Source organism: Flexivirga aerilata (genome assembly GCF_013002715.1).
Lineage (GTDB): Bacteria > Actinomycetota > Actinomycetes > Actinomycetales > Dermatophilaceae > Flexivirga > Flexivirga aerilata.
In genome coordinates, this window is the sequence record NZ_JABENB010000001.1 from 2,377,156 (window position 1) to 2,433,103 (window position 55,948).

General features: G+C 70.9%; 54 protein-coding genes (2 of these 54 running past the window's edge). 33 read left to right on the plus strand and 21 right to left on the minus strand.

The window, feature by feature from the left end; all coding sequences use genetic code 11:
* Together HJ588_RS11180 and HJ588_RS11185 are read left to right on the plus strand one after the other, a co-directional pair.
* Positions 1–799, plus strand: partial view of an ROK family glucokinase gene (locus HJ588_RS11180; protein WP_171155681.1) — the 3' portion only. Its footprint begins 221 nt before the window's first position; 799 of the gene's 1,020 nt are visible here — the last part of the coding sequence; its start codon lies off the left edge, out of view; it ends in the stop codon at positions 797–799.
* The gene (locus HJ588_RS11185; protein ID WP_171154952.1) at positions 796–1,539 is read left to right on the plus strand and encodes an endonuclease/exonuclease/phosphatase family protein; all 744 of its coding nucleotides are present in this window, start codon (positions 796–798) and stop codon (positions 1,537–1,539) included. Before HJ588_RS11180 ends, HJ588_RS11185 begins: the two co-directional genes overlap by 4 nt.
* Here the strand turns inward: HJ588_RS11185 and HJ588_RS11190 are convergent.
* Together HJ588_RS11190 and HJ588_RS11195 are read right to left on the minus strand one after the other, a co-directional pair.
* Positions 1,536–2,024: a hypothetical protein gene (locus tag HJ588_RS11190; RefSeq protein ID WP_171154954.1), complete on the minus strand. Its 489-nt coding sequence runs from the start codon at positions 2,022–2,024 to the stop codon at positions 1,536–1,538. The genes HJ588_RS11185 and HJ588_RS11190 overlap by 4 nt on opposite strands.
* Positions 2,021–2,779, minus strand: coding sequence for an alpha/beta hydrolase (locus HJ588_RS11195; protein WP_246241804.1), 759 nt, complete (start codon positions 2,777–2,779; stop codon positions 2,021–2,023). The genes HJ588_RS11190 and HJ588_RS11195 overlap by 4 nt, the downstream gene beginning before the upstream one ends.
* A 17-nt stretch (positions 2,780–2,796) precedes the next feature.
* On the opposite strand from HJ588_RS11195, the gene HJ588_RS11200 reads away from it, so the two are divergent.
* Positions 2,797–3,771 carry a lysophospholipid acyltransferase family protein gene (locus HJ588_RS11200; RefSeq protein WP_212755422.1) on the plus strand — a complete coding sequence of 325 codons (975 nt, stop codon included), beginning with the start codon at positions 2,797–2,799 and terminating at the stop codon, positions 3,769–3,771.
* Positions 3,772–3,847: 76 nt separating this feature from the next.
* Positions 3,848–5,191: a class II 3-deoxy-7-phosphoheptulonate synthase gene (locus HJ588_RS11205; protein WP_171155688.1), complete on the plus strand. Its 1,344-nt coding sequence runs from the start codon at positions 3,848–3,850 to the stop codon at positions 5,189–5,191.
* A gap of 122 nt (positions 5,192–5,313) precedes the next feature.
* Here the strand turns inward: HJ588_RS11205 and pknB are convergent, their stop codons facing one another.
* Both pknB and HJ588_RS11215 read right to left on the minus strand, forming a co-directional pair.
* Positions 5,314–7,179 (minus strand): Stk1 family PASTA domain-containing Ser/Thr kinase, encoded by a 1,866-nt coding sequence (gene pknB, locus HJ588_RS11210; protein WP_171154956.1) that lies wholly within the window; start codon positions 7,177–7,179, stop codon positions 5,314–5,316.
* Between the two features lie 117 nt (positions 7,180–7,296).
* On the minus strand, positions 7,297–8,130 hold the full coding sequence (locus HJ588_RS11215; protein WP_171154958.1) for a lytic transglycosylase: 834 nt from the start codon (positions 8,128–8,130) through the stop codon (positions 7,297–7,299).
* A gap of 173 nt (positions 8,131–8,303) precedes the next feature.
* Here HJ588_RS11215 and HJ588_RS11220 point away from each other — a divergent pair, with 173 nt between their 5' ends.
* The 3 genes from HJ588_RS11220 to HJ588_RS11230 are packed head-to-tail and all read left to right on the plus strand — an operon-like array spanning position 8,304 to position 9,344.
* Entirely contained in the window at positions 8,304–8,684 is a 381-nt protein-coding gene (locus HJ588_RS11220; RefSeq protein WP_171154960.1) for an Rv2175c family DNA-binding protein, read from the plus strand.
* 7 nt (positions 8,685–8,691) lie between these two features.
* Complete coding sequence (locus HJ588_RS11225; RefSeq protein WP_171154978.1) at positions 8,692–9,006, plus strand: lycopene cyclase domain-containing protein; 315 nt, start codon at positions 8,692–8,694, stop codon at positions 9,004–9,006.
* Positions 9,003–9,344: a lycopene cyclase domain-containing protein gene (locus HJ588_RS11230; RefSeq protein ID WP_171154980.1), complete on the plus strand. Its 342-nt coding sequence runs from the start codon at positions 9,003–9,005 to the stop codon at positions 9,342–9,344. The genes HJ588_RS11225 and HJ588_RS11230 overlap by 4 nt, the downstream gene beginning before the upstream one ends.
* On the opposite strand, the gene HJ588_RS11235 is transcribed toward HJ588_RS11230, so the two are convergent.
* Genes HJ588_RS11235 through HJ588_RS11245 form a run of 3 tightly spaced genes read right to left on the minus strand, consistent with a single transcriptional unit; the run spans position 9,283 to position 12,721 of the window.
* Positions 9,283–10,179: a phytoene/squalene synthase family protein gene (locus HJ588_RS11235; RefSeq protein WP_171154982.1), complete on the minus strand. Its 897-nt coding sequence runs from the start codon at positions 10,177–10,179 to the stop codon at positions 9,283–9,285. The two genes, HJ588_RS11230 and HJ588_RS11235, sit on opposite strands and share 62 nt — an antisense overlap.
* Complete coding sequence (locus tag HJ588_RS11240) at positions 10,176–11,645, minus strand: phytoene desaturase family protein (RefSeq protein WP_212755424.1); 1,470 nt, start codon at positions 11,643–11,645, stop codon at positions 10,176–10,178. The genes HJ588_RS11235 and HJ588_RS11240 overlap by 4 nt, the downstream gene beginning before the upstream one ends.
* Complete coding sequence (locus tag HJ588_RS11245) at positions 11,642–12,721, minus strand: polyprenyl synthetase family protein (RefSeq protein ID WP_246241805.1); 1,080 nt, start codon at positions 12,719–12,721, stop codon at positions 11,642–11,644. Before HJ588_RS11245 ends, HJ588_RS11240 begins: the two co-directional genes overlap by 4 nt.
* Before the next feature lie 68 nt (positions 12,722–12,789).
* On the opposite strand from HJ588_RS11245, the gene metF reads away from it, so the two are divergent.
* From metF to HJ588_RS11260, 3 genes are all read left to right on the plus strand, one after another.
* Positions 12,790–13,677 carry a methylenetetrahydrofolate reductase [NAD(P)H] gene (metF, locus tag HJ588_RS11250; RefSeq protein ID WP_171154984.1) on the plus strand — a complete coding sequence of 296 codons (888 nt, stop codon included), beginning with the start codon at positions 12,790–12,792 and terminating at the stop codon, positions 13,675–13,677.
* 132 nt (positions 13,678–13,809) lie between these two features.
* Positions 13,810–14,301 carry an SAV_6107 family HEPN domain-containing protein gene (locus HJ588_RS11255; RefSeq protein ID WP_171154986.1) on the plus strand — a complete coding sequence of 164 codons (492 nt, stop codon included), beginning with the start codon at positions 13,810–13,812 and terminating at the stop codon, positions 14,299–14,301.
* Positions 14,302–14,399: 98 nt separating this feature from the next.
* Positions 14,400–14,846, plus strand: coding sequence for a DUF3040 domain-containing protein (locus HJ588_RS11260; protein WP_343036677.1), 447 nt, complete (start codon positions 14,400–14,402; stop codon positions 14,844–14,846).
* Between the two features lie 9 nt (positions 14,847–14,855).
* Here the strand turns inward: HJ588_RS11260 and HJ588_RS11265 are convergent, their stop codons facing one another.
* Both HJ588_RS11265 and HJ588_RS11270 read right to left on the minus strand, forming a co-directional pair.
* Positions 14,856–15,338, minus strand: a complete 483-nt coding sequence (locus HJ588_RS11265; protein ID WP_171154988.1) for a DUF456 domain-containing protein — start codon at positions 15,336–15,338, stop codon at positions 14,856–14,858.
* A gap of 73 nt (positions 15,339–15,411) precedes the next feature.
* Complete coding sequence (locus HJ588_RS11270; protein ID WP_212755426.1) at positions 15,412–15,636, minus strand: DUF7455 domain-containing protein; 225 nt, start codon at positions 15,634–15,636, stop codon at positions 15,412–15,414.
* A gap of 262 nt (positions 15,637–15,898) precedes the next feature.
* On the opposite strand from HJ588_RS11270, the gene HJ588_RS11275 reads away from it, so the two are divergent.
* Genes HJ588_RS11275 through HJ588_RS11285 form a run of 3 tightly spaced genes read left to right on the plus strand, consistent with a single transcriptional unit; the run spans position 15,899 to position 19,779 of the window.
* Positions 15,899–18,022, plus strand: coding sequence for a toprim domain-containing protein (locus tag HJ588_RS11275; RefSeq protein WP_171154992.1), 2,124 nt, complete (start codon positions 15,899–15,901; stop codon positions 18,020–18,022).
* A 31-nt stretch (positions 18,023–18,053) separates the two neighbouring features.
* Positions 18,054–19,334, plus strand: a complete 1,281-nt coding sequence (locus HJ588_RS11280) for a hydroxyacid-oxoacid transhydrogenase (protein ID WP_171154995.1) — start codon at positions 18,054–18,056, stop codon at positions 19,332–19,334.
* 46 nt (positions 19,335–19,380) lie between these two features.
* Complete coding sequence (locus HJ588_RS11285) at positions 19,381–19,779, plus strand: MmcQ/YjbR family DNA-binding protein (RefSeq protein WP_171154997.1); 399 nt, start codon at positions 19,381–19,383, stop codon at positions 19,777–19,779.
* 6 nt (positions 19,780–19,785) lie between these two features.
* Here HJ588_RS11285 and HJ588_RS11290 read toward each other — a convergent pair whose 3' ends face one another.
* From HJ588_RS11290 to uraD, 5 genes are all read right to left on the minus strand, one after another.
* Positions 19,786–21,075 (minus strand): guanine deaminase, encoded by a 1,290-nt coding sequence (locus HJ588_RS11290; protein WP_171154999.1) that lies wholly within the window; start codon positions 21,073–21,075, stop codon positions 19,786–19,788.
* A complete protein-coding gene (xdhC, locus tag HJ588_RS11295; RefSeq protein ID WP_171155001.1) occupies positions 21,072–21,896 on the minus strand; it encodes a xanthine dehydrogenase accessory protein XdhC in 825 nt (274 codons plus the stop codon). Before xdhC ends, HJ588_RS11290 begins: the two co-directional genes overlap by 4 nt.
* Before the next feature lie 3 nt (positions 21,897–21,899).
* Complete coding sequence (xdhB, locus tag HJ588_RS11300; protein WP_171155003.1) at positions 21,900–24,341, minus strand: xanthine dehydrogenase molybdopterin binding subunit; 2,442 nt, start codon at positions 24,339–24,341, stop codon at positions 21,900–21,902.
* Positions 24,338–25,774, minus strand: a complete 1,437-nt coding sequence (locus HJ588_RS11305) for a xanthine dehydrogenase small subunit (protein ID WP_171155005.1) — start codon at positions 25,772–25,774, stop codon at positions 24,338–24,340. Before HJ588_RS11305 ends, xdhB begins: the two co-directional genes overlap by 4 nt.
* Before the next feature lie 73 nt (positions 25,775–25,847).
* On the minus strand, positions 25,848–27,761 hold the full coding sequence (gene uraD / locus HJ588_RS11310) for a 2-oxo-4-hydroxy-4-carboxy-5-ureidoimidazoline decarboxylase (RefSeq protein ID WP_171155008.1): 1,914 nt from the start codon (positions 27,759–27,761) through the stop codon (positions 25,848–25,850).
* A 199-nt stretch (positions 27,762–27,960) separates the two neighbouring features.
* On the opposite strand from uraD, the gene HJ588_RS11315 reads away from it, so the two are divergent.
* The 3 genes from HJ588_RS11315 to HJ588_RS11325 are packed head-to-tail and all read left to right on the plus strand — an operon-like array spanning position 27,961 to position 29,638.
* Entirely contained in the window at positions 27,961–28,533 is a 573-nt protein-coding gene (locus HJ588_RS11315) for an HhH-GPD-type base excision DNA repair protein (RefSeq protein ID WP_171155010.1), read from the plus strand.
* 50 nt (positions 28,534–28,583) lie between these two features.
* Positions 28,584–29,132, plus strand: coding sequence for a DinB family protein (locus HJ588_RS11320; RefSeq protein WP_171155012.1), 549 nt, complete (start codon positions 28,584–28,586; stop codon positions 29,130–29,132).
* A 2-nt stretch (positions 29,133–29,134) separates the two neighbouring features.
* The gene (locus HJ588_RS11325) at positions 29,135–29,638 is read left to right on the plus strand and encodes a GNAT family N-acetyltransferase (protein WP_246241806.1); all 504 of its coding nucleotides are present in this window, start codon (positions 29,135–29,137) and stop codon (positions 29,636–29,638) included.
* 1 nt (position 29,639) lies between these two features.
* Here HJ588_RS11325 and HJ588_RS11330 read toward each other — a convergent pair whose 3' ends face one another.
* Positions 29,640–32,078, minus strand: coding sequence for a DNA gyrase/topoisomerase IV subunit A (locus HJ588_RS11330; protein ID WP_171155016.1), 2,439 nt, complete (start codon positions 32,076–32,078; stop codon positions 29,640–29,642).
* A 164-nt stretch (positions 32,079–32,242) separates the two neighbouring features.
* On the opposite strand from HJ588_RS11330, the gene HJ588_RS11335 reads away from it, so the two are divergent.
* Complete coding sequence (locus HJ588_RS11335; RefSeq protein ID WP_171155018.1) at positions 32,243–32,890, plus strand: SAM-dependent methyltransferase; 648 nt, start codon at positions 32,243–32,245, stop codon at positions 32,888–32,890.
* A gap of 2 nt (positions 32,891–32,892) precedes the next feature.
* Here HJ588_RS11335 and HJ588_RS19030 read toward each other — a convergent pair whose 3' ends face one another.
* Entirely contained in the window at positions 32,893–33,432 is a 540-nt protein-coding gene (locus HJ588_RS19030; RefSeq protein WP_212755428.1) for a sunset domain-containing protein, read from the minus strand.
* Between the two features lie 184 nt (positions 33,433–33,616).
* A complete protein-coding gene (locus HJ588_RS11345; RefSeq protein WP_171155020.1) occupies positions 33,617–34,423 on the minus strand; it encodes an LLM class F420-dependent oxidoreductase in 807 nt (268 codons plus the stop codon).
* Positions 34,424–34,479: 56 nt separating this feature from the next.
* Between HJ588_RS11345 and HJ588_RS11350 the strand changes: the two genes are divergently transcribed.
* Positions 34,480–35,532 carry an alpha-hydroxy-acid oxidizing protein gene (locus HJ588_RS11350; RefSeq protein ID WP_171155022.1) on the plus strand — a complete coding sequence of 351 codons (1,053 nt, stop codon included), beginning with the start codon at positions 34,480–34,482 and terminating at the stop codon, positions 35,530–35,532.
* A gap of 1 nt (position 35,533) precedes the next feature.
* Here HJ588_RS11350 and HJ588_RS11355 read toward each other — a convergent pair whose 3' ends face one another.
* Positions 35,534–36,145: a nitroreductase family protein gene (locus tag HJ588_RS11355; RefSeq protein WP_171155024.1), complete on the minus strand. Its 612-nt coding sequence runs from the start codon at positions 36,143–36,145 to the stop codon at positions 35,534–35,536.
* A gap of 144 nt (positions 36,146–36,289) precedes the next feature.
* On the opposite strand from HJ588_RS11355, the gene HJ588_RS11360 reads away from it, so the two are divergent.
* The 7 genes from HJ588_RS11360 to HJ588_RS11390 are packed head-to-tail and all read left to right on the plus strand — an operon-like array spanning position 36,290 to position 45,300.
* Entirely contained in the window at positions 36,290–36,796 is a 507-nt protein-coding gene (locus HJ588_RS11360; RefSeq protein WP_171155026.1) for a sigma-70 family RNA polymerase sigma factor, read from the plus strand.
* On the plus strand, positions 36,793–38,271 hold the full coding sequence (locus HJ588_RS11365; protein ID WP_171155029.1) for a WD40/YVTN/BNR-like repeat-containing protein: 1,479 nt from the start codon (positions 36,793–36,795) through the stop codon (positions 38,269–38,271). Before HJ588_RS11360 ends, HJ588_RS11365 begins: the two co-directional genes overlap by 4 nt.
* 47 nt (positions 38,272–38,318) lie before the next feature.
* Complete coding sequence (locus HJ588_RS11370) at positions 38,319–40,979, plus strand: bifunctional acetate--CoA ligase family protein/GNAT family N-acetyltransferase (RefSeq protein WP_171155031.1); 2,661 nt, start codon at positions 38,319–38,321, stop codon at positions 40,977–40,979.
* Positions 40,980–40,999: 20 nt separating this feature from the next.
* Positions 41,000–41,608 carry a DUF5998 family protein gene (locus HJ588_RS11375; RefSeq protein ID WP_171155032.1) on the plus strand — a complete coding sequence of 203 codons (609 nt, stop codon included), beginning with the start codon at positions 41,000–41,002 and terminating at the stop codon, positions 41,606–41,608.
* On the plus strand, positions 41,605–42,762 hold the full coding sequence (locus tag HJ588_RS11380) for an alkaline phosphatase family protein (protein ID WP_171155034.1): 1,158 nt from the start codon (positions 41,605–41,607) through the stop codon (positions 42,760–42,762). The genes HJ588_RS11375 and HJ588_RS11380 overlap by 4 nt, the downstream gene beginning before the upstream one ends.
* Positions 42,763–42,773: 11 nt before the next feature.
* Positions 42,774–43,499 carry a thymidine kinase gene (locus HJ588_RS11385; protein WP_171155036.1) on the plus strand — a complete coding sequence of 242 codons (726 nt, stop codon included), beginning with the start codon at positions 42,774–42,776 and terminating at the stop codon, positions 43,497–43,499.
* 7 nt (positions 43,500–43,506) lie between these two features.
* Positions 43,507–45,300 carry an MFS transporter gene (locus tag HJ588_RS11390; protein WP_246241808.1) on the plus strand — a complete coding sequence of 598 codons (1,794 nt, stop codon included), beginning with the start codon at positions 43,507–43,509 and terminating at the stop codon, positions 45,298–45,300.
* 40 nt (positions 45,301–45,340) lie between these two features.
* On the opposite strand, the gene sepH is transcribed toward HJ588_RS11390, so the two are convergent.
* Complete coding sequence (gene sepH / locus HJ588_RS11395) at positions 45,341–46,753, minus strand: septation protein SepH (protein ID WP_171155038.1); 1,413 nt, start codon at positions 46,751–46,753, stop codon at positions 45,341–45,343.
* A 171-nt stretch (positions 46,754–46,924) separates the two neighbouring features.
* Between sepH and HJ588_RS11400 the strand changes: the two genes are divergently transcribed.
* The 6 genes from HJ588_RS11400 to HJ588_RS11425 all read left to right on the plus strand — a co-directional run bounded on the left by HJ588_RS11400 (position 46,925) and on the right by HJ588_RS11425 (position 51,214).
* Complete coding sequence (locus tag HJ588_RS11400; protein WP_171155040.1) at positions 46,925–48,160, plus strand: ferrochelatase; 1,236 nt, start codon at positions 46,925–46,927, stop codon at positions 48,158–48,160.
* A 4-nt stretch (positions 48,161–48,164) separates the two neighbouring features.
* Positions 48,165–49,004, plus strand: coding sequence for an inositol monophosphatase family protein (locus HJ588_RS11405; protein ID WP_343036678.1), 840 nt, complete (start codon positions 48,165–48,167; stop codon positions 49,002–49,004).
* Between the two features lie 176 nt (positions 49,005–49,180).
* Positions 49,181–49,480 (plus strand): DUF4193 domain-containing protein, encoded by a 300-nt coding sequence (locus HJ588_RS11410; protein ID WP_171155043.1) that lies wholly within the window; start codon positions 49,181–49,183, stop codon positions 49,478–49,480.
* Between the two features lie 17 nt (positions 49,481–49,497).
* On the plus strand, positions 49,498–49,935 hold the full coding sequence (gene dut, locus HJ588_RS11415; RefSeq protein WP_212755429.1) for a dUTP diphosphatase: 438 nt from the start codon (positions 49,498–49,500) through the stop codon (positions 49,933–49,935).
* 33 nt (positions 49,936–49,968) lie between these two features.
* Positions 49,969–50,838, plus strand: coding sequence for a DUF3710 domain-containing protein (locus HJ588_RS11420; RefSeq protein ID WP_343036679.1), 870 nt, complete (start codon positions 49,969–49,971; stop codon positions 50,836–50,838).
* 1 nt (position 50,839) lies between these two features.
* Positions 50,840–51,214: an OB-fold nucleic acid binding domain-containing protein gene (locus HJ588_RS11425; RefSeq protein ID WP_171155046.1), complete on the plus strand. Its 375-nt coding sequence runs from the start codon at positions 50,840–50,842 to the stop codon at positions 51,212–51,214.
* Between the two features lie 13 nt (positions 51,215–51,227).
* On the opposite strand, the gene HJ588_RS11430 is transcribed toward HJ588_RS11425, so the two are convergent.
* Positions 51,228–51,923, minus strand: coding sequence for a potassium channel family protein (locus HJ588_RS11430; RefSeq protein WP_171155048.1), 696 nt, complete (start codon positions 51,921–51,923; stop codon positions 51,228–51,230).
* Positions 51,924–51,939: 16 nt separating this feature from the next.
* Positions 51,940–52,605, minus strand: coding sequence for an NAD-binding protein (locus HJ588_RS11435; protein WP_171155050.1), 666 nt, complete (start codon positions 52,603–52,605; stop codon positions 51,940–51,942).
* Between the two features lie 112 nt (positions 52,606–52,717).
* Between HJ588_RS11435 and HJ588_RS11440 the strand changes: the two genes are divergently transcribed.
* Together HJ588_RS11440 and HJ588_RS11445 are read left to right on the plus strand one after the other, a co-directional pair.
* The gene (locus tag HJ588_RS11440) at positions 52,718–54,721 is read left to right on the plus strand and encodes an APC family permease (protein WP_343036680.1); all 2,004 of its coding nucleotides are present in this window, start codon (positions 52,718–52,720) and stop codon (positions 54,719–54,721) included.
* A protein-coding gene (locus HJ588_RS11445; RefSeq protein ID WP_171155052.1) for a class I SAM-dependent RNA methyltransferase crosses the window boundary here: on the plus strand, positions 54,718–55,948 show its 5' portion. Its footprint extends 107 nt past the window's final position; 1,231 of the gene's 1,338 nt are visible here — the first part of the coding sequence; its start codon is at positions 54,718–54,720; the stop codon falls past the right edge of the window. The genes HJ588_RS11440 and HJ588_RS11445 overlap by 4 nt, the downstream gene beginning before the upstream one ends.

Consider the following 55,948-nt stretch of genomic DNA (forward strand, 5'->3'; position numbering starts at 1 on the left):
CGAGATCGCGGCGGTCGGCATCGGCGCCGCCGGTTTCGTCGCGGCCGACCGTGCGACGGTCGTCTTCGCGCCGCACCTGTCCTGGCGGCACGAGCCGCTGCGCGACGCGCTGAGCCGCCGCATCGACGTGCCGGTGTTCGTCGACAACGACGCCAATGCGGCGTGCTGGGCCGAATGGCGCTTCGGCAGCGTGCAGGGCGAATCCCACGTGGTGATGGTCAATCTCGGCACCGGCATCGGCGGCGCAATCCTGATCGACGGCCGCATCGAGCGCGGCCGCTTCGGCATTGCCGGCGAGTTCGGGCACATGCAAGTGATGCCCGGTGGCCATCGCTGCGAGTGCGGCAACCGGGGCTGCTGGGAGCAGTACGCCAGCGGCAACGCCCTTGTGCGCGAGGCGCGTTCGCTGCTGGCGGCTGGCTCACCGCTCGCCCACGACCTGGCGGCGACGGTCGGGGGAGACCCGCACAAACTCACCGGGCCGATGATCACCGAGGCCGCCCGGGCGGGCGACCCGACCGCCGAAGAGTTGCTGGCCGAGATCGGCACCTGGCTGGGCACGGGCCTGGCCAATCTCGCCGACGCCTTCGACCCGGGCGCCTTCGTCATCGGCGGCGGCGTGAGTGCCGCCGGCAGCATGCTGCTCGACCCGGCACGCGACTCCTTCCGGCGGCACCTGGCCGGTCGCGGTTACCGCCCCGAGGCGACGATCGTGCAGGCGAGTCTCGGCAACGAGGCCGGCTTCATCGGTGCCGCCGACCTGGCCCGCACCGCGGCACGCACCCAAGGAGAGGTATGACGCAGCAACCCGCCCCGACCCGGTCGCCGCACGAGGTGCGAGTGGCGTCATACAACGTGCGGGCGTGGAAGGACGACCGCGCCGCGCTGCGCGAGGTGATCCGCACGATCGACGCGGACATCCTTCTGCTGCAAGAGGTTCCGCGGCATCCGGTGTCGGGCCACCGCATCGCCGGGTTCGCCGACGAGCTCGGTCTCACCTGGTTCGGCGGCCGCCGCTACCGGATGAGCACCACCTTGATGACCACGCTGCGGTTGGACGTGCTCGACGCGCACCACGGCAAGCTGACGGTCCGCCGGGGTGAGGAACCGCGCGGCTACGGCATGGCGATGGTCCGGCTGCCGGGGCACCGGCCGCTCTGCGCGGTGAGCGTGCACCTGTCGCTCAAGAGCCCGGAGCGCCTGCCGCAGGTCAAGGAGATCTTCGCCACCGTGGGCGAGCCGGTGCCGCCGATGGTGCTGGGCGGTGACCTCAACGAGGAGCCCACCGGCGCGGTGTGGAAGTACCTCGGCGACACCCTGCGCCTCGTCAGTCCGGACCGGCCGACGTTCTCCGCGCAGAAGCCGGTCAAACGCATCGACGGCATCTTCGCCTCACCCGAATTGCCGGCGACCGCACCGGCACTCGGGCTCGACCCGGCGCTGCTCGCGCGGGCGACCGACCACCTGCCGGTGGTGGTGGACCTCGACCTCAGCGCGCTCGCGGAGCCGGAGCCGGCCGGTGAGCAGGCCGCGGGCTAGAGGACAGCGCCGTCGTCGTCCTCGTCGAGGTCGTCGCGGTTCTTCGGCTCGCGCATGATCAACTGCACGACGCCGGCGACGAACAACGTGCACGCCAGCACCCACCACAGGGACTGCGCGTAACGGTCGAAGACGAAAAGGTAGAGCAGCCAGAGCGGTCCGCCGACCAGGCAGCCGACCATGGTCCAGAAGCCGAGGTCGTCACCGGTCGGAAGCGGCCGGGGCGGCGGCGGCTCGTAGTCGCCGTCGTCCTCGATGAACGACACCGACTCCCCGGCCGGGATGCGCCACTGACTCGGCAGGTCGGCGAGCGGTGACGACGCGGGCTCGGGCTGGGACGTCGGCTCGGGTGCGGCGGACCCGTCGGCCGGCTTCGCCGGCTCCTCCCAGACCGACTCGTCGGGTTCGAACTGCGCGATGATCTCGGCAAACCGGCGGTCGTAGTCGGTCTGCTCGTCGGGTTCGTCACGCCGCTCGAAGGTCATGACGCCTGCGTGACCCGTCTGATGAACTTCACCGTCTCATCCTCGATGAGTGGTGCATCGTTGTCGAGAGTCGCGACGTGATAGCTCTCGGTGAGCAGGATCTCGGTCTTGTCGGCGCTCGAGGCCCGCGCCATGAACAGCTCCGAGCACTCCGGCGGCACGATGTGGTCCTCCGGCGAGTGCAGGAGCAGCACCGGCTGCGTCACCTGCGGCAGGTCGCGGGTGACCTGCGCCCACATCTGCCGTTGCGACTGCAGCGCCTTCAGCGGCGTGCGCTCGTAGGCGAGCTCCTGCACGCCCGGCTTCTTGATGTCGCCGCCGAGCGCCGCGATCGACGGCACGACGTGCTGCAGCAGCGGGAGCGCCTTGAGCCGGAGGTCCTTCATCTCGAAGGCCGGGTTGATCAGGACCAGGCCGTCGACGCCGCGCCCATGGGTCTCGGCGACGAGCGTCGCGAGCGTGCCGCCCATCGACATACCGACCGCGACGACGTGCTCGGTGCGTGCCGCGAGTTCGCGGTATGCCGCGTCGACCGCCTGCCACCAGTCCTGCCACCCGGTGCGGCCCAGCTCCTGCCATGTGGTGCCGTGACCCGGCAGCCGCGGCAGCCGCACGGTGAAACCCTCGTCGGCGCACCGCTGCGCGAGCGGACGCATGCTCTGCGGTGAGCCGGTGAACCCGTGGCAGACCAGCACACCGATGTCCGAGCCGTCGTGTTCGAAAGGCTCCGCGCCGGGCAGGACCTGCATCGTCATACATCCTCTGGGGCGGGATGGGAGAGGGGACGGCAGCATCCTCGCACGTCGCCCGCGACCGGGTGCCGGCTGTCGTATGGTTCACCCGGCAGGTGAATCGGCGAGGAGGCACGGTGTTCTACTGGTTGCTCAAATGGGTGCTGCTGGGCCCGCTGCTCCGGGGCATCTTCCGGCCCACCGTCGAGGGCGCCCAGAACGTGCCCGAGGAGGGCCCGGCCATCCTCGCCAGCAACCACCTGTCGATCGCCGACTGGCTGTTCATGCCGCTGGTGATCCCGCGGCGGGTGACGTTCGTGGCCAAGGCCGAGTACTTCACCACCCCCGGCATCAAGGGCCGGCTGCAGCGGTGGTTCTTCTCCGGCGCCGGGCAGGTGCCGATCGACCGGTCGAGCGGCAGCGCCGCGGCCGGTGCGCTCGCGACCGGCATGCGCATCCTCGGCGACGGTGAGGTGTTCGGCATCTACCCCGAGGGCACCCGGTCGCCGGACGGGCGGCTCTACAAGGGCAAGACCGGCATCGCCCGCGTCGCGCTCGAGGCGGGCGTGCCCGTCATACCCGTCGGCGTCATCGGGACCGACGTCATCGCTCCGCAGGGCAAGCTCTTCGGCCGGGTCGTGCGCCCGCACGTGCGGTTCGGCGAACCGATGGACTTCTCCCGCTACGAGGGCATGGAGGACGACCGCTTCGTGCTCCGCTCGATCACCGACGAGGTGATGTACGAGATCATGCTGCTCACCGGCCAGGAGTATGTCGACGTCTACGCCGCCACCGTGAAAAACCGGATCACCCAGAAGGCCAAGGAGATCGGCGGCGGTGCGGCAGCCCTCGCCACCCAGGCCAAGGACCGGCTGCAGCACCACGGCGAGGAGAAGGACAACAGGTCCGACGACAAGTCCGACGGCAAGCCTGCGGAGGAGCCGGAGAAGTCGGACGAGAACGGCGGGGCGACGGACCAGGAGATCGACGCGGGCAGCGCCCCGGCCGACCGGTGAGACCGAGAGCGGGGCACCCATAAGCGGGCCTTACCCTTGATGGGTGAGCACCACCACCCCCGCCTTCCCCACCGACCTGCCCAGCACGCTGACCGAGCAGGTCGAGTGGCCGCAGCTGCCCGCTCTGCAGCAGCCGCAGTGGCCGGACACCGAGGCCGTTCGGGCCGTACGCCGGGAACTGGCCGCGGCCCCGCCGCTGGTCTTCGCCGGTGAGTGCGACGTGCTGCGCACCCGGCTCGCCGACGCGGCCGAGGGCAAGGCGTTCGTGCTGCAGGGCGGCGACTGCGCCGAGCGGTTCTCCGAGGCGACCGCCGACAACATCCGGGACCGGGTGAAGACCATCCTGCAGATGGCCGCCGTGCTGACCTACGGCGCGAGCACTCCCGTGGTCAAGATCGGCCGGCTGGCCGGGCAGTACGCCAAGCCGCGCAGCAAGGACACCGAGACCCGCGGCGACGTCACGCTGCCGGCCTTCCGCGGCGACATCATCAACGACTTCGACTTCGACCCGGCGGCCCGCACGCCCGACCCGCAGCGGCTGCTGCGCGCCTACCACACCGCCTCCTCGACGCTGAACCTCGTGCGTGCCTTCACCACCGGCGGGTTCGCCGACCTGCGGCACGTGCACGAGTGGAACCGCGGCTTCATCGCCAACTCGGCATACGCCCGCTACGAGTCGATCGCCCTGGAGATCGACCGGGCGATGAAGTTCATGCTCGCCTGCGGTGTCGACTTCGACTCGACCCCGATGAGTGCGGTCGAGTTCTTCGCCAGCCACGAGGCGCTGCTGTTGGACTACGAGCAGCCGCTGACCCGCATCGACTCGCGCACCGGCAACCCCTACGCGGTGTCCGGTCACTTCGTGTGGGTCGGCGAGCGCACCCGTCAGCTGGACGGCGCGCATGTCGACTTCGCCGCCCGGATCCGCAACCCGATCGGCGTCAAGCTCGGTCCGACCGCCGATCCGGACGAGGTGCTGGCGATGATCGACAAGCTCGACCCGCACCGCGAGCCGGGCCGGCTGACCTTCATCACCCGCATGGGCGCCGGCAACGTGCGCGAGAAGCTGCCGCCGATCGTGCGCAAGGTCACCGAGTCGGGCGCGAAGGTCGTCTGGATCACCGACCCGATGCACGGCAACACCTTCGAGTCCTCGACCGGTTACAAGACCCGCGAGTTCGACGACATCATCAACGAGGTGCAGGGCTTCTTCGAGGTGCACCGCGACCTCGGCAGCGTCCCCGGCGGCATCCACGTGGAGCTGACCGGCAACGACGTGACCGAGTGCCTCGGCGGGAGCGAGAAGATCCTCGACGCCGACCTCGAGAAGCGCTACGAGACCGCCTGCGACCCGCGGCTCAACCACCAGCAGAGCCTGGAGCTGGCCTTCCTCGTCGCGGAGATGCTCAGCAAGCGCTGAGTTGCCGCGGGCCGGCCCGCGCAGCCGGGACCCGGGCGCGTGCAGAAGTCGCGACGGTTGCGGGGTGTGCACGGTTTTGCCCCGGTGGGGCTGCGGCGCCCTCGGCGCACGCGCAGCCCCGCTCAGACGACGTCGATCGTGATCGTGCTGCCCTTGGGCGCCTGGGAGCCGGCGTCGACCGACTGGCCCTGCACCTGGAAGAGCACCGGCACCAGCAGCGGGTAGGTGGTCTTGACCTGGAAGCCGAGCTGCTCCAGCTCGGCCTTCGCGTCGCCGGGGGACTTGCCGACCACCTTCGGGACGGTGACCATCACCGGGCCCTTGGAGACCACCAGCTGCACGGAGTCGCCCTTGAAAAGGTTGCCGTCAGAGGGGGATTGGCTGATCACGTCGCCCTTGGCGACGCTGTCGCTGTTCTGCTCGGGGCCGTAGGTGACCTTCAGCCCGGCCGCGGTGAGCTGTTGCTCGGCGTCACTCTTGGGGCTGCCCGTCACGTCGGGGACGGTGACCGGCTGCTTGCCCTTGCTGACCACGACGTCGACGGCGGTGCCGGGCTTCTGCGACGAGCCGCCACTCGGGATCGTCGAGGCGACCTGGCCGGACGGGGTGCTCTCGTCATACGCCTGGGTGACGGAGCCGACCTTGAGGTGGGCGTCGGTGATCGCCCGGCGCGCGTCGGCCTCGGACTTGCCGACCAGTGACGGCACGTCGTAGCGCTCCGGGCCCTTGGAGACCCGCAGCACGACCGCGTCGGTCTTGCGCTGCCCGTCACCGGCCCCAGGCGTGGTCGAGACGACCGTGCCGGCGGCCGCCGTCTCGCTGAAGACCTGCTGCACCTTGGTGTGCAGTCCGGCGCGCTGCACCGTGTCGACCGCGACCCCCTGCTGCTTGCCGACCACGGCCGGCACGTCCACCGAGCCGAGCGGGCCCGAGGTGAAGGCCCAGCCGCCGACACCGCCCACGACGAGCAGCAGCGCGGCCAGCAGGCCCCCGAAGAGCGGCCAGCGGCGACGGCCGGTGCGGGCGACCGGCGGCGGTCCCGACCGGGAGATCTGCTGGGTCGAGCCGGGACGGAGCGGGTCGGTGCGTTCGTGGTCGTCCGGCGCGGGGACCGAGGCGCGCGGTGCGGCATCGAGCGCCTCGGGGGTCAAACCCGCTCGCACCGCACGCAATTCACGCAGGAAGTCGCCGGCATTCGCGGGCCGGTCGTCGGGGTTGCGAGCGGTCGCACGAGCGACGAGTGCGTCGACGGACGGCGGCACACTCGGCACGGCGTCGGACGGCGCGGGCATCGTGCCGTGCACGTGCTGGTAGGCCACGTGGATCGGGGAGTCGCCGGGGAACGCCTTCTCGCCGGTCAGCATCTCGAAGAGCAGCAGTCCGGCGGAGTAGACGTCGCTGCGCTCGTCGGCCCGGCCGCGTTCGACCTGCTCGGGGGAGAGGTATGCCGCGGTGCCGAGCAGCACGTCACTGTCACCGGTGAGGGTGTCGGTCGTCACGGCCCGGGCCAGCCCGAAGTCGGTCACCTTGACCCCGGAGTCGCCGATCAGCACGTTCTCCGGTTTCACGTCGCGGTGCACCAGGCCGGCACGATGGGCCGCCTGGAGCGCTTGCAGGATGCCGTCGGCGATGTCGAGTGCCTCCCGCGCGGGCAGCGGGGCGTCCTGCCGGATCACCTCGCGCAGTGTCCGCCCGCGCACCAGCTCCATCGCGAGGAAGACATACTGCTCGTCCTCGCCCTGGTCGGTGACCGCGACGACGTTGGGATGGGTCAGACGCGCGGCCGAGCGGGCCTCCCTGCGGAAGCGCGCGACGAACTCGGTGTCGCGGGCCAGGTCCGATCGCATGATCTTGAGGGCGACCTCGCGATCGAGGCGCTGGTCGAGTGCGACATACACCGAGCCCATGCCGCCGTCGGCGAGGTGCCCACGGACGACATACCGCCGATCGACCGTGCGACCGATCAGCGACGGCGCGGTTGTTGACACACTCACAGCTTACGAACCTCGTGCTCTGCCGCCCGTCAGGTCCGGCGGGTGGCGCCCCGGTCAATTTGTCCCTGGTGGAGACGCGCGGCGCGGGTGGGACGTTCCGCTCCGCGACAGCTACATGCGCTCCATGTGTGCGCGGACACTGCGGATGTAGGCCTTGGTGTCCTCGTACGGTCCGTGCTTCCGCATCGCCCCGAGGCCCTGGTAGTAGCTACCGATCGCCTGGTCGAGGTCCTTGGCGTTCGCGGTCAGGTAGCGCAGGATCGCGACGCCGGCGGTGACGTTGTCGCGCGCCTCGAGCAGGTCCAGGTTGTGCCCGACCATGCCCGACGCCCACTCACCGGACTGTGGCATGACCTGCATGACGCCGACCGCGTTGACCGAGGAGACCGCGCGCTGGTTCCAGCCCGACTCCTGCCAGCCGATGCCGAGCGCCAGCTGGCGGTTGACCCCGTAGCGCCGGGCAGTCTGCTCGATGAGCGCCTTGGTCTGGCTGCGACTGGGCACGTCGGTCGCGGCGAGCGCGGCCTTGGTCGCCGAACGCCCTTTCTTCAGCACCTGTTTCGGGCTGAGACCGCCATAGGTGTGCGGCTTGGCCGGCGTCTTCCTGGCGACCGGCTTCGCGGTCTGCTTGCCGCCCGCCGGGACGGGCACGACGATCCGGTCACCGACCAGCACCCGGTTGGGGTCGCTGAACTTGTTCGCCTTGAGCAGCGCCGCGAGCGACACCTTGTGCGCCTTGGCGATCGTGGTCAGGTTGTCGCCCGCGCGGATCGTGTAGGACGCCTTGCTGCGCGCCGGGGTCTTGGCGGCCTTGCTGGCGTGCCGCTTCCCGGCGGCCGGCGCCTTGGACTTCTTCGGCGGTGCAGCAGCCGGCTTCGTGGTGCGCGCCTCGGCATGTATGGCGTGGGCGGTCGCCGGTGGTGCACCTGCGGTGATCGGTGCCATGGGTCTCCTTCAGCGCGCCGGCGGCCCTCGATCGGAGCTGACCGAGCAGGCGGGGTCCGGCTGTTACGGCTGGGACAGGTGTGACTCATCCGAAAGCTAGCCGGTTTGGTCGCCCGAGCGGGTGACCTCGGGGGCCGGGGCGTGTCGTGGGCCGCTCATTAGACTGGCCGACCGTGACGGACGATGCGGCAGACCCGCAAGAGTTGGAGACCCTCGTCGGCGAGTGGCTGTCGATCCCGGAGTTCGGCGACGCACTCGGGATCCCGCAGCGCCAGGCGCGCCGGTTGGTCGACGACAAGGTGGTGCTCGCCCACCGGGTGGGTCCCAACAACGCGCTCAGCGTGCCGGCGGCGTTCGTCGAGGAGGACCACCTGCTGACCGGGCTGGAGGGCACGATCACCGTGCTGCGCGACGCCCGGCTGAGCGACGCCGAGGCGCTGGAGTGGTTGTTCACGACCGACCCGACGCTGCCGATCGAGGGCTCGCCGATCACCATGCTCCAGGCACACCGCAAGGCCGAGGTGCGCAAGCGGGCGTCCGAGCTCGCGTTCTGAGCACCGCGTGCGGCACCTGGCCTACGCGGCGGCGCTCGTCTGCTGCCTCGCGGCGACGCTGCCCCTGGTGCCTGCCTTCGGCCTGCGCCGGATGCGACGCGTCGGCCTGCTCCTGCTCGCAATCGGCTGCGGCGCAACGCCGTTCGTCGTCTGGGACCTGTTCGCCTCGCGAGCCGGGCAATGGCATTTCGACCCTGCGCAGACGCTCCCGCCGCGGTTGCTGGGCCTGCCGCTCGAGGAGTGGGCGTTCTTCCTGGTGATCCCGTTCGCGGCGATCGCCTCCTACGAGGCGATCGGCGAAGTGCTGAGGCGACGCCGGTGAGCTACACGCTGCTCGCGATGATCGCGGTGCCCGTCGCGCTCGCCGTCGACCTGCTGGTGCTGCGCACCCGGCTCGTGCTCACCGCCCGGTGGTGGATCACCTACGCCGTCGTCCTGATCGGGCAGTTCGCCACCAACGGCTGGCTCACCGGACGCCGCATCGTGACCTATGACCCGTCCGCGATCATCGGCTCCAACCGGTCGCCGTTCGTCGGTGACGGTCGGCTCTTCTGGGCGCCGGTCGAGGATCTCGGCTTCAGCTTCGCGCTGGTGCTGCTCACCCTGGTGTCGTGGACCTGGTGGAACGCCAAGGCCGCCCGCCAGTCAGTGCCCGACTGAGCACGAGCGCGCGACGTGCCGGCGGCACCACCGCCCGTCCGCGGCAGACCTCGAACCCGCCGCGCTCGATCTGGTTGAGGATCTCCCCGTAGAGCGCGAAAGCCGCTCGCAGGCAGGGCTGCACGCTCCGATCGACGCGGTGGAGGCCGGGCGCGGCTGCGTCATACAGCTCCCGGGCGCGGGTGACCTCGAGCGCGACGAGTCGTCGCAGCCCGGGTCCGGACCGACCGGTCGCCACCGCAGCGCCGAACTCGTCCTCGTCGACACCGCACGCTCGAAAGTCGGCCATTGGCAGGTAGACTCGGCCGAGCTGCCAGTCCTCGGCGAGGTCCCGCACGAAGTTGGTCAGCTGGAACGCCTCGCCCAGCCGCGCCGCGTAGGGCCGGCTTCCGGCATCGCCGCCGAGGATCGGCACGGTCATCTCGCCGATCACCGCGGCGCTGCCGCGCATGTAGCCGCGCAGGTGCGCCCACGTGGCGTAGCGGCGCGTCGTCAGGTCGGCGCCCATCGCGTCGAAGAACTCCTCGAACAGCCCCGCCTCGATGCCGTATGACGACACCGTCCGCTGCAGCGCGCGCAGCACGGGGTGCCGCGGCCGCGCGTCCGGAGCGAGCGCCGCCATCACCTCCGCGCGCCAGGCGGCCAGCGATGCGGCGGCCGACCGGCCCGGCTCCGGCCGGTCGACGAGATCGTCGCTGCGGCGGGTCACGGCATACAGCGCCCAGATGTGCGGGCGGCGGGCCGGTGGCAGCAGGCTCGTGGCCCGGTAGAACGACTTGCCGTGGCGCGCGTTGATCGCCCGGCAGACCGCGTAGTCGGCGGCGAGGCCGGTCATGGCCGCGCCTGCAGCAGCCGCTCGGCGGCGAGCCGGCCGCTGATCAACACCATCGGCACGCCGACCCCGGGCGTGGTGCCCGAGCCGGCGAGTACGACGCCCGGTCGCACGACGTTCGGCTGGCGGAACGGCCCGCTCTGGGTGAAGGTGTGGGCGGCCGAGAACGGCGTGCCCCACGGCAGGCCGCGCGCCGCCCAGTCGGCGGGGGTGATCAGGTGCTCGCCGACCAGATCGTCGACGGGATATCCCGCACCGGACAGCCGCCGCAGCAGATGGTCACGGTAGGCCGATCGCAAGCGTCGCCAGTCGATCTCGGCGCCACGGCCATGCTGGGCGGGAGTGGGGAAGAGGGCGTAGAGCACGTCGCCGCCTGCCGGCGCCATGCCCGGGTCGGTGCGCGTCGGCACCGACACGAGGAAGGACGGGTCGCGCATCGGCCGGCCCGCGGTGATGTCGTCCAGGGCGCCGCGGAAGCTGCGACCGAAGTGGATGTGGTGATGCCCGGTGCCCGCGATGCCGCCCGGCACCCCCGCGGCGAGCAGCACGCAGCTCGGTGCCGGCAGGTCGTTGTGTGGCGGCCTCCTGCCGCCGAGCAGCCTTGCCGCAGAAGGCGGTTCGCAGGTCAGCACCACGGAGTCGGCGTCGAGCACTTCGGTCGTGGTGGTGATGCGCTGCCGGTCGCCGTCCGGCTCGACGCCGGTGACGCGTTCGCCCCGCCGGAGCCGCACGCCGTGCTCCTCCGCGACGCGTGCCATGGCCCGCGCGATTTCGTGCATCCCACCCACCGGATAGCTCACGCCATGGACCAGATCCATCGCGCTCACCACCGCGAACATGCCGCGGGCACGGTGCGGGGGCACCCCGACATACAACGCCTGGAAGCTGAACGCCTGCTGCAGCCGCGGGTCGGTGAAGAACGACGCGACCAGCCGGTCCAGACGGCCGAAACCGCGCAGAGCGGTGAGGCGGAGCAGGGCCGGACTGATCAGCGACGGGACACCGTCGAGGTTGCGGTCGATGAAGCGCGGGAACTCCAGGTCGTAGAGCCGCTCCGCGTGCCGCACGAACCGCTCGTAACCCCGAGCCTCCCGGGCGCCGGCGAAGTCACGGATCACCGCGCGCATGCGCACCGGGTCGGCGTGCATCGGCAGCGACGTGCCGTCCGCGAAGTGCGCGATGTATGCCGGGTCGACCGGACGGAGCTCGAGGTGGTCGGCGAGATCCTCGCCCACGGCCGCGAAAGCCGCTGCCAACTGGGCGGTTTCGGTCAGCACGGTGGGGCCGGTGTCGAGGGTGAACCCATCGGACACGACCTCTGGGCTGCGGCCACCCGGCTGGTCGGCCGCCTCGATCAGCGTCACCTCGACGCCGGCGCCGCGCAGGTGCAACGCCGCGGAGAGTCCGGCGAGACCCGCACCGACGACGACCGTATGACGGGGCATCCGGCGGGCGGGAGCGCGCCTCACGAGGAACGCGCGGTCGAGATCTCGATTAGGTCCAGCAGGGCCGCTCGGCCTGCCTCGGTGAGGTCGGCGGCGTCCAGCGCCTGCCGCGCCGCGTCGGCCTGGCTGGTGATGAGCTTCTCGGTCTGGTCGACCGCGCCGGTCCGGACGCACAGGTCGCGCATCCACTCCACGTCCTCGGCGGAAACATCCGGACGGCCGAAAACCGCTGCGAACCGCTGCAATTGGTCGTCGGTCGCCGCTTCGAGCGCGTAGGCGACGAGCACGGTGCGTTTGCCTTCGCGCAGGTCGTCCCCAGCGGGCTTGCCGGTCTGCTCCGGGTCGCCGAAGACGCCGAGCAGGTCGTCGCGCAACTGGAAGGCCTCGCCGAGCGCCAGCCCGTAGGCGGACAGCGCCTCGAACGTGCGCTCGTCGGCACCGGCGCAGGAGGCACCGATGAGCAGCGGCTGCTCCACCGTGTATTTCGCACTCTTGAAGCGGATCACCTTGCGGGCCCGGGCGATTCGCTCCTCGGTCGGCACACCCTGCCAGGTCTGCGCGGCCTCGACCACGTCGAGATACTGGCCGCCCATCAGCTGGGTGCGCATCGTGTCGAAGACGGTGCGGCCGCGCAGCAGCTCCTCCTGCGGCAGGCCGCTGGTCGTGTAGATCTCGTCGGTCCAGTTGAGGCACAGGTCGCCGGCCAGGATGGCACCGGCCTCCCCGAAACGGCCGGCGTCGCCGGCGAGCCCGCGCTCCCGGTGCGCGGCCGCGAGCCGGCGGTGGGCTGCAGGCATACCGCGGCGCACGTCGGAGTCGTCCATCACGTCGTCGTGCAGGAGCGCGGCGGCCTGGAAGACTTCCAGCGACATCGCCGCACGCACGAGCGCATCGCTGTCGGCGCCGCCCGCGGCGCGGTAGCCCCAGTAGAGGAAGCCCGCGCGCAGCCGCTTGCCGCCGCTCAGCAGGTCGAAGACCGCGTCGAGCAGATCGGTCATGTCCGGGCCGAGGGGAGTCAGCACCTGCTGCTGGTGCTGGCGCTCGCGGTCGAGTGCGCGCTGCACCCGCGCGCGCAGGTCGGCGAGGTCGGCGGAGGGCAAGGGTCGGTCCTTTTCGAAGCGTGGTCGGGATGAGCCTAATTGGCCGCGCTGTCCTTACAATCACCGGCATGACGCCGCGCCCCATCCCGCAACTGTTGGCAGAGGACGGCCCCAGCTTCAGTTTCGAGTTCATGCCGCCGCGCACCGAGAAGGCCGAGGCGATGCTGTGGAACTCCGTGCGCCGGATCGAGCAGGTGAACCCCACCTTCATCTCCGTCACGTATGGCGCAGGCGGCTCCACCCGTGACCGCACCGTGCGCATCACCGGTCGCATCGAGCAGGAGACGACGCTCACCACGATGGCGCACCTGACCTGCGTCGGCTCCTCGGTCGCCGAACTGCGGCAGATCGTGGGGGAGTACGCCTCGGTCGGCGTCACCAACGTGCTGGCACTGCGCGGCGACCCACCCGGCGGCCCGGCCGGGGAGTGGGTGGCCCACCCCGAGGGGCTCGACCACGCCGACAAGCTGGTGTCCCTGGTGCGCTCGCTCGGCGACTTCACCGTCGGCGTCGCCGCCTTCCCGGACAAGCACCCGGAGTCCAACGACCTGACGGCCGACGCCGACACCCTGGTCCGCAAGGCCGAGGCCGGTGCGTCGTTCGCGATCACCCAGATGGTCACCGATGTCGACGCCTACCTGCGCCTGCGTGACCTGGTCGCCGCGCGCGGGTGCGACCTGCCGATCATCCCCGGTCTGCTGCCGGTGACCGCGGCCGGTCAGCTGCAGCGCCTCACCGAGCTCAACGGCCAGCCGCTCGCCGCCGACGTCGTCGCCCGGATCGACGCGGTCAGCCACGACGAGGCGGCCGTGCGCCGCGAGGGCATCGCGATCTGCACCGAGCACTCCGAGCGCCTGCTGCGCGAAGGAGCCCCGGGCATCCACTTCATCACCATGAACAAGTCGACCGCGACGCTCGAGGTCTTCGACAACCTGCGGCAGAACAGCTTCGTGTGAACCGTGTGAGCTGAGCTCACCACGCCTCGCACGCGCCGCCATACGTCGGTTGTCGGTGCCGGCGACTACCTTCTCGAATCGAACATTTGTTCGTGCACTGCTCGTGCAGGCAACGATTCGAGGAGACCTCCCATGCGCCGTTCCGCCCGACCCGCCCGTTCTGTCCACTCCGGCGCCCCCGTCGCCGGTGCCGTGCTCGACCTGATCGACCGCACCCGCACCGGCCTGTTGCAGGCCTGCCATGCCACCAGTGCGGACGAGCGCTACCGGCTCGCGCACCTGGCCGCGCTGCGGGCGGCCGCCGCCGTGCTGGCCGCCGACGCGCGGCGCACCGCCGGATCCCGCCCGCGCAACGTCTGGTCGGTGCTGCCGGCGGTCGCTCCGGAACTGTCGGAGTGGGCGCAGTTCTTCGAAGGCACCGCGGCGCGGCGGCAGCTGCTCGAGCGCGGGGCCGCCGAGGTCAGCACGAGGGAGGCCGACGACCTGGTGCGGCAGGTGGAGGCATTCCTGGAGCTGGTCCTCACCCACCTCGGTTTGCCGATGATGGAGTCGTTCACCGCGTGCGTGGCGCCGGTGCCAACTCTTTCGGTAGTTGGGCACCCACACATCTCCGAAGCTGTTTAGGCTTTGCCCCAAGCGGGCAGGTGACTACCGCTTGGTAGCAGGGCGAACTATCCTTGAAGGAACGAACTGCCGGATCGATCCGACAGACCGATCGCCGCGTGGCGGCGACCGCGCGACATTGGGAGGTCAACGTGCCGCTCTCGGAGCACGAGCAGCGCCTACTCGATCAAATGGAGCAGGCGCTCAAGGTGGAGGACCCCAAGTTCGCCTCGCACATGGTGGCGCATCCGGGACGCAGCAAGCTGCGACGCCGCATCGCAATCGGTGTGGTGGGCGTGCTCGCCGGGCTCGCCCTGGTGCTCGTCGGCGTCACGATCACCCAGATCTGGCTCGGCGTGGTCGGCTTCGCGGTGATGGTCGCCGCCGGCGCCTACGCCTTCGCCCCGGGCAAGGGCCGCGAGTTCGGCACCGTGCAGGACGACGGGTCGATCGTCGCCGCCTCCGGCTCCGGCCGCCGTCATCGCGGCACCACCGCCGCCCAGAGCGGCAGCTTCATGGAGCGTCTCGAGCAGCGCTGGGACAAGCGCCGCGAGCAGGGTTGGTGACCGGCCCGCTCACTTCGTGAGCAGCAGCCCCGCCACCCAGATCCACGAGACCAGCACGGCCGCGGCGAGTTCGATGCCGATGCTGGTCAGCACGGCCCGCACCGCCGCCTTCGTGGCCGCCCACGCCCGGCCGGCGTTGCGCAGGCGCACCTGCTCGGCCAGGTAGACGCCGACCACGAAGCCGATGAAGAGCCCGACATACGGGATCACGAAGAAGCCGACCACGGCACCGACCAGGCCCGCGAGCTTGGCCAGCCCCGGCACGCCGGCCTGCTTCAGCCGCCGGTTCGGCACCGTGTACTGCACCACCCAGCCGACCGCCGCCACCGCCACGCACACCCCGAAGACCGTCCACGACGTCGCGCTGCCCACGTGCCACGCCCAGAGCAGCACGCCGGCCAGGCAGAGGAGCAGTCCGGGCAGCACCGGCACGATCAGGCCGAGGATGCCGACGACGATCATGGCGCCGGAGAGGACGGTGACGGGGTCCATGGCCGTCAGCGTATGACGAAGGCGGCGCACCCCGGTGGGGCGCGCCGCCTTCGGCGTGGTCTTGCAGAGAGGGTCAGGCGTCGACGACCGTCGGCTCCGCCTGGAGTCGGTCGGTCTCGTCGATGACCTCTTCGGCGATCTCCCGCAACTTGTCGATGTGCTCACGGCCGTGGTGGGCGCAGAAGAGCAGGTCCTGGTCGGAGCTGAGTCGCGCACGGATGAAGGCCTGCGCACCGCAGCGGTCGCAGCGATCGGATGTGGTCAATGTCGGGGCAAGGGCTGTGGTCACGGTAATCATCCTCTCGTTGCGGTTTCGGGCTCGCACCCGATCCCGTCGTCGAAGTGGTCAACAGTCAATCATGCGAAGGGATTCCCGACGTGCACATTCTTGCTGTGTGGCCTGCTTCACAGGTTCTCACCCCGTCCGACGAGCAGGTACGGCGGGGCGTTCCCGGGCGGTGCGGCGCGAGCCTGCGCGCAGTTGTCCGGCCCGGCGGTTACCCTTCGATCGAGCCAAGCGTGAGGCGGGCCGCTCACCCGCGCGATGAGGAGTTCCCCCTGTGACCGCCAGTCCGTCCACGACGTCCGAGAGCGAATACACCGCCCGGCATCTGCAGGTGCTCGAAGGACTCGAGGCCGTCCGCAAGCGCCCGGGCATGTACATCGGGTCCACCGACTCCCGGGGGCTGATGCACTGCGTCTGGGAGATCATCGACAACGCCGTCGACGAGGCGCTCGCCGACCGCGGCGACCATGTCCTCGTGACCCTGCACGCCGACGGGTCGGTGTCGATCGCGGACCGCGGCGCGGGCATCCCCGTCGACATCGAGCCGCGCACGGGCCTGACCGGGGTCGAGGTGGTCTTCACCAAGCTGCACGCCGGCGGCAAGTTCGGCGGCGGGTCCTATGCCGCCTCCGGTGGTCTGCACGGCGTCGGCGCGTCGGTGGTCAACGCCGTCTCCAGCCGCCTCGACGTCGAGGTCGACCGGGGCGGCAAGACCTACGCGATGAGCTTCCGGCGCGGCGAGCCCGGCATCTTCGACGACGGCAAGGCCGGGCCCTCGCCCGACTCGCCGTTCCAGCCGTTCACCGCGGGCAGTGAGCTGCGCGTGGTCGGCAAGGCCAAGCGCGGCGTCACCGGCACCCGCATCCGGTTCTGGACCGACCCGCAGATCTTCCTGCGCGACGCCCGGCTCGACTACGACAGCCTGATCGCCCGGGCGCGTCAGACGTCGTTCCTGATCCCCGGCCTGACGATCGTCGTGCGCGACGAGCGCGGTCTGCCGGACACACCGGGCGCGGACGGCCCGGTCGAAGAGGTCTTCCGGCACGACGGCGGCATCTCGGAGTTCACCGAGTTCCTGGCCCCGGACCCGGGCCTGACCGACGTATGGCGGCTGCAGGGCGAAGCCACCTTCACCGAGACCGTCCCGGTGCTGGACGCCCAGGGCCACATGACGCCGACCGAGGTCGAGCGCCTCTGCGGCGTCGACGTCGCGGTGCGCTGGGGCACCGGCTACGACACCAAGCTCAAGTCGTTCGTCAACGTCATCGACACGCCCAAGGGCGGCACGCACGTCGCGGGCTTCGAGCAGTCGCTGCTGAAGGTCTTCCGCAAGCAGCTCGAGGTCAACTCGCGCCGCCTCAAGGTGGGCAATGACAAGGTCGAGAAGGACGACATCCTCGCCGGCCTGACCGCGGTGGTCACCGTGCGGCTTGCCGAGCCGCAGTTCGAGGGCCAGACCAAGGAGGTGCTCGGCACCTCGGCGGTCCGGCAGATCGTCAGCAAGGTGATCGAGCGGGAGCTGACCGCGCGGCTGACCTCGACCAAGCGCGACGACAAGGCGCAGTCGGCGCTGGTGCAGGAGAAGGTCGTCGCCGAGATGAAGTCGCGCATCAGCGCGCGGCTGCACAAGGAGACCCAGCGCCGCAAGACCGCCCTGGAGTCGTCGTCGCTGCCCGGCAAGCTCAAGGACTGCCGCTCCACCGACACCGGCCGCTCGGAGCTGTTCATCGTCGAGGGCGACAGCGCGCTCGGCACCGGCATGGCGGCCCGCAACTCCGAATACCAGGCCCTGCTGCCGATCCGCGGCAAGATCCTCAACGTGCAGAAGGCCTCGGTCGGCGACATGCTGAAGAACGCCGAGTGCGCCGCGATCATCCAGGTCGTGGGCGCCGGGTCCGGTCGTTCCTTCGACGTCGACGCTGCCCGCTACGGCAAGGTCATCCTGATGACCGACGCCGACGTCGACGGCGCGCACATCCGCACGCTGCTGCTCACCCTGTTCTTCCGCTACATGCGTCCGCTGGTCGAGGCGGGCCGGGTCTACGCCGCCGTGCCGCCGCTGCACCGCATCGAGACCAGCGCGCAGGGCAAGGCCAAGGGCGAGGTGGTCTACACCTACTCCGAGCAGGAGATGCGCCAGGTCATCGCGCAGTTCGAGCGCAAGGGCAAACACATCAAGCAGCCGCAGCGCTACAAGGGCCTCGGCGAGATGGACGCCGGACAGCTTGCCGAGACCACGATGGACCCGGCGCGGCGGATGCTGCGACGGGTGACCCTCAAGGACGCCGAGAACGCCGAGCGCGTCTTCGACCTGCTGATGGGCAGCGAGGTCGCCCCGCGCAAGGACTTCATCGTCGACTCCGCCCAGGCGCTCGACCGCGAACGCATCGACGCCTGATCCACCCGCACCCACGAAGGGACAACGGCACATGGTCGAGCAGCAGGAGACGATCTTCACCTGGGGTGCTCCGCCGTTGAAGTTCGGCGTGGGCGCCTGCGACGAGATCGGCTTCGACCTCGCGCAGTACGGCGTCTCCCGGGTGCTGATCATCACCGACGCGGGCATCGCGGCCGGTGGGGTGCCCCACCGCATCGCCGACTCGCTGCGCCGCTACGGCATCGCGTCGGAGATCTTCGACGGGGTGCACGTCGAGCCGACCGACGACTCGATGAACAAGGCGATCGAGTATGCCGCCGCGCAGGGCCCGTGGGACGGCTTCGTCGCGGTCGGCGGCGGCTCCGCGATCGACACCGCCAAGGCCGTCAACCTGCTCACCACCTTCCCCGGTGAGCTCACCGACTACCTCAACGCGCCGGTCGGTCGCGCCCAGGTGCCGCCGGGGGCGCTGAAGCCGCTCATCGCGGTGCCGACGACCGCGGGCACCGGCTCGGAGAGCACCGCGATGTGCGTGCTCGACGTGCTGTCGATGAAGGTCAAGACCGGCATCAGCCACTGGCGGCTGCGGCCGACCATGGCGGTCGTCGACCCGGCGCTGACGATGACCCTGCCGCCGGAGGTGACCGCGGCCGCGGGGATGGACATCGTCTGCCACGCAGCCGAGTCCTACACGGCGAAGGTCTTTTCGGCATACGAGAAGAAGAAGCCGGAGGAGCGGGTCACCTACTGCGGTGCCAACCCGGTGTCGGACGTCTGGTGCGAGCAGGCGCTGACCCTGCTCGCGGGAGCGTTCCGCCGGGCGGTCTCGGACGGCGCCGACGACCTGCAGGCCCGGACCGACATGATGCAGGCGGCGACCTTCGCCGGCATGGGCTTCGGCAACGCCGGAGTGCACATCCCGCACGCCAACGCCTACCCGATCGCGGGGCGGGTCAAGGAATTCCGGCCGTCCGGCTACCCGGGCGACGAACCGATCGTGCCCCACGGCATGGCGGTGTCGCTGACCGCGCCCGAGGCGTTCCGCTTCTCCTTCGACGCGGCGCCCGAACGCCACCTGCGGGTCGCCGAGTTGCTGGGGCCGGACGAGCCGAAGCAGAGCGACCCGCGCGAGCAGTTGCCGGCCGTGCTGACCAGCCTGATGCGCGACATCGGCATCCCGAACGGCATTGGCGCGGTGGGCTTCTCGGAGGCCGACGTGCCCGACCTGGTGCCCGGCACGATGAAGCAGCAGCGGCTGCTCAGCACCTGCGCGAAGACCCCGACCGAGGACGACATCGCCGGCATCCTGACCCGGTCGATCAGCAACTGGTGACCTGGCCCCGTGACCTGGGGCGCGTATACGCGTACGCTCAGCGGGTGTGGCGACCTGGGACGACGTGCGGCGGATCGCGGCCGAGCTGCCCGAGGTGGAGTCCAGACCCGCGTGGGGCAACACCATGTGGCGGGTGAAGGGCAAGGGCTTCGTCTGGCAGCGGCCGCTGGGTGCCAAGGACCGTGCCGACCTCGGCGACGATGCCCCGGACGGTGAGATCCTCGGAGTGCGCGTCGCGGACGAGGGCGTGAAAACGGCTCTCATCGCTGATGATCCGGCAATCTACTTCACGATCCCGCACTTCGACGGCTACAACGCGGTGCTGGTGAGACTCGACGAGATCGCGATCGACGAACTCACCGAGCTGATCACCGACGCCTGGCTGCTACGGGCGCCCCGGCGACTCGCCGCGGCATACCTCGCCGAGCACGGGCTGCGTGCGTGACGCCGCTCAGCCGGCCCGCTGCAGGTCGATCGGGTCGCCGTCGATCCACACCTGGTGCACGTCGGCGGTGCTGCCGAGGGCGAACACCTTGGCCAGCGCGTCGTCGGCGTCGGCGGCGTTGCGCAGCGCGATGTCGAGCGAGGTGCCGTCGGCCGGTCGCACCCAGACCGCGTCGAAGCGCTTGCCGACGGTGAAGTCGCCGACGTCCGGCAGCCCGAGCAGGTCCGCGCCGGCCGTGGTGGCCAGGTGCAGCAGGTGCGCCGACGTCAGGGGCACGCCGTCCGGCCCGAGCAGCTGCTGGGCGAAGTAGGCCTGCAGCCCCTCCTTGAACAACGCGAAGCCGGTGCCGGCGCCGACATCGGTGCCGAGGGCGACCCGCACGTCGTGAGCCAGGTGCCGTCGCAACGGGAAAAGACCGCTGCCGAGCGCCGCGTTGCTCGTCGGGCAGTGCGCGACACCCGCACCGGCGCCCCCGAGACCGGCGAGTTCGGAGTCGCTGACGTGCACGTTGTGCGCGAAGACACTGCGCGGTCCGACCAGGCCGTGCCGCGCATAGCTGCCCAGATAGTCGGACTCGAAAAGCCCTGTCACCTGGGCGATTTCGGCGACGTTCTCGTTGATGTGCGAGGTGAAGAGCACGGTGTCGAGGTCGGCGAGGATGCGCCCGCAGGCGGCGAGCATCTCGTCGGTGCAAGACAGCGAGAAGCGTGGCGTCACGGCGTAGCGCATGCGGCCCTTGCCGTGCCAGCGCCGCGCCAGTGCCCGCGAGTCACGGTCGGCCTGCTCCGGGGTGGTGAGCAGGTCGTCGCGCAGGATGCGGTCGCTGAGGACCAGGCCCGCGGTGATCCTCGGTCCGACGCGTTCGGCTTCGGTGAAGAGTGCGTCGACCGCCGCGGGGTAGTGCGAGCCGAAGACCAGAGCGCTGGTCGTGCCGGCCTGGGTCAGTGACCGCACGAAGTCGTGGGCGACACCCTCGGCATACGACGGATCCACCAGGCGCGCCTCCTCGGGCAGCGCGCAGTGTTCGAGCCAGTCGAGCAGCGGCATGCCGAGGCCGCCGATCACCCGCACCTGGGGGTAGTGCACATGGGTGTCGACGAGGCCGGGGATCAGCACCCCGGAGTCGAGGGTGACCACCTCGTCGTCGGGGTGCGCCGAGCGCACCTGGCCGAACGGCCCGAACCCGTCGATGCGTCCGTCCCGCACCACCACCCCACCGTCGGACTCCACCCGGAGTGCACCACCGGTGAACGGGCTCTTGGGGGTGTCGAGGATCTGCCCGCGGTAGATGGTCATCGGGTGCGTCCTTCGACGGGGGTGGTGAGCAGGTGTGTCAGCAGCTCGGAGACCACCGAAAAGGCAACGACGGCAGGGGTTTTGCCGATGATCTGTGGGTCGCCGATCGGTGTGCGGATGCGGTCGATCTGAGCATCGGAGTGGCCCTCCGCGCGCAGCCACTGCTGGAACCGGCGGTGCTTGGCGCTCGAGCCGATCATGCCGATCGTCGCCAGGTGCCCGCAGCGCAGCGCCGCGTCGCAGAGGGCGGCGTCCTCGGCGTGGTCGTGCGTCATGATCAGCACGTGGCAACCCCGCGGGAGCTCGCCGAGGGTGACTTCCGGCACGGGCGAGTGATGCCAGGTGAGGTCGGCGACGGGGGCGTCGCGCAGCTCGGCGCGAGCCTCCTGCAGGAGGCGCTCGCGCGAGTCGATCAGGTGCAGGCGCAGCGGGTGCCGGGCCAGCAGCCGGGTGAGCTCCACCCCGACGTGACCCATGCCGAAGATCGCGACCGCCGGGGGAGCGGGCAGCACCTCCAGAAGCAAGTCGACGGTGCCGCCGCAGCACTGCGTGCCGTGGGTCGTCGTGGCGCGTTCGTTGAGCTCGGCGTGCATCGAGCTCACCGTGGCCGCCGGGCCGGGCTCGCCCAGCAGCTCGCGCGCGCGGTCGATGGCGGTCGCCTCGAGGTTGCCGCCGCCGACCGTGCCCCAGCTGGCGGTGCGCGAGACGACGAGCTTCGCGCCGGGTGCCTGCGGGGCGTGCCCGCGCACCTCGGTGACCGTGACGAGGACGACGGGCTCACCGCGCCGGTGTGCGTCCTCGATCGCGTGTGTCCACAGCATGATTCACACGCCCGCGTCGGCCGCGAGCCGCTCCGACTCAGGGCGTAGGTGCGGCGCGTCCGAGGGCGGCTGCGGCGGGAGGGTGGTCTCGCCCACCAGCAGGTCGTCGCCGAACGCGCCGGCCCGCGCCGCCTCGATCGCCCAGTAGACCGCCTCCGGCGTCGCCGGCAGCGCGAGCGGCACGCTCACGCCGGGCGCCCCGAACGCGGCAGCCGCCTGGCGCAGAGCCTCCCGCACCGAGAAGGCGAGCATCAGCGGCGGCTCGCCGACCGCCTTGGACCCGTAGACGGCGCCCTCCTCCTCGGCCTGTTCCAGCAGTGCGACCCGGAAGTCCGGTGGCATCTCGGAGAAGCTGGGCAGCTTGTAGGTGCTCGCCGCCTGGGTCTGCAACCGCCCGCGGGTGGGCCGGTCGCTCTCGTCCCAGACGAGCTCCTCGAGCGTCAGCCAGCCCGCCCCCTGGACGAAACCACCCTCGATCTGCCCGATGTCGACCAGCGGCGAGAGACTGTCACCGACGTCGTGCACGATGTCGACGCGCCGGGTCCGATAGGCCCCGGTGAAGCCGTCCACCTCGACCTCGGTTGCGGCGACGCCGTGCGCGAAGTATTTGAACGGGCACCCCCGCATCGCCGCGGAGTCCCAGTGCAGTCCCTCGGTGCGGTAGTAGCCGGCTGCCGACAGCTGCACCCGCTGGAAGTAGGCGCGCTGCACCAGATCTGCCCACGCGAGTGGCTCGGCCTTGCTCCCGATGGCGCTCACCCGCCCGGCCTCGATGCGGACGTCCGACGGGTGCACGCCGAAATGCTGCGACGCCACCGTCACCAGCCGCTCACGCAGCTGCTCGCAGGCGTTCTTGACAGCACCGCCATTGAGGTCAGCGCCCGAACTCGCCGCAGTGGCAGAGGTGTTCGGCACCTTGTCGGTGCGGGTGGGAGCAAGCCGGACGGTTGACAGTGGCACCCCGAGCGCGGTCGCCGCGACCTGCAACATCTTGGTGTGCAGTCCCTGCCCCATCTCGGTGCCGCCGTGGTTGATCAGCACCGAGCCGTCCTTGTAGATCAGCACGAGCGCGCCGCCCTGGTTGAACGCGGTGAGGTTGAAGGAGATCCCGAACTTCACCGGCGTGATCGCCACGGCGCGTTTGCGGTCGGCATGGGTGCGGTTGAACTCCGCGATCTCCGCGCGGCGCCGCTCGAGGTCCGCGGACTCGGTGACCTGCCGCCAGGCCCGGTGCAGCCGGTCGGCCTGCTCGACCGGCTGACCGTATGGCGTCTCCTGGCCCTTCTCGTAGAGGTTGCTGCGACGCAACTCGGCGGCGTCCACGCCGAGCAAGGGCGCGCAACGACCGAGGATGTCCTCGATCACCGCCATACCCTGCGGGCCGCCGAAGCCACGGAACGCCGTCTGAGAAGTCTTGTTGGACTTGGCGATCCGGCCGTTCACCCGCACGTGAGGGATGTAGTAGGCGTTCTCGATGTGGCACAGCGCCCGGGCCAGCACCGGCTCGGACAGGTCGAGGCTCCAGCCGCCGTCGGCGGTGATCGTGGTGTCGAGTGCGACCAGCTGGTTGTCGTCGTCGAAGGCGACCCGCCAGTCGGCGTGAAAACCGTGCCGCTTGCCGGTCATCGTCATGTCGAGCGTGCGGTTGAGGCGAAGGCGCACCGGGCGGCCGGTGAGGGTCGCGCCGAGCGCCGCGACGGCAGCCAGTCCGTGCGGCTGCATCTCCTTGCCGCCGAAGCCGCCGCCCATGCGCAGGCACTGCACTGTCACCTCGTGGGAGGCGAGCCCGAGGACGTGCGCGACGATCTCCTGGGTCTCGCTCGGGTGCTGGGTGCTGCTCTGCACGAAGACCTGCTGGTTCTCGTCGACCAGCGCGAGAGCGCAATGGGTCTCCAGGTAGAAGTGCTCCTGACCCTTGAACTCGAACTCGCCGCTGAAAAGCTTGCTGGCAGTGGCAAATCCGGCGTCGACGTCGCCTCGCTCCAGAGTCGGCTGGGCGCCCTGGAAGCTGTCGGCGGCGATGGCCTCGCGCACGGTCACCAGAGCGGGGAGGGGTGCGTAGTCGACCTCGACGGCCGCGGCGCCGGCCCGTGCCGCCTCCAGGGTCTCGGCGAGCACCCAGCAGATCGCGTGACCGACATACATCGCCTCGGTGGGGAAGAGCGGCTCGTCGTGCTTCACCCCCGCGTCGTTGATCCCCGGCACGTCGTCGGCGGTGAGGACGCGCACCACCCCGGGGGTGGCCAGGGCGTCGTCGAGTCGCATCCCGGTGACGCGTGCGTGGGCGTGCGGCGACTGCACCGGCCACGCGTGCAGCACGTCCCGGGTGCGGTGCACGAGATCGTCGGTGTAGAGGGCACGACCGGTCACGTGCAGACTGGCTGCCTCGTGCGGAATCGCTTCGCCGACAGCGGGATTGATCGGGCGCTGGGACAGGTTGCTCATGCGGGCTCCGCTTCCTGCTCGAACTGCGCGAAGAACTTCGGCAGGCTGGTGCCGAGCATCGCCCGCCGGTAGTCGCTGCTGGCCCGATGGTCCGCCATCGGGGTGCCTTCGGCGGTCAGGCTGCGCGCGGCTATCTCGATGGTCTCGCTCGTCCAGGGCGCGCCAACGAGGATCTCCTCGGTGCGGCGCGCCCGCAACGGCGTGGCGGCGACTCCGCCGAGGCCGATCGCCGCGCGGGAGACCACTCCGTCCTGGAGGTCGATCGCGAAGGCGACGGCGACGCTGGAGATGTCGTCGAAGCGGCGCTTGGCGATCTTGTGGAAGGCCGTGTGCGCGGCGAGCGGCAGCGGGACACGCAGCGCGGTGATGATCTCGTCGGCCGCGCGCACCGATTGCCGGTAGCCGGTGAAGTAGTCGGCCAAGGGCACAGTGCGCTGGCCCCCGGGGCCGGTGAGGACGACCTCCGACTCCAGTGCGAGCAGGACGGGCGGGCTGTCACCGATCGGCGATCCGGTGCCGAGGTTGCCACCGAGCGTGGCGCCGTTGCGGATGAGGCGGGAGGCGAACTGCGGAAAGAGCTTGGCCAGCAAGGGGATCCGGCCGTCGAGCTGCGCCTCGATCTCCGACAGGGTCAGCGCGGCACCGATCATGACCGCGTCGTCGTCGACGTGGAGCATGCGCAGCTCCGGCAGGCGGTCGATGGCGATGATGCGCGGCGCGCGCGCCCGCATCAGGTTGACGCCGACTCCCCAATCGGTGGCACCGGCGACCAGCTGCGCCTCCGGTGTGTCGGCGAGCAGCCGCACCGCCTCGGCGAGCGACTCCGGCCGCACGAACTCGGCGCCTGCGGCCGTGACCCGGGTCGCGACGGCGGGCGGTGCCGGCTCTGCCAGGCGGGCGGCGAACTCGTCGTCGGCAGCGGGGGAGTCGAGTGCGTAGGCCGCGTCGCGGATGGGCCGGTAGCCGGTGCACCGGCAGAGGTTGCCGCTGAGCGCGTGCAGGTCGAAGCCGTTGGGCCCGTGCTCGCCGTCGTCGCCGGTGGCGGGTGCCGGGTCGGCGTGCCGGTCCTCGCGGTAGTATTCCGCCGCCATACTGCAGACGAAACCCGGTGTGCAATAACCGCATTGGGATCCGCCCCGGACCGCCATCTCCTGCTGGACCGGGTGCAGATCGTCTGGGGTGCCGAGACCTTCGGAGGTGACCACGTCCTGTCCGTCGAGCGACAGGGCAGGGATGAGGCAGGCGTTGATCGCCGTCCACGTCGAGCGGTCGCCGCTGGGTCGTCGCACCAGGACCGAGCACGCGCCGCACTCACCTTCGGCGCAGCCCTCCTTGGCGCCGGTGAGGCCGCGTGATCGCAGCCAGTCGAGCGCGTTGGTGTGCGGGTCGGCGCTGTCCAGCGGTGCGGTGACGCCGTTGAGATTCACCGGCATTCGGGTCCACCTTCCACCTGTCGTGCGGTGTCGCCACCGCGTTCGTCAATCGTATGGCGCACTACGGGTTTCCTCACTGCAAGCGAAGGTGGGTGGTCTTGGCCGACAGGTAGGGGTTGGCGTCGGCGACGAGCGTGTCGAAGCGGTAGCCGGCGATCTTGCCGATCTCGACCATCGCCCGGTAGTGCTCCTGCGCCGGGGAGTTGCCCAGCCGGTGGCGGCCGTGCGCGAGGAGCTCGTCCAGGGAGCCCTCCTCGCGGACGCAGACGATGAGCGGGATGCCGAAGCGCTCCTCGTAGGCCGTGGTCAGCGCGTCGAGTTCGTCACGGTTGCTGCCGCCGAGCGAGGTGAGGTGATGGGTGTCCTGGTCCTCCACCGACTGCGCCTCGAGATCCGGCTCGTCGGCGCCGAGCCGCGGGTAGGCGTTGATCAGCTCGTGTTGCTGCGCCTCGGTGCCGCTGAACAACGCCTCCTGGAAGGCCTGCCGCAGGTCGAGGGTGCCGCGGAACGGCCGGTGCTCGTAGGCGCGCTCGGCGATCCACGGCGGCCCCTGGAAGAGCGGCCCGAACGTCGTCACGAACTCGTCGCGGTCCATGCGGTTGACCTGCTCCAGCCGGATCAGGTTGCCGGGCGTGCCGGCGACCGCCGGCCCGAGACCGCTGCCGAGGTGGAAGAACACCAGGTAGAGCACAAACGCGCTGATGCTGCCGATCGTGATGCCGCTGCCGAGCAGCACCTGCAGGTCCGTCGGCAGCACCTTGGCGACGTCGGGCTGCGCGGTGACGAACATCGCGAGGCCGAGGCTGGTGGCGACGATGATCACGTTGCGGTGGTCGTGGAAGTCGACCTTGGTGAGCGTCTGGATGCCCACGACGGCGACGGTCGCGAACATCGCCAGGCCGGCGCCACCGAGCACCGGCGCGGGTATGCCGGCGACGATCGCGCCCGCCTTGGGGATCAGGCCGAGGACGATCATGAAGACCCCGGCGGCGGCCACGACATACCGGCTCTTGATCCGGGTGAGCCGCACGAGCCCGACGTTCTCGGCGAAACAGGTGTAGGGAAAGGAGTTGAACACGCCACCGATGACGGTCGCGAGACCGTCGGCCCGCAGTGCCCGCGTGACGTCCTCGGAGCCGACCCGCTTCTGCACGATCTCGCCGGTCGCGAACACGTCGCCGGTCGTCTCCACCGCGGTGATGAGCATGACGATGACCATCGAAATGATCGCTGCCACAGCGAATTTCGGCGCACCGAAGTAGAACGGGGTCGTCACTCCGGCCCAGCTGGAGCTGCCGACGTCGGTGAACGACGCGTCGCCCAGCAGCCAGGCGACGGCGGTGCCGGCGACCAGGCCGATCAGGACGGCGATGGTCGCGATGAAGCCGCGGAACACCCGCTGGATGATCACGATCAGCAGCACGGTGCCGAGCGCGTAGGCGAGGTTGCGCGCGCTGGTCGGGTCCTGCTTGCCGTCGAGGCCGGTCACCGCGTCGCCGGCGGCGACGGGCAGCAGGGCGAGGCCGATCACGGTGATCACCGAGCCGGTCACCACCGGCGGGAAGAAGCGGACCAGTTTGCCGAAGAACGGTGCGATCGCGAAGGTGACCAGTCCCGCGACGAGCACCGAACCGTAGATCGTGAGCAGGCCGTCGGTGCCGCCGCCTGCGGCGACGCCGATCGAGATCATCGGGGAGACCGCGGTGAACGTGACGCCCTGCAGCAGGGGCAGTCGCACGCCGATCTTCCAGAAGCCGACGGACTGGATGATGGAGGCGATGCCGCAGGTGAACAGGTCGGCGTTGATCAGGTGGATCAGCTGCTGGTTGTTCAGCCCGATGCTGCGCGCCAGCAGAATCGGCACGATGACGGCGCCGGCGTAGAAGGCCAGCACGTGCTGGAAACCGTAGATCGCGAGCTTGCCGGGCGGCAGCACCTCGTCGACCGGGTGGACCCGCTTCTTCACGGGCTGCATCGTGTCGCTCATCGGCACGCTCCTCGTCATTCCCTGCACGCGGCAGTCGGAGCATGGTTGAGCGGGTGGTGCAGGCAGCCTGGTTATCCATGCCGAACAGGCGACCCGGCAGTGATGCTAGTCACGTTCGACGGCCGATGTGAAGCATTTCGGAATACTGATTTCTCATTGCGGAATCCGAAGGTCCGCGCTGCGGCGATACGCTGCCGCAATGGTGACGTTGCAGATCGCGCAGGATCCGGAAGCCGACGAGTTGCTCTCGAACGAGCCGTTCGCGTTGCTGGTGGGGATGCTGCTGGACCAGCAGTTCCCGATGGAGCGCGCGTTCATGGGGCCGGCCAAGATCGTCGACCGCTTCGGCACGATCGACCCGGTCGCGATCGCCGGCGCCGACGAGGAGAGCTTCGTCGAGTTGTGCGTGCGCCCGCCCGCCATCCACCGCTACGGCGGGTCGATGGCACGCCGCATCCTCGCGCTCGCCGCGGTCGTGCGCGACGACTACGACGGTGACACCACCAAGATCTGGACAACGGCCGCCGACACCTCCGAGCTGCTGCGGCGCCTGAAGGGCCTGCCCGGCTTCGGCGACCAGAAGGCGCGCATCTTCGCGGCGCTGCTCGGCAAGCGGCTCGGCGTGCAACCCGCAGGCTGGCGGACCACCATCGGACCGTATGCCGAAGAAGGCTCCTATCGCTCGGTCGCCGATGTCGTGGACCCCGAATCCCTGCAGAAGGTAAGGGATTTCAAGAAAAAGGCGAAGGCGGCGGCCAAGGCGAAGGCATAGCAGCCGAAATTCGCTGGGCGGGTGCGGCGTCGCGCCATACGGTGATCGGTATGACGACACCCGCGTTCGACCTGGCCTCCCGCGTCGACCCGCCGCTGCAGGCGGACGAGGCACAGACCCTGCAGGCCTACCTCGATTACCACCGTGACACGTTCCGGGCCAAGACCGGTGGGTTGACCGCCGAGCAGCTGAACACCGCGCTCGCGCCGAGCGACATGACGCTCGGCGGGATGATGAAGCATCTCGCGCTCGTCGAAACCAGTTGGTTCGTGGAGCGTTTTGCCGGTGAACCCGCCCCTGAGCCCTGGGCGTCGGTCGACTGGGAGGCCGACGTCGACTGGGACTGGCACTCGGCAGCCGACGACACGCCGGAGCAGTTGTCCGCCCTCTACGAGGAGTCCGTGCGGCTGGCCGACGACGTGCTGCGGCCGGCATTGCGGGACGGTGGCCTCGACGCGTTGTCCGCGCAGCGCAGCCGTCGCGAGAGCGAGGAGTTCTCGCTGCGCTGGATCGTGGTGCACATGATCGAGGAGTATGCGCGCCACAACGGCCACGCCGACCTGATCCGGCAGTCGGTCGACGGGGCGACCGGCGAATGACGTTGAGCGGCACGATAATCCGTGAGGCGACCGACGCGGACTGGTCGCAGATCTGGCCGATCGTGCGCGATGTCGTCGCCGCGGGCGACACCTACGCCTACCCGGCGGACCTCGACTCCGAGAGCGCGGGTGGTCTCTGGCTGGAGCGGCCGCCGGGGCAGACCGTCGTCGCGGTCGACGACGACGGCACCGTCCTCGGAACGGCCAAGATGGGTCCCAACCGGCCCGGTCCGGGCGACCACGTCGGCACCGCGAGTTTCATGGTGGCGCAGGCCGGCCGCGAGCGTGGCGTCGGTCGGGCTCTGGGGGAGTACGTCGTGCAGTGGCACCGCGAAAATGGTTACCGCGCAATCCAGTTCAACGCCGTGGTCGAGAGCAACACCGCGGCCGTGCGGCTGTGGAAGTCACTCGGGTTCGAGGTCATCGGCACGGTGCCGGAGGCGTTCCGGCATCCGCGCGACGGCTACGTCGGGCTGCACGTGATGCACCTGCGGCTTGACGCGTAGCTCAGTCGATCGCCGCCAGCTGACCGCTCACCGGCACGCCGCTGCCGTCACGCTTGCCGTCGGCCGGCGGCAGCTCGACCGCGGCGCCGGTCGGGCTCGCGCCGCGCGCCGGCGCCGCACCCGCCCACGCAATGACCAACTCGTCCTCACCGCGCAGGAAACGGTGGCAGCGCACGCCTCCGGTGGCCCGGCCCTTGCTCGGATACTCCTCGAACGGAGTGACTTTCACCGTCTCGGGGCCCGAGCCCGGCAGCGCGCCGGACGCGCCCGCGCCGGTCACCACAACGCCAGGCAGACCGGTGTCGACCGCGCCGAACCAGATCGTCCGCGCATCCGCGCCCAGCTTGATGCCGGCCATGCCACCACCCGAACGGCCTTGCGGTCGCACGAGACTCGCGGCATAGCGGAGCAGCTGGGCCTGGCTGCTGATGAAGACGAGGTCCTCGTCGCCGGTCTGCAACTCGACCGCGCCGACCACGCTGTCGCCGTCGCGCAACGAGATCACCTCGAACGAATCCTTCGACGGATAGTCGGGATTGACGCGCTTGACGATGCCCTGGGCGGTGCCGAGGGCCAGGCCCTTGGAGTCGGGGGACAGGGTCGCGAGTGCGAGCGGCTGCTCACCGCTCGGCAGGTCGACGTATGCCGCGAGCGGCGCACCGCCGGCGAGCACGGGCGCGTCGTTGGTCGGCGGCAGCGTCGGCAGGTCGAGCGCGCTGAGCCGCACCATCCGGCCCGCGGAGGTGACCACCGCGAACTCGCCGCGTGCGGTGGTGAGCACCTTGGACACGACCAGGTCGTGCTTGCGCCGGCCGCCCTCGGTGGCGATCGACGAGGCGTCGGTCGTGCGGGCGAGCAGGCCGGTCGAGGACAGCAGCACCCAGCACGGGTCGTCACTGACCTCCAGAGGAGTCGCGGTCGCGGTCTTGGCGGTGGCCCCCGGGCCCTCGAGCAGGACCGTTCGGCGCGGGGTGCCGAGCGCCTTGGCGATGTCGGCGAGCTCGCTGGAAACCGTTTTGCGCAAAAGCTTTTCGTCGTCCAGGATCGCCTGGAGCTGCTCGATCTGCTCGCGCAGCTCCTGCTGCTCCTTCTCGAGCTCGATGCGCGAGAACTTCGTGAGGCGGCGCAGACGCAGCTCGAGGATGTAGTCGGCCTGCACCTCGTCCAGGTCGAAGACCTGCATCAGCCGGCCGCGCGCGGTCTCGGCATCGTCCGAGGTGCGGATGACCTGGATGACCTCGTCGATGTCGAGGATCGCGATCAGCAGACCGTCGACCAGGTGCAGGCGGTCCTTGGCCTTGTCCAGCCGGAACTGCGTGCGCCGTCGTACGACGTCGATGCGGAAGTCGACATAGACGCTGAGCAGTTCCTTCAGGCCCAGCGTGCGCGGCTGACCCTCGACGAGTGCCACGTTGTTGATGCCGAACGACTCCTCCATCGGCGTGTGCTTGTAGAGCGCCTCCAGCACCGCCTCGGGGTTGAAGCCGTTCTTGACATCGATGACCAGCCGCATGCCGTTCATGTCCGACAGGTCGTTGACGTCGGCGATGCCCTGCAGCTTCTTGGCCTGGACGAGGTCCTTCATCCGCTCGATGACCTTCTCGGCGCCCACCATGTAGGGCAGCTCGGTCACGACGATGGATTTCCTGCGGGGAGTGAGGTTTTCGATGCTCGCGGTCGCGCGCGTGCGGAAGCTGCCGCGACCAGTGAGGTAGGCGTCCCGGATGCCGTCGAGCCCGACGATCTGGCCGCCGCACGGCAGGTCAGGGCCGGGGACGAACTTCATCAGGTCGTCGAGCGAGCAGTCGGGGTGGGTGATCAGGTGGCGGGCGGCCGCGATCACCTCGCCGAGGTTGTGCGGCGCCATGTTGGTCGCCATGCCGACCGCGATGCCGCTGGCGCCGTTGACGAGCAAGTTGGGGAAGGCGGCGGGCAGCACGTCGGGCTGCAGCTCGCTGTCGTCGTAGTTGGGGACGTAGTCGACGGTGTTCTCGTCGAGCGAGCGCGTCATCGACAACGCCGCCGGCGCGAGCCGCGCCTCGGTGTATCGCGACGCGGCCGGGCCGTTGTCGAGCGAGCCGAAGTTGCCGTGTCCGTCGACGAGCGGCAGCCGCATGGTGAAGTCCTGCGCCATACGGACGAGGGCGTCGTAGATCGCCTGGTCGCCGTGCGGGTGGTACTTACCCATGACCTCGCCGATCACGCGCGAGGACTTCACGTGGTTGCGGTCGGGGTAGAGCCGCAGCTCGTCCATCGCGTAGAGGATGCGGCGCTGCACCGGCTTGAGGCCGTCGCGCGCATCGGGGATGGCCCGGGAGTAGATGACCGAGTAGGCGTACTCGAGGTACGCCGCTTCCATCTCCTGCTCGACCTCGATGTCGACGATGTTCTGCGCTGAATCGTCGGGGTAGTCGGCCTCGTCACGCCTCTTGCGCGCCATCGTCGCCCTTCGTCACTCTGTGCTCGGTTGTGCGGCGCTCATCTTCCCGCATCCGCGCGCCGGGCCCGGCAGCGACACCCCAACGTGGCGCCTCGGGAGCGGGTCGCTTTGCGGTTTCGGCAACGAAAGTTGCCGGTGCGTCATACCGCCTCCACAGTGGGCGTATGACGACACACGCGCACGACGAGCCGCTCTCGCCCGCCGAACACCGCGCCTACTGGGAGGACCGCTACTCCGGCGAGCGGATGTGGAGCGGCAAGCCGAACGGTCCGCTGGTCGCGGCGCTCACGAAGCGGCCGGCGGCCGGGGAGACAGCGCTCGACCTCGGCTGCGGCACCGGTGGCGACGCGATCTGGCTTGCGCAGCAGGGCCTGCGGGTGACCGGCGTCGACATCGCCGACGCGGCATTGCGGCAGGCGGCGGAGGCGGCCTCGTCGGCCGGTGTGGCCGACCGCATCGAATGGGCGCGCGCCGACCTCGACGACTGGGAGCCCGGTCGCACCTGGGACCTGGTGCTCGCGAGTTTCCTGCATTCACCGGCGGTTTCGGACCGTGATCCGTTGCTCGAACGGGTGATGGAGTGGGTTGCGCCGGGCGGTGAGTTGATCGTGCTCAGTCACCTGCGCGCGCCCGAGTGGCGCGACCAGCACGACATGCATCTGCCGTCCCTGCGGGAGATCGAGGCATTCCTCGACCGGCCCGGGTGGGCGGTCGAGAGCGCCGAGGAGACCATCACCGACCTGCCGTCGCCCGAGGGGGAGCCCGGCACCCGCGTCGACACGCTCGTGCGGGTGCGTCGCGCGGCCGGCTGAGGTCAGACCTTCGCGGCCCGCCAGCCGGCGGCTTCGGCCTCTGCGCCGGAGCAGAACCAGCGCTCGCCCTTGCCGGGGCTGATCTTGGTCTCGTCGTAGTAGCGCTGCCCCGGCACGTGGTAGATCCGCTCGCCCTTGCTGCTGATGTTGCCCTTCACGTCGCAGCCCGCCGGATGGTCGCCCGCCGCGGCGAGCGGTGCCGGGGCGGTCGCCTGCGTGGCCGGTGCGGTGGCGGTCGTGGTGGTGCGGGTGGTGGTCGCGCGCTGTGTCGTCGGGGTTGGCGCCTGTGCCTGGGTCGAGGTCGCGGTGGGCGTTGCCGTGGTTGCGGGAGTGGTGGTCGTGGTGGTTGCGGAGGTCGCGGAGGTCGTGGACGTCTCGGTGCGGGTCGCGGTCACCGTGACGGTGTCTGTCTGCGTGCGGGTCGTCGATGTCGTGGCCGGCGAAGGCGATTCGGCAGACTTTGTGGCGCCGCTCGCGCACCCAGCGATCGCGACCACCGTCATACCGACGAGGGCGGAAGCCGCCCACCTCCCCTTGTCCATGGCGGAAGCCTAGGACTGGTGGTGCACCGGCGTACGCGGTTTGCGCGATGCCCGCTGGACGGATCGTGCGCCATGGCGCACGTTTCGTCCAGCATCGATGGCGAGTGCTCTGCTTCGATGGCAGCGCCTACCTGCGCGGTGCAGATCGCGTGGAATAGCACGCGATCTGCACCGCGGGGGAGTGTCAGCCGTTGACCTCGTCGCGCCAGGCGATCCACTGCTCGACGGTGGACAGGTCGTAGTCGGGGCCGCTCACGCCGATCGTGAAGAGCCGCGCGCCCGCCTCGTGCAGCTGCGGTCCCTCGTCGCTCGGTGCGGGCGGCGGATTGCCGTCGCGGCCGCGACCGCCGACGCCGACCGACACCTCGATCTCGTCGACCGGCCGGCCGATCGCGTCGCAGTGGCCACGCAACACCTCGAGCTTGTGGTGCAGCACCTCGACGTCGGCGAAGGTGTGCCAGATGTTCGCGTACTGCGCGACGAGGCGCAGCGTCTTCTTCTCACCGCCGCCGCCGATCAGCACCGGGATCGGACGCACCGGCGCCGGGTTGAGCGCGGCGAGGCGCGACTCGATGCGCGGCAGCGCCTCGGCGAGGTCGTCGAGCCGGCCGCCGGCCGTGCCGAACTCGTATCCGTAGTTGTCATAGTCCTTTTCGAACCAACCGGAGCCGATCCCGAGGATCAGCCGCCCGTCGGCGATGTTGTCGACGGTGCGCGCCATGTCGGCGAGCAGGTCGGGGTTGCGATAGCTGTTGCAGGTGACGAGGGCGCCGATCTCGATGCGGGAGGTCTGCTCGGCCCACGCGGCGAGCATCGTCCAGCACTCGAAGTGCAGGCCGTCCGGGTCCCCGGTCAGCGGGTAGAAGTGATCCCAGTTGAAGGCGACGTCGACACCGATGTCCTCGGCGCGGCGCACCGCGTCACGGATCTTGTCGTATGACGCGTGCTGCGGCTGGATCTGGACTCCGATGCGAACAGGACGATCAGTCATGGTGTGACGGTATGACATCCGGCACCGCCCTCGTGGCTTTGTGACAGGGTGCGGATGTGCGCGACCGACTTGCCGAGATCCACGACCGGGCGGCGCAGGCCGTCGACCCCGACGCCTGGCACTACCTCAGCCGTGGTGCCGCCGACGGGCTGAGCGTCAGCGAGGCCGAAGCCGCCTGGGCCCACTGGCGATTGCGACCCCGGGTGCTGCGCGATGTCAGCCGGGTCGACACGAGTGTCGAACTCTTCGGGTCGTGGGCGACCCCGATCGGGGTCGCACCGACCGCCTTCCACGGCCTGCTGACCGCCGAGGGCGAAGTGGCCACGGCGGCAGCGGCTCAGCGCGTCGGTGCACCCATGGTGCTGTCGAGCCGGTCCACCCGGCTGATCGAGGACGTCGCGGCGCAGATCGACGGCCCCTGGTGGTTCCAGGTCTACCTGATGCGCGACCGCAGCATCACCGACCGGCTGATCGAGCGCGCGGCGGCGGCCGGTGCCAGCGCGATGGTGCTCACCGGGGACACTCCGTATGTCGGCTACCGAGCGCCGAATCCCGCTGCGGCACGGCCGATCCCGCTGACCGCCGAGCAGAGTCTCGTCAACGTCGCCGACTACCTGCCCGACGACGGCAGCGATCCCTGGGAGTCGATCGACCAGCGACCGGACCAGACGCTCGCCGACATCGACCGCATCGCGCGGATCGCCGACCTGCCGGTGATCGTCAAGGGGGTGCTGCGCGGTGACGACGCCCTCGCCTGCCTGGACGCGGGCGCCGAAGGCGTGTGGGTGAGCAACCACGGCGGCCGCCAGCTCGACCGCGCACTGCCGACGGCAGTCGCACTGCCCGAGGTGGTGCGGGCCGTCGGTGGTGCCGCTCCGGTGCTGGCCGACGGTGGGATCCGCAGCGGACTCGACGCGCTGACCGCGCTCGCGCTGGGTGCACAGGCGGTCTTCGCCGGGCGGCCGGTCATGTGGGGCCTTGCCGCCGATGGCGTCGACGGGGCGACGGAGGTGCTGGGCGGCCTCACCGACGAGCTGCGCCACGTGATGGGGCTCGCGGGCGTGAATTCGCTTGCGGCGCTTGAACGTTCGTTGGTGGCGCCGGCGTAGCTCAGGTCCAGGGCGTCCCGAAGCGTCCCGCGTGCACGATCTCGGACAGCGGTCGGCGCCGCCGCTTCCGGGTGCTGCCCGACGGTGCGTCGCTCTCGGCATACCCGAGCGCAATGACTCCGACCACCCCTCGATCCTGCGGTATGGCGAGAGCCTCGCGCACCGCGGTGAGCCGTTCGACCGGCACCCCGAAGAACAGCCCGCCCAGCCCCTCGTCGACCGCGCCGAGCAGCATCAGCATCGCCGCCATGCCGGTGTCGACGTCCCAATACGGTGCCGGCCAATGGGTTTCGGAGCGGTCCGGCCACGGCTTGTCGGGCTCGGCGTAGCGGTCGAGGTAGGCGCCGCGGTCGGAGCAGCAGACGATCAGCACCGGTGCCGAGCTCACCCCGCGCAGCCAGGCGTCGGGCGCGCCGCCGTCCGCGCTCGCCGCCCAGAAGGCTGCGCGCTCGCCGCCGCGCAGCACCACGAAATCGAAGCCCTGGCTGAAACCGGCACTCGGCGCGCGCGGCGCCAGCTCGAGGATCCTGCCCAGGACGTCCGCAGGCAGGTCGCGATCGGCGTCGAAGCGCCGCACCATCCGCCGTCTCGTGATCGCATCCCGCAACTGCATGCGCACATTCTGCGCAGATAGGATCGCCAGAACATTTTTCGCGGGCAGCCAACCGCGGGACCCGCGACGTCGTCCACCCGGACATGACCACTGTTGCGGGGACCGGGCCGACTGCCCCGAGGTCCACGGAAAGGTGGCGCGGAAGTGGCTTCGGGGGAAGCAACTGTCGAACGCGCCGTCCGAGAGGTGTACGACGCACACTTCGGGCGGCTCGTCGGCTGGACGACGACGCTGATCGGAGATCGCGATCTGGCGCATGATGTCGCGACGGAGGCATTCGTGAAGCTGATGACGCATTGGCCGTCGGTGCAGGATCCGCGTGCGTGGCTCTACACCGCGGCGGCCAACCAGGTGCGCGACCATTGGCGCAAGCGTGGGCGCGAAGCGGCGGCATACGACCGCTTCGTCGGCGGTCGCCGGGCGGCCGTCGACGTCGCTGCCGCCGGCCTCGACCCGGCCACCCGGCTCACCGTGCGGGACGCGGTCGAGTCGCTGCCCGAGCGTTACCGGCTCGTCGTGCTGCTGCACTACTACGCCGATCTGTCGGTGGCCCAGGTGGCCGGCCAGATCGGCAAGAGCGAGGGCGCGGTCAAACGCGACCTGTTCGACGCCCGCCGCCATCTCGCGGAGTCGCTGGAGACCGCCCGATGACCGATCAGCAGCGGCCCGGCGTGTCGCCGGGCCGGCCGAGCGACGAGCCCGAACCGGCGGCGCACGGCGACTCCGTCGCGCAGTTCTTCGCCCAGCAGCGCGCCGAGGTGCGGCAGGAGCCGGCCGGCGAGGTCACCTGGCAGCGGATCGTGCGGTCCTCCCGCTCCACCTCGCGCCGGCGCAGCCGGGTGCTCGCCCTCACCAGCGCCGCCGTCGCCGTGCTCGCGCTCTTTGCGATCTGGAGCTGGCAGCGCGAACCGATGGGCGGCTCCGGCGTGCGCCAGGGACAGGCCATCGCCGGCAACACCGACACGGTGCCCTCCGGTCGCAGCTCCGGTGAGGGGCGCACGGTGTCGCCCGCGCAGCAGCCGTTCAAGGTGCCGGAGACCTTCACCACGTGGTCGGTCAGCAACGCCGGCCACGGCACGCTCTACGCGCTCGGGTCGCAGGGCTGCCGGGGCACGGTCTGTCCGGTGCTGCTGCGGTCCGGCACCAACGGGACCTCCTGGACCGCGGTGCACAACTTCGACAGCACCGACGTGTCCAGCGCCACCGGCACCGACGTGCAGCAGATCCAGCCCGACCGGGCGGTCACTCAGGTGCGATTCGCTTCTCCCACAACGGGATACGTCTTCGGGGGCGACCTCTGGGTGACGCGCGACAGTGGGGCGAGCTTCAGCAAGCTGCCGCATCCCGGCAGCACCGTGCTCGACGTCGAGGTCTTCGACCAGCAGGTTGTCGCGCTGAGCTCGGACAACTGCGCGCAGGGTGTGTGCAACGGCCCGATGTACGTCAGCGTCTTCGCGCCGTCCGCCACGTCGGTGGAGCAGCCGGCCGCGGTCTACAGCCCCGACACGCCGGTGCGCGGCGGTGAGGTCACGGTGCAGAACGCCCAGGCCTTCGTGCAGCTGTCGGTCGGCGACTCCGCATCGGCCATCCCGCCGATGCGCCTCACCGGCGGCCGGCTGCAGCCGATGGCACCGCCCGCCGCCTGCAACGGCCGGCAGCTGCAATCGGTGACGCCCGCGACCAACGTCACCGGGCCGGTGCTGCTCTTTGCCGTGTGCGACCCGCAGGAGTCGGGCAGCGCCACGTCATACACCCTCGTGCGCAGCCGCGACGGCGGTCAGCACTGGGAGAGCGTCTCGGTCGGCTCGCTGAGCCTGCCGCGCCTCGGACAGGTGTGGCTCGCCGCCGCCGACGACAAGCACCTGGTCGCGTCGGCCGGCGGCCCGCGGGACACCTCCGGGGTGCCGGCCAACAGCGGCGCGGGCAGCCTGGTGGTCTCCCGCGACGGCGGCAACGGCTGGGCGCCCGCCGACAACACCAGCAAGCAGCCGGTGCCGTCGAGCGGCTTCGACTGGACCGCCAGCGCCGGCGCCGGCTACTTCTACGCGGTGCCGCGCACCACCAGCTCGTTCTGGGCGACGTCCGACTACGGGACGCGGTGGCGCCTCGTCAATCCGCCGGCCTGACGGGGCGGCGCGGCGGCGCTCCCGGGCAACCCTGGCATGCTTCACCCATGACCGGTTACCCCAGCGACTGGGAGGCCGATGTCGTGCTGCGTGACGGCTCGGTCGCGCAGATCCGGCCGATCCGGCCCGGGGACGAGCAGGCACTGCAGGAGTTTCACGACCGGCAGTCCGAGGAGTCCATCTACCTGCGCTTCTTCGCGCCGCTCAAACACCTGTCGGACCGCGACGCCCAGCGCTTCGCCAACGTCGACTACCGCGAACGCGTGGCGCTCGTCGCCGAGTCGAGCGGCCGGATGATCGGTGTCGCCCGCTACGACCGGCTGGCCGGTCCCGACAGCCCGCGCGCGGAGGTCGCCTTCAACATCGCCGACGACTTCCAGGGCCGCGGCGTCGGGTCGGTGCTGCTGGAGCACCTGGCGGCGATCGGCCGGGAGGCCGGCGTTCAGGAGTTCGTGGCGGACGTGCTGCCGCAGAACAACAAGATGATGTCGGTCTTCACCGAGGCCGGGTATGCCGTGGACCGGCGCTTCGACGACGGCGTGATCGCGCTGTCGTTCCGCATCGAGTCGACCGAGCAGTCGCGTGCCGTGCGCGCCGCCCGCGAGCAGCGGGCCGAGGCGGTCAGCATGCACTCGCTGCTCTCGCCGTCGTCGGTGGCGGTCGTCGGGGTGAGCGAGCGGGCCACCGGCCTCGGCCGCGGGGTCTTCGAGCACCTGCAGGCCGGCGGCTTCACCGGCCGGCTGTATGCCGTGGGCAGCAGCCGGCACGGCGAACTCCCGGGCGTCGAGGTCTACCTCAAGGTCACCGACCTGCCCGAGCCGGTCGACCTCGTGGTGATCGCGGTCCCCGCCGAGCGGGTGCTCGAGGTGGTCGCCGAGTGCGCCGCCCACCGGGTGAAGGCGCTGCTCGTGCTCTCCTCCGGCTTCGCCGAGGCCGGCCCCGAGGGCGAACGCCGGCAGGCCGACCTGGTGCGCCTCGCCCGCCGGCACGGCATGCGGGTGGCCGGCCCCAACTCCTTCGGCCTGATCAACACCCGCCCCGACGTGCGCCTGAACGCCTCGCTCGCTCCGGAGATGCCGCTCGCCGGCCGCTTCGGCCTCTTCGCCCAGAGCGGTGCGCTCGGCATCGCCGTCCTCGACTTCGCCGGGCGGCGCGGGCTCGGCCTCACCGACTTCGTCTCGACCGGCAACCGCGCCGACGTCTCCGGCAACGACGTCATGCAATGGTGGATCGACGACGACGCCACCCAGGCGGTCGGCCTCTACCTGGAGTCGATGGGCAACCCGCGCAAGTTCTCCCGCATCGCCCGCCGCCTCGCGATGGCCAAGCCGGTGATCGTGGTCAAGTCGGGGGTCTCGTCATACGGCGTGCCACCCGGGCACCGGGTGCGCCCGACGCTCACCTCGCCGGACGCCTTCTCCTCGATGCTGCGCCAGGCCGGGGTGATCCGGGTGGAGAACCTCCACCAGCTCTTCGACGTCGCCCAGCTCGTGGTCAACCAGCCGGTCCCCGCAGGGCCGCGGGTCGCGATCGTCGGCAACTCCGACGCCCTCGGCGCGCTCGCTGCCGACGCGGCGGTCAGCTGGCGCCTGGAGGTCACCCACGGGCCGGTCAACCTGCCGGCCTACACCGACGCCGCGCAGCTGCAGGCCGCCGTCGAGGCGGCGTTCGCCGACCCCGACGTCGACAGCGTCATCACCGCGATCATGCAGCCGGGCATCGTCGAGGGCATCGTGCTGGCCAGGGCACTCGCCGAGGTCGCGTCACGCCACGAAAAGCCTTGCATCACAACGTTTCTCGGCATCAGCGGGATGTCGGAGGAGCTCTCCGCGGAGGCGCCGGACGGCACCCGGCGGTTCGTGCCGTCATACCAACTGCCGGAGGACGGTGTGCGCGCACTCGCCGCCGCCACGAGGTATGGCGAGTGGCTCGCGACCGACCGCGGCACCCCGGTGACGCCGGAGGGCGTCGACCGGGCGAGCGCCGAGCGCCTGATCGACCGGGTGCTCGAAGGCTCACCGGACGGGCGCGCCCTGCGACCGGACGAGGTGCGCGAGTTGCTCGCCGCCTACGGGATCGCGGTGTGGGCGGAGACCCCGGTGACCACCGTCGACGAGGCGGTGGCGGCCGCCGACGCCATCGGCTACCCGGTGGTGGTGAAGTCGGTGTCGCCGCTGGTGCGCACCCAGCCGGTGACCGCCCTGCGCGCCGACCTGCGACGCCCGGACGCCGTGCGGGAGGCGTTCACCGCGCTCGACGAGCGCCTTGCGCCGCTGCACGCCAACCGGCTGGTGGTGCAACGCATGGCGACGCCCGGCATCCCGTGCATCGTCGCCACGGGGGAGGACCCGCTCTTCGGCCCGGTCGTGCGCTTCAGCCTGGCCGGCGCGCCGACCGAGGTGATGGGCGACATCGCCTACCGCATCCCGCCGCTCACCGAGGTGGACGTGCGGGAGCTGATCAACTCGGCCAAGGCGGCGCCGCTGCTGCACGGCCGCGGGGGCGGCCTGCCGATCGACCAGGCTGCTCTCGAGGACGTGGTCGCGAGGGCGTCGGTGCTCGCCGAACAGTTGCCGGAAGTCGCGTCGCTGGAGCTCAACCCGGTCAACACCCACCCGGACGGCCTCGACGTGCTCGGCGCCACGATCGTGGTGGCGCCGCCCGCGTCACGCACAGACTCCGGCAGGCGTTCACTCCCGGTCGCCTGACAACTGCGACAATGGTCGTTATGTCATCGACCAGCAAGCAGATCACCGGGTCGGTCCTGCCGGGCCGGCTCCTCGCCGACATCGAGCAGGCCGGCTATTTCCCGGCGCTCGTCGCCGACGTGGTCGCGTCCGCGGTGGGCGTCGAACCGGTGGACTCACATCTGGTGCACGCCGAGACCACCATCGACAACGAGACCGTGCGCCGGCACGTGACGGTCCTCGCGCTCACCGCGACCAGGCTGGTCGTCGCCCACGCCGACGACCACGCGCCCAGCCCGGAGTCACCGGTCGCGCACCTCGGCTCGGTCGCCACCGCGACCAGCGAGACCGTGCCGCTGTCGTCGGTCCGCGGCGTCATGCTCGCGCACGTCGTCGCGCAGCCGGAGGGCTACACCGCCGGCGCGCTCGGCCGCGAGGTCACGATGACCATCTCGTGGGGCGCGGTCTCCCGGGTCGACCTGCTGCCGGCCACCTGCGGCGACCCCTCGTGCGACGCCGACCACGGCTACGAGGGGTCGATCACCGGCGACGACATCGCGCTCCGGGTGAGCGCCGACGCCGACGGTGACGCCAATCTGCGTCAGGCGCAGGCGTTCTCGTCGGCACTGTCCGCAGCCATCGGGCGGTGAGTCTCGAGGCGCTCGCCCCGTCATACGACGGGAGGGGGCTGGGTGGTGTGCTGCCGCGGGTCGCGGCCTCCCTGGGAGCGCTGCCGCTGCCCGAGGACTGGCCGGCAGCCGTCGCGCTGCCGGAGGCCCGGCGTGCGGTCGTGGTGCTGGCCGACGGCCTGGGCGCCGAGCTGCTGCGCCGGCGGTCGGGACACGCGCCGTTCCTGCGGTCGGTGATCGGCGGTCAGCCCGACCACATCCCGGCCACCCTGTCCGCGGGCTTCCCGTCGACCACCGCCACCAGCATGGGCACCTTCGGCACCGGTCTGCCGCCCGGCGAGCACGGCCTCGTCGGCTACCAGTTGCGCATCCCCGGCACCGACCGGCTCTTCAACGAACTCGACTGGATCGATGGCCCGGATCCGCTGCAATGGCAACCACATCCGACGATGTTCGAGCGAGTCGGCGCAGCCGGCGTGCCGGTCACGATGGTCGGACCGGGGAAGTTCGACGGGTCCGGACTGACCCGCGCGGCCCTGCGTGGAGCGCGCTTCGCGGGCGCCCGCGACCTGCCTGGCGCGGTCGACGCCGCCCTCGCCGCGGTGCGCGACGGCGACCGCGCGCTCGTCTATCTCTACTGGGGGGCGATCGACAGCACCGGTCACCAATACGGTTGTGAATCCTGGCAATGGGGCGATGCGGTCGAGGCGTTCGACGGCGAGATGCGGCGCCTCGCGGCCAGCCTGCCGGCCGGGACGTCGCTGACCGCGACCGCCGATCACGGCATGGTGGATCTGCCCGACTCGGCCAAGATCGACGTCGCCACCGACCCCGAGCTCGGCGCTGGTGTCGAGCTCGCCGGTGGCGAGATGCGCGCTGCCCACCTCTACTGCCGGCCCGGCGCGGCCGACGACGTGCGGGCCGCGTGGGAGGCGCGCCTCGGCGACGACGCGTGGGTGATGAGCCGCGAAAAAGCCGTGGCCGCAGGGCTTTTCGGCACCGTGTCCGACGCCGTGCTGCCACGCATCGGGGACGTCGTCGTTGCCATGCACGGGGTGGTCGGTGCCTACGACTCGCGCGTCATGCGCCCGCGCGTGTCGTCCCTGATCGGGCAGCACGGGTCGCTCACCGACGCCGAGCAACTGGTGCCGATGATCCACCTGCCCGCGCAGTAAGGTTGCCGCCCGTGGCTGAACTCCTCTTCTTCTCCGGCACGATGGACTGCGGCAAGTCGACGCTGGCGCTGCAGATGGAGCACAACCACCGGGCCCGGGGGCGTCGCGGGCTCGTCTTCACCAAGCACGACCGGGCCGGCGAGTCGGTGCTGTCCTCCAGGCTCGGGCTGTCGCACCCCGCGCTGGAGGTGCACGACGACCTCGACTTCTGGGACCTGGTGGTCGAGCAGGCGACCGGCGGCCGGGTGATCGACTACCTGATCTGCGACGAGGCCCAGTTCTACACGCCGGTGCAGGTCGAGCAGCTGGCCAAGCTGGTGGACGAAATGCACATCGACGTCTACGCATTCGGCATCACCGCAGACTTCCGCACCGAACTCTTCCCGGGCTCGCGCCGCCTCATCGAACTCGCCGACCGCATCCAGGTGCCGCAGGTCGAGGCCTTGTGCTGGTGCGGCCGCCGGGCCACCCACAACGCCCGCGTCGTCGACGGCGACATGGTGGTCGAGGGTGAGCAGGTGGTGGTCGGCGACATCAGCGGCGGCAGCTCGGCCACCGTCGAATACGAGGTGCTCTGCCGGCGCCACTACATGCGCCGGATGACCTCGCACGCCGCCCGCGCGCAGGCCGTCTCACCCGAGGTGCTGCCGTTCGACCTGGACCTGTGCCCGCTGCCGGGAGCCGGACGCGACGCGGCGGACCCGGCAACCGGCGAGAGTCGGTCCGGCTTGGCATGATGGACGCATGAGTCGCGACGGTCTCTCCGGTCGGCAGCGCCGCCGCGCGGAGCGCGATCGCGCGTTCACCGAGCCTCTGCCGGACGCGTCGCGGACGCGACCCATGCCGCCCCGTCAGCACCAGGGGCCGCCGCGCACGCCGCCTGCGTCATACCCCCGGGAGCAGGGGTATGACGAGGGCGCCGCGCCGCACGGCGAATCCTCCGGCGCGCAGCCCGTCGGCGCGGCCCGCGCGGGCACCGCGAAGGCGGCCGGCCGCGGGGTGGTCCGCGGCGCCGGGGCGATGGCCCGCTTCACCGCCGCCGCGAGCAAGGGCACCGTGCGGGCCGCGCGCAAGGCGAGCGAGGCGCAGGGTGCCGGTGAGAGCGGCCTCGCCCGGCTGATCCAGGTGCACGCGTTCAGCTCGGCCGGTGACGCCGCCGTCGCGATCGGCCTGGCCGGCACCGTCTTCTTCTCGGTCTCCTCGGCGCAGGCCAAGGGGCAGGTGCTGCTCTTCCTCTGCCTGACGATGCTGCCGTTCGCGATCGTCGCGCCGTTGATCGGGCCGCTGCTCGACCGCTTCCGGCACGGGCGGCGCTGGGCGATCGGGGCGACGCTCGCGATCCGCGCGTTCCTCTGCTGGGTGCTCGCCCAGACCGTCGAGGACGGGTCGGCCTGGCTCTTCCCGGTCGCGCTGTGTGTGCTGGTCTCCTCCAAGGCCTACCTGGTGACCAGATCAGCAGCCGCGCCGCGGCTGCTGCCCGAGCAGCTGACGCTGGTGAAGGCCAACGGGCGGTTGTCCCTGGCCGGAGTCGTCGGCGCGGGGATCGCCGGCGCGCTCGCCGGCGCGGCGTCCGCGGTCGGCGGTGCGCCCTGGGCGTTGCGGGTGGCGGCGTTGCTCTTCGCGGTCGGCACGGTGCTGGCGATCCTGCTGCCGCAGCGGGTCGACTCGAGCGTGGGGGAGAAGCCCGCGCCGCTCGTCGGGCTGGCGACCGGCACCGCGTCCGGCCGCGGCATCGGCCCGGCGGTGGTCACCGCGCTGCGGGCCAACACCGGCCTGCGCTGGCTGTCCGGCTTCCTCACGATCTTCCTGGCCTTCCTGGTGCGCACCCACCCTTTCCCGGGCTGGGAGGACCGCAAGACGCTGGCGCTGGCGCTCGTGCTCGGCGCCGCAGGAGTCGGCAACTCGGTCGGCACGGTCATGGGTGCAGCGCTCAAGATCGCCTCGCCGCGGGTGATCGTGCTGGCCACGCTCGTCGCCGACGCCGTGATGGTCGTCGTCGCGGCGGTGCACTTCTCGGTGGTGACCGCGGTCGCGGTCGGTTTCGTCGCCGGTGTGGGCCAGCAACTCGGCAAGCTCGCCCTCGACTCGCAGATCCAGGACACCGTGCCGGAGCACATGCGCACCAGCGTGTTCGGGCGGTCGGAGACCCTGCTGCAGTTGTCGTGGGTGATCGGCGGCATCGTCGCCGTGGCCATCCCGACCAACGCGCAGCTGGGCATGATCCTCGCCGCGGTCGTGCTCGTCGCGTGGGCGAGCGCGGTGCTGATCTGGAATGCCGGCCGGTCGCTCCCGGTGCCGGCGCGGGTCCGGGCCGCGGCGCCGACGGGCGGTCGTGCTCGGCGGCGTCCGCGGCAGGACGACCCACACGACGTGCACCCGCAGCGGGCCGACGAGCACCACGCGTCCTACGACGTCTCCTACGAGGACAGTCGCCGCGAGGAGTTCGGCGACGAGGCGGAGACGATCGGCATCCGGCGCAGCGAGATCGCCGACCACCGCCTGCCCGGGTATGACGCCGACCGGCGCGACCGCCGCTGAACCCCGAGGGTCGGTCGCGGAAAGGTCGGACGCGGAGGGCTCAGTCGCGACCCGGGCGCCGGCCGAACATGATGTCGTCCCAGCTGGGCACGCTCGGCCGGCCCTTGCGCGCCGCGCTCGGGCGGTCCGGGATCGTGGTGCCCGTGGTGCCGTCGGAGGTGTCGTCGGTCTCGGGCTTCGACTGCTCCGCAGCGTCGGCGGTCTCGTCGTCCGCCGGCACATCGTCCTCGGCCACCTCGACGACTTCCGGCTCGGCGCCGACCGCGTCGCGGTCGTCGTCCGGGGCGATGTCGTCGACGGCGAGCGTCTCGCTCCGGCTGCCCGGGCGGCGGACGCTGTCGAAGTCGAAGTCGGCGAACATGTCGGCGGTGCCGGTCACCGGGTCGTGGCTGGGCCGCTCGGGAGCGTCGGGTGCGTCGGCTGTGGTGTCAGTCGTCGCCGCGTCCGACGACGTGGACGAAGCCGACGCGGCAGCCTCCTCCTCGCACGGGTGCGACCCGAGCGGCGGAGGCGGGCCATCGGTGTCCACCTGCGCCGGCGGCGCGGCGTCCGCCGGGAAATCCGTTGACGCAGAAGCAGATTGGCGGCCGCGGCCCTTGCGGCGACGGCCCTTGGTGCGCTCGCGCATGGCAGCCATGAGGTCGACGGTGTCGGCCTCCGCGACGCCGCCGGTGGCAGTGCCGGCCGAGGTGTCCTCGCGATCCGCGGCGCGTCCCGCCGGGTGGCTCGGGACGGCGGTCGCCGAGCTGGCGCCGCCGCGCACCGTGCGCACCTTGGGCGCGGGGGCACCGTCGAGACCGCCTTCGGCCTCGACGTCGTAGACCGACGTGTCCCGCACCGGCGTGGCTGCCTGCAGCGGGCCGGGCGACGACTCGTCCTCGCCCAGCCAGCGAGCCTCGTCGTCGACCGGAGTGAGGATGCAGGTGTCGACCGCAAACCGCCAGGTCGCCTGCCGCAAGCGGCCGCCGGCGGGGAAGGCGCACTGCACGGTCCAGTCCTGCTCGCTGTCCCGCCAGGAGTCCCAGGTCACGTCGTCGGCGGCGACCCCGCGGCCGTCCAGCCGGCGCTCGACCCGCTCGCCGAAAGTGCCCTCCTCGCCGCGTCGTGCGGCGGGGTCGGCGACCGGCACGGCGCGCGCCAGGGCGGCCACGTGGTCGCGCTCGGCGCGGATCGGCGCCTCGTAGCGGGACACCTTCTCCACGGTCCAGCCGGCGCGTTCGGCGACGTCCTCCAGCGACAGGCCGGAGCGCAGCAGCCCCTGCACGTCGCGCGGGCGCAGCTCGACCTGGTCATGCTCGGGCACGCCGGCGTCGGCGAGGGCCCGCGACCGGTCCCGGCGTATGGCGGACCGCAACTCCTCGGTGATGCGCAGTTGCGACCGCTCGCCCTCGTCGTCGACGAGCAGCAAGTGTTCGCCGTCCTCATGGACGCCGCTGAGGCGCAACTCCCGCATGTGCGTTTCTCCCAAATAGGCCTGTCGTAGCAACCGCAGACCACCATGCCACGCGGCCGCGCGCAGGCACCGCAGGGCGCGCCGGAACACCGCCGCCGACTCGTCGTACTCTTCGTGGGTAGAGACGTTCCGCGTCCACCCCTCGTCGTGCCGGAGAAGGAGCCCCGCCCCATGTCGTCGCCGATCGCCGAGCCGCCCGACGCCACCAAGGGCGGGGGTGAGGTCCCGGAGGTCACGCAGCGGCCGCAGGCCCCGGCCGACCCGGTCACCGAGGGCGCGCTCGACCCCGAGCCCACCGAGGACGAGGCCGGTCTCGCGGTCCGTCCGTACGACGCGATCGTCGTGCTCTCGTTCGGCGGCCCGGAGTCCCGTGACGAGGTGATGCCGTTCCTGCGCCGGGTGACCGCCGGACGCGGGGTGCCGGACGAGCGCCTGGAGTCGGTCGCCGAGCACTACTACGCCCGCGGCGGCAAGAGCCCGATCAACGACCAGACCCGCGCGCTGCAGCAGGCGCTGCACGCGGAGCTGCGCCGCCGCGGCATCGCCACCCCGGTGCTGCTCGGCAACCGCAACAGCGAGCCGTTCCTCGTCGACACGCTGCGGGAGGCGCAGGAGGCCGGTGCCCAGCAGGTGCTGGTCGTGACGACGAGCGCCTACTCGTCATACAGCTCCTGCCGGCAATACCGCGAGGACATCGCGGCCGCCCTTATCGAGCTGGCCGACGAGGGCCGCTCGCTCGCGGTCGACAAGATCCGGCAGTACGCGACGCACCCGAGCTTCACCCGGGTCAATGCCCGGCTGGTCACCGAAGCGGTGCGCGGCTGCGGTCAGCCCGACGACGACAAGCTGCGGGTGGTCTTCGTGACCCACTCGATCCCGGAGGCGATGGACGACACGTCCGGCCCGGGCGACGGCGAGGGCAACCTCTACGAGCACCAGCACGACGAGATCGCGCACGTCATCCTCGACGAGGCAGGCATAACCCTCGACCGCAACTTGAGCGGTGCGCTGGTCTACTGCTCGCGCTCGGGGTCGCCCGGCCAGCCCTGGCTCGAGCCGGATGTGAACGACCACCTGCGCAGCCTCGCCGCGCAGGGCATCACCGACGTGGTCGTCGCGCCGATCGGCTTCGTGTCCGACCACATGGAGGTGGTGCACGACCTCGACACCGAGGCCGCCGAGACCGCGGCCGAGGTCGGCCTCCGGATGACCCGCGTGCCGACGGTCGGCACCGACCCGGAGTTCGTGATGGGCCTGGCCGACCTGGTGGAGGAGCGGGCCGCGCAGGCCCGCGGCGAGCAGGTCGACCTGGTCGGCTGGCCGGGCGCGCCGATGCCGCCGATCTGCGCCGCCGGTTGCTGCCCCAACCTGCGCGCCTACAAACCCGCCGCCTGTGGAATGGACTGACCCCGTGGACACCACGCCCGCCCCCGACGAACTTCTCGCGCTGGAGCAACTCGCCTGCGACCTGGCCACCGAGGCCGGCCGGCTGATCGTCGACGAGCGCCCCGACCGGTTGGGTGTCGCGGCGACCAAGAGCACCGCGACCGACGTGGTGACCGTGATGGACCAGCGCAGCGAGGCGTTGCTGCGCACCCGCCTGGAGCAGCAGCGCCCGGACGACGGTCTGCTCGGCGAGGAGGGTGGCTCGCGGCAGAGCCGCTCCGGCATCACCTGGGTCGTCGACCCGATCGACGGCACCGTCAACTACCTCTACGGGCTGCCGGCGTATGCCGTCTCGGTGGCCGCCTGCGTCGGCGACGTGTCGGTGTCGGGCGGCTGGGCGCCGGTCGCGGGGGCGGTCGTCAACCCGATGACCGACGAGCTCTTCCACGCCCGGCTCGGCGGCGGCGCCCACCTCCAGCACGCCGGTCGCTCCGCGCGCCTTGCGGTGAGCGGCCAGACCGACCTGTCGCTCTCGCTGGTCGGCACCGGCTTCGGGTATGACGCCGCCAAGCGCCGCAAGCAGGCCGCGCTGGTGGGTGAGCTCATCGACCAGGTGCGCGACATCCGGCGCGCCGGCAGCGCGGCGCTGGACCTCTGCTCGGTCGGTGCCGGCCGCCTCGACGCCTACTACGAGTCCGGTCTCAACGCCTGGGACCAGGCCGCCGGCCGGCTGGTGGTCACCGAGGCCGGCGGCACCGTGGTGGGCCGCTCCGGAGGCGCGCCGGACTCCGACCTGGTGCTCGCCGGACCGCAGTCGCTGGTCGACCGGCTGGTGCCCGTGGTGGACGCCCGACCACTTGGCTGACCGCTCCGGTCCGGCACGAGCCGAGACCCCGCGTGTCGGGCGCCCGCGCCGATGGGGCACAATCGCCGCCGCTCGGGCACAAAATCGGCCGGTCTGGCGTTATTGCGCGCAAGGACATCAAACGACGCGCCCGAGCAGGCATGAGTGGGCGGACGAGGAGACGGGAAAACCAAGCAATGGCAACAGATTACGACGCTCCACGTAAGTCGGACGACGACATCGACAACGACTCCATCGAGGAGTTGAAGGCACGCCGGGTCGACAAGAACACCGCAAGCGTCGATGTCGACGAGACCGAGCAGGCCGAGGGCTTCGAACTTCCGGGCGCGGACCTTTCCGGCGAGGAACTCTCGGTGCAGGTGATCCCGCGTCAGGCGGACGAGTTCACCTGTTCCAAGTGCTTCCTGGTGCACCACCGCAGTCAGCTGGCCAAAGAGGTCGGCGGCCTGCCGGTCTGCACCGAGTGCGCGGCCTGACCGTGCAATCGGTGCGTATGCCGGTGCGGCAGCTCGATCCCGGGCTGCCGCTGCCGTCATACGCCCACCCGGGCGACGCCGGCGTCGACCTCTACGCGCGGGTGGGGGTGACGCTCGCGCCGGGACACCGGTCGCTGGTGCCGACGGGCGTCGCGATCGCGCTGCCCGACGGGTATGCCGCGTTCGTGCACCCGCGCTCCGGCCTGGCGGCGCGGCACGGCGTGACGACCCTGAACGGGCCGGGGACGGTCGATGCGGGTTATCGCGGCGAGATCCAGGTCAACCTGATCAACCACGACCCGCGCGAGTCGTTCACGATCGAGCGCGGTGACCGGATCGCCCAGCTGGTGGTGCAGCCGGTGGTCGCGGTGCAATGGCAGCCGGTCGATTCGCTTCCGGACAGTGTCCGGGGCGAGACTGGACACGGAAACAGCGGCGGCTTCGCCGGCCGCTGAGCACGACGACAAGACAAAGGGGCACAACCCATCGTGGGACTCTTCCGACGCAAGGCCAAGGACAGCGACGAGCAGACTGCCGTCCCTGCGGTCGAGGACGTCGACGCCGCCACCGATGACGACGCCGGCGACGCCGCGGCCACCGAGACGGGGCAGGCGGACGAGGTCGAGGCGCGCGACGCCGTCGACGGCGGCGCCGACGAGCAGCCCGAGGGGCGGCTGTCGCGTCCGCACGAGGTCGACCGATCGGAGGGGCCGTTCGACCGCACGGAGGTCGACGACCTCGACTCACGTCTGGACTTCGGCGCTCTCGCGATCATCCCCGAGTCGAGCATGGAGATCCGGCTCGACGTCGACGAGTCGGGCCAGGAGATCACCGGCATGACCGTCGTGCAGGGCGAATCCGCTTGCCAGCTGCAGGTTTTCGCCGCTCCGAAGAGCAGCGGCGTGTGGGACGACATCCGCGACGAGATCGCCGACAACCTGATCGGTGGCGGTGGCACCGCCGAGGAGAAGCTCGGTCCGCTCGGCATCGAGCTGCACGCCCGGATGCCCACGCGCGGCCCCGACGGTCGCACCACCTACGCGCCGGCCCGGTTCGTCGGCGTCGACGGCCCGCGCTGGTTCCTGCGCGCGGTGCTGTCCGGCAATGCCGCGATCGACGAGGCCGCGGCCGAGCCGCTGCTGGCGTTCATCCGCCGCAGTGTGGTGATCCGCGGCACCGAGGCGCGCGCGCCGCGCGAGATGCTGCCGCTGGAGATCCCGCAGGACGTCCTGGCGCAGGCCGAGCAGGCCGACGACGCCGACCCCAATGCCACGCCGGACCAGACCGGCGACAAGTCCGACACCGCCGACGACTTCAAGCCGTTCGAGCGTGGCCCGGAGATCACCGAGGTGCGTTGAGATGAGCCTGCGAACGTCGTTCGGCAAGGTGGCCGACCGGCTGACCCGGTCGGAAACCTCCCTGGAGCGGGACGAGCTGCGGGAAGCCACCAAGAAGCACGGTGGCACCCCGATCTGTGACGCGACCGACCGGTCGGTCGCGTCCTGTTGCGGGACGGTCCGCAGCGTGAGCCTGCGGCCGCGCACCGGCACGGTCCCGGCGATGGTCGTGGACCTCGATGACGGCAGCCGCACGATGAACCTCGTCTGGCTGGGCCGCCGCCGGATCGGCGGCATCGAGCCGGGCGTCTACCTCAAGGTGAAGGGCCGGGTCACCTATCTCAAGGGTGTGCCGACGATCTTCAACCCGGCCTACGAGATCAAGCAGGGCCAGTAACGCCCGCAGGGCCTCAGTCGCCGGGGGAGTGCGTGCGGATCTGGTCCGCCGGGCGCCCGGTGAGCACCGCGCCGAGCGACTGCTCGGCCTCGGGGGTTGCGAGCAGCAGCAACTCGTCGAGCGCCTCGATCGCGTCGTACGGGCTGGGCGGGATCGGCACCTCGTCGCGGATGATGCCGACCAGCACACACTCCGGCGGCAGCTCCAGCTGACCGACCGCGACGCCCACGTTGGGGCTGTCGGCGGGGACGGTGATCTCGACCATCGTGGCCTTGCCCTGCTGGAACTGGAACAACCGCACCAGGTCGCCGACGCTGACCGCCTCCTCGACGAGCGCGGTCATCAGACGGGGAGTGGAGACGGCGACGTCGACGCCCCACGCCTCGTCGAACATCCACTCGTTCTTGGGGTTGTTGACCCGGGCCACCGTGCGGTTGATGCCGAACTCGGTCTTGGCGAGCAGCGACACCACGAGGTTGACCTTGTCGTCGCCGGTGGCGCAGACCACCACCTCGCAGTCCTCCAGCCGCGCCTCGCGCAGCGTGCTGATCTCGCACGCGTCGGCGAGCAGCCAGGACGCGTCGGGCACCGAACGGGTGCGCGCCTCCTCGGCATACTTGTCGATGATGAGCACCTGGTGACCGCGCAGGATCAGCTCCCGGGCGATCGACCGGCCGACGCTTCCCGCGCCGACGACAACAACACGCATCTGACGATTCTCCTGGTCAGTCGTCGACTGGTTTGGGGGAGGTGAGCAGGTCCTCGATGTCGGCCGCCCGGTCGGTGGGCAGCATCAGGTGCAGCAGGTCGCCCTCCTGGAAGACGGTGTCGCCGCCGGGCAGCATGCCGTCGCCGAGGCGCGTCAGGTAGGCCACTCGGCCGCCGGTGCTCTGCTCGATGCGGGAGAGCGGGCTGCCGACCCAGCTCGGGTGCGGCGGGATCTCGGCGAGCATCACCTTGCCGCTGGCGTCGGTGTGCAGCGGCAGCGCGCCCTGCGGCAGCAGCTTGCGCAGCACCTGGTCGCTGGTCCAGCGCACCGTGGCCACCGTCGGTATGCCGAGGCGTTCGTAGATCTCGGCCCGGCCCGGGTCGTAGATGCGCGCGACGACGTGCTCGACGTCGAACGTCTCGCGGGCGACCCGTGCGGACAGGATGTTGGAGTTGTCACCGCTGCTGACCGCGGCGAACGCGTAGGCGTCCTTGATGCCGGCCTGGATCAGCGTCTCCCGGTCGAAGCCGACGCCGGTGACGCGGCGTCCCTCGAAAGACGGGCCGAGCCGTCGGAAGGCCGACTCGTCGCGGTCGATCACCGCGACCTCGTGGCCGTGCTTCTCCAGGCTGAGGGCGAGGGTCGCGCCGACCCGGCCGCAGCCCATGATGACGAAATACACGTCGGAAAAGTTACCGGACGTGCGGGGTCCGTCGTGCCCCGGGCGACCGCGCCGCAGACGGTGATGAACCGGCGCACCGGGAAGCGTCCCGGTCGCCGTACACTCTCGCGTTGTGTCTGTGACAGGTCGCGCGGTCAAGCGTCTCGTCGTCGGTCGCGCGATGCGCAGCGACAGGCTCGGTGAGACGCTGCTGCCCAAGAAGCTGGCGTTGCCGATCTTTGCCAGCGACGCGTTGTCGTCGGTGGCCTACGCGCCGGACGAGATCCTGCTGACCCTCGGCCTCGCCGGCGGCAGCTTCGCGTTCACCCACTCGTGGCAGATCACCATCGCCGTGGTGTGCGTGATGGCGGTGGTCGTCGCGTCATACCGGCAGAACGTGCACGCCTACCCCTCGGGCGGTGGTGACTACGAGGTCGCCACCACCAACCTCGGTCCCAAGGCGGGGCTGACGGTCGCGTCCGCGCTCCTCGTCGACTACACCCTCACCGTCGCGGTGTCGGTGTCCTCGGGTGTGCAGAACGCCGCATCCGCGGCGCCGTTCCTCCACGGGCACGAGATGGAGGTCGCGGTCGGGCTGATCGTCGGCCTGACCGCGATGAACCTGCGCGGTGTGCGCGAGTCCGGCTCGTTCTTCGCGGTGCCCGTCTACCTCTTCATGCTCGGCATCTTCGCGCTGGCGATCGTCGGCATCGTCCGCAAGCTGCTCGGCGACCTGCCGATGGCCGAGAGCGCGAAGTTCGCCCTGGCACCCCAGCCCGACATGGACACCCTGTCCCAGCTCGCGGTGATGTTCCTGCTGCTGCGGGCATTCTCCAGCGGTTGTGCGGCGCTCACCGGTGTCGAGGCGATCTCCAACGGGGTGCCGGCCTTCCAGAAGCCGAAGAGCAGGAACGCCGCCACCACCTTGCTGTTGATGGGTGCCATCTCGGTGACGATGCTCGTCTCGATCGTCACCCTCGCCAACTGGACCGGCATCAAGATCCAGGACCCGGACCGGCCGGGTGCGCTGCTGCTCGACGGCAAGCCGGTCGTCAACTACAACGAGGACACCGTGCTCGGCCAGTTGGCACACGCGGTCTTCCAGGGTTTCCCGCTCGGCGTCATCTTCGTCTCGATCGTCACCGGTGTGATCCTGGTGCTCGCCGCCAACACCGCGTTCAACGGCTTCCCGGTGCTCGCCTCGATCCTCGCGCGCGACGGGTGGCTGCCGCGCCAGCTGCACACCCGCGGCGACCGGCTCGCCTACTCCAACGGCATCCTGATCCTCGCCGGTGCCGCCACCCTGCTCGTCATCGTGTATGACGCAGAGCCCACCCGGCTGATCCAGCTCTACATCGTCGGGGTGTTCGTCTCGTTCACGGTCAGCCAGACCGGCATGATCCGGCACTGGAACCGCATGCTGCGCGACGAGACCGACCCGAGCGCCCGCAACCGGATGAAGCGCTCGCGGCTGATCAACGGCGTCGGTGCGGTGATGTCCGGCACGGTGCTGCTGGTGGTGTTGCTGACCAAGTTCACCCACGGCGCCGGCTACGCGGTGGCGGCGATGTTCGTGCTCTTCCTGTTGATGATGCAGATTCGCCGCCACTACTCCCACGTCGGCAAGGAGCTGGCGCTCGCCGAGGGCATGGACGACCAGCTGCTGCCGTCCAGGGTGCACGCGATCGTCCTGGTGTCCAAGCTGCACAAGCCGACCATGCGCGCGCTGGCCTACGCCCGGGCGACCCGTCCGTCGGTGCTGGAGGCGGTCACCGTCGACGTCGACCCGGAGGAGACCGAGGCCCTGCAGGAGGAGTGGGAGCGCCGGGAGATCCCGGTGACGCTGAAGATCATTGCGTCGCCCTACCGCGAGATCACCCGCCCGATCATCAACTACGTCAAGGCCGTTCGCCGAGACAGCCCGCGCGACGTGGTGATGGTCTACATCCCCGAGTATGTCGTCGGCCACTGGTACGAACAGCTCCTGCACAACCAGTCGGCGCTCCGGCTGAAGTCGCGTCTGTTGTTCACCCCGGGTGTCATGGTCGCGAGCGTGCCGTGGCAGCTGGACTCCAGCCAGGGCCAGGAGCAGCACCTCGACGGATTCGCCCCTGGCGCGGTCCGGCGCGGGCGATGAGCGCCCGGCAGCGAGGCCGCGGCCGGGGTGATCGCCGCCGCCCCAGAAACCGTGCGGCGCAGGGCGATTCGCTGGTCGGTCAGCGGCTGACTCTCGACATCGAGGATGTCGCGCAGGGCGGTCACTGCGTCGCCCGGCATGACGGCCGGGTCGTCTTCGTGCGCCACTCGCTGCCGGGGGAGCGGGTCGTCGCCGAGGTCACCGACGGCGGCACCGGGTCGCGCTTCCTGCGCGCCGACGCGGTCGAGATCCTCACGGCGTCACCCGAGCGCCGCCCCTCCCCGTGTGTGTATGCCGGGCCCGGTCTCTGCGGAGGCTGCGACTGGCAGCACACGTCCGCCCGCTTCGGGCGCGAGCTCAAGACCCGCGTCGTGCGCGAGCAACTGCAGCGGCTGGCCGGCATCGAGTGGGACGGCGAGGTCGAGGCCGTCCCCGGTGACGAGGAGGGCCAACGCTGGCGCACGAGAGTCGAATTCGCAGCCACCCCGCGAGGACGCATCGGCCTGCGCCGTCACCGCTCGCACGACGTGGTGCCGGTCGACGACTGCCTGATCACGGTGCCGGAGATCGCCGCCACCGGGTTGCTCGGTGAGGTGGTCGAGACCGGGGTGACCGGCGTCGACGTCGCGGTCGACTCCGCCGGCGAGGTCGTGGCGATCGATCTGCCCATTCGCCGGTCGAGTAGCGGCGGGGGGAGCGCAGCGGAGGACGCCGCACACCGAGACCCGGTGCCGAACGTTACTGAGACCGTTCACGTTGCGGGCAGGGGTGACCGTGACTTCGCGGTGTCGGCGCGCGGCTTCTGGCAGGTGCACCCGGGCGCTGCGAGCACGTTCGTCACCGAGGTGCTCGACCGGTTGCGGCCGCAGCCGGGGGAGCGGGTGCTCGACCTCTATTCGGGGGTGGGTGTCTTCACCGCCTTCCTCGCCGACGCGGTCGGCACCGACGGCCGGGTGCTCGGCCTCGAGGGCGACGCGCGGGCCGTGCAGGACGGGCAGGGCAACCTGGCCGGACTGCCGCAGGCGAGCCTGCAGCGCGCCGACATCGGCCGCGATGGCTGGCAGTCCGCGATCGACGACGGCCTCGACACGGTCGACCTCGTGGTGCTCGACCCGCCGCGCACCGGCGCCGGACGCGAGGTGATCGGGGAAATCACCGCCCGGCAGCCGCGCGCGATCGCCTACGTCGCATGCGACCCGGCCGCCCTCGCCCGCGACCTGTCCTATG

What these genes read in the sequence shown, in the direction of transcription:
- HJ588_RS11235 (WP_171154982.1), bottom strand. Translation starts at nt 10,179, where the DNA reads ATGACCGGCCTCGCCGCCGACTACGCGGTCTGCCGGGCGATCAACGCG.
- HJ588_RS11315 (WP_171155010.1), top strand. Translation starts at nt 27,961, where the DNA reads ATGGTGACGTTGCAGATCGCGCAGGATCCGGAAGCCGACGAGTTGCTC.
- HJ588_RS11320 (WP_171155012.1), top strand. Translation starts at nt 28,584, where the DNA reads ATGACGACACCCGCGTTCGACCTGGCCTCCCGCGTCGACCCGCCGCTG.
- HJ588_RS11195 (WP_246241804.1), bottom strand. Translation starts at nt 2,779, where the DNA reads ATGACGATGCAGGTCCTGCCCGGCGCGGAGCCTTTCGAACACGACGGC.
- uraD (WP_171155008.1), bottom strand. Translation starts at nt 27,761, where the DNA reads ATGAGCGACACGATGCAGCCCGTGAAGAAGCGGGTCCACCCGGTCGAC.
- xdhB (WP_171155003.1), bottom strand. Translation starts at nt 24,341, where the DNA reads ATGAGCAACCTGTCCCAGCGCCCGATCAATCCCGCTGTCGGCGAAGCG.
- HJ588_RS11200 (WP_212755422.1), top strand. Translation starts at nt 2,797, where the DNA reads ATGGGAGAGGGGACGGCAGCATCCTCGCACGTCGCCCGCGACCGGGTG.
- HJ588_RS11185 (WP_171154952.1), top strand. Translation starts at nt 796, where the DNA reads ATGACGCAGCAACCCGCCCCGACCCGGTCGCCGCACGAGGTGCGAGTG.
- HJ588_RS11265 (WP_171154988.1), bottom strand. Translation starts at nt 15,338, where the DNA reads ATGGACCCCGTCACCGTCCTCTCCGGCGCCATGATCGTCGTCGGCATC.
- HJ588_RS11280 (WP_171154995.1), top strand. Translation starts at nt 18,054, where the DNA reads ATGGTCGAGCAGCAGGAGACGATCTTCACCTGGGGTGCTCCGCCGTTG.
- HJ588_RS11355 (WP_171155024.1), bottom strand. Translation starts at nt 36,145, where the DNA reads ATGCAGTTGCGGGATGCGATCACGAGACGGCGGATGGTGCGGCGCTTC.
- HJ588_RS11335 (WP_171155018.1), top strand. Translation starts at nt 32,243, where the DNA reads ATGACGACACACGCGCACGACGAGCCGCTCTCGCCCGCCGAACACCGC.
- metF (WP_171154984.1), top strand. Translation starts at nt 12,790, where the DNA reads ATGACGCCGCGCCCCATCCCGCAACTGTTGGCAGAGGACGGCCCCAGC.
- HJ588_RS11390 (WP_246241808.1), top strand. Translation starts at nt 43,507, where the DNA reads ATGAGTCGCGACGGTCTCTCCGGTCGGCAGCGCCGCCGCGCGGAGCGC.
- HJ588_RS11215 (WP_171154958.1), bottom strand. Translation starts at nt 8,130, where the DNA reads ATGGCACCGATCACCGCAGGTGCACCACCGGCGACCGCCCACGCCATA.
- HJ588_RS11270 (WP_212755426.1), bottom strand. Translation starts at nt 15,636, where the DNA reads ATGATTACCGTGACCACAGCCCTTGCCCCGACATTGACCACATCCGAT.
- dut (WP_212755429.1), top strand. Translation starts at nt 49,498, where the DNA reads ATGCCGGTGCGGCAGCTCGATCCCGGGCTGCCGCTGCCGTCATACGCC.
- HJ588_RS11345 (WP_171155020.1), bottom strand. Translation starts at nt 34,423, where the DNA reads ATGACTGATCGTCCTGTTCGCATCGGAGTCCAGATCCAGCCGCAGCAC.
- HJ588_RS11425 (WP_171155046.1), top strand. Translation starts at nt 50,840, where the DNA reads ATGAGCCTGCGAACGTCGTTCGGCAAGGTGGCCGACCGGCTGACCCGG.
- xdhC (WP_171155001.1), bottom strand. Translation starts at nt 21,896, where the DNA reads ATGCTGTGGACACACGCGATCGAGGACGCACACCGGCGCGGTGAGCCC.
- HJ588_RS11305 (WP_171155005.1), bottom strand. Translation starts at nt 25,774, where the DNA reads ATGCCGGTGAATCTCAACGGCGTCACCGCACCGCTGGACAGCGCCGAC.
- HJ588_RS11190 (WP_171154954.1), bottom strand. Translation starts at nt 2,024, where the DNA reads ATGACCTTCGAGCGGCGTGACGAACCCGACGAGCAGACCGACTACGAC.
- HJ588_RS11410 (WP_171155043.1), top strand. Translation starts at nt 49,181, where the DNA reads ATGGCAACAGATTACGACGCTCCACGTAAGTCGGACGACGACATCGAC.
- HJ588_RS11255 (WP_171154986.1), top strand. Translation starts at nt 13,810, where the DNA reads ATGCGCCGTTCCGCCCGACCCGCCCGTTCTGTCCACTCCGGCGCCCCC.
- HJ588_RS11400 (WP_171155040.1), top strand. Translation starts at nt 46,925, where the DNA reads ATGTCGTCGCCGATCGCCGAGCCGCCCGACGCCACCAAGGGCGGGGGT.
- sepH (WP_171155038.1), bottom strand. Translation starts at nt 46,753, where the DNA reads ATGCGGGAGTTGCGCCTCAGCGGCGTCCATGAGGACGGCGAACACTTG.
- HJ588_RS11370 (WP_171155031.1), top strand. Translation starts at nt 38,319, where the DNA reads ATGACCGGTTACCCCAGCGACTGGGAGGCCGATGTCGTGCTGCGTGAC.
- HJ588_RS11375 (WP_171155032.1), top strand. Translation starts at nt 41,000, where the DNA reads ATGTCATCGACCAGCAAGCAGATCACCGGGTCGGTCCTGCCGGGCCGG.
- HJ588_RS11430 (WP_171155048.1), bottom strand. Translation starts at nt 51,923, where the DNA reads ATGCGTGTTGTTGTCGTCGGCGCGGGAAGCGTCGGCCGGTCGATCGCC.
- HJ588_RS11365 (WP_171155029.1), top strand. Translation starts at nt 36,793, where the DNA reads ATGACCGATCAGCAGCGGCCCGGCGTGTCGCCGGGCCGGCCGAGCGAC.
- HJ588_RS11290 (WP_171154999.1), bottom strand. Translation starts at nt 21,075, where the DNA reads ATGACCATCTACCGCGGGCAGATCCTCGACACCCCCAAGAGCCCGTTC.
- HJ588_RS11330 (WP_171155016.1), bottom strand. Translation starts at nt 32,078, where the DNA reads ATGGCGCGCAAGAGGCGTGACGAGGCCGACTACCCCGACGATTCAGCG.
- HJ588_RS19030 (WP_212755428.1), bottom strand. Translation starts at nt 33,432, where the DNA reads ATGGACAAGGGGAGGTGGGCGGCTTCCGCCCTCGTCGGTATGACGGTG.